The 46,654-nt window shown below is 70.7% G+C and carries 38 protein-coding genes and 1 tRNA gene; 21 read left to right on the top strand and 18 right to left on the bottom strand.

Going from position 1 to position 46,654, the window contains the following annotated elements:
* Positions 1–51 precede the first annotated feature (51 nt).
* The 4 genes from ACWEBX_RS21950 to frc form a co-directional block, all read right to left on the bottom strand.
* Positions 52–1,458, bottom strand: coding sequence for an OFA family MFS transporter (locus ACWEBX_RS21950; RefSeq protein ID WP_451886516.1), 1,407 nt, complete (start codon positions 1,456–1,458; stop codon positions 52–54).
* Positions 1,455–2,846, bottom strand: a complete 1,392-nt coding sequence (locus ACWEBX_RS21945; protein ID WP_451886515.1) for an OFA family MFS transporter — start codon at positions 2,844–2,846, stop codon at positions 1,455–1,457. The genes ACWEBX_RS21950 and ACWEBX_RS21945 overlap by 4 nt, the downstream gene beginning before the upstream one ends.
* Before the next feature lie 123 nt (positions 2,847–2,969).
* Positions 2,970–5,117: an acetate--CoA ligase family protein gene (locus ACWEBX_RS21940; protein ID WP_451886514.1), complete on the bottom strand. Its 2,148-nt coding sequence runs from the start codon at positions 5,115–5,117 to the stop codon at positions 2,970–2,972.
* Position 5,118: 1 nt separating this feature from the next.
* Positions 5,119–6,351 (bottom strand): formyl-CoA transferase, encoded by a 1,233-nt coding sequence (frc, locus tag ACWEBX_RS21935; protein ID WP_451886513.1) that lies wholly within the window; start codon positions 6,349–6,351, stop codon positions 5,119–5,121.
* Between the two features lie 167 nt (positions 6,352–6,518).
* Between frc and sucC the strand changes: the two genes are divergently transcribed.
* From sucC to ACWEBX_RS21920, 3 genes are all read left to right on the top strand, one after another.
* On the top strand, positions 6,519–7,649 hold the full coding sequence (sucC, locus tag ACWEBX_RS21930) for an ADP-forming succinate--CoA ligase subunit beta (RefSeq protein WP_451886512.1): 1,131 nt from the start codon (positions 6,519–6,521) through the stop codon (positions 7,647–7,649).
* An 11-nt stretch (positions 7,650–7,660) separates the two neighbouring features.
* On the top strand, positions 7,661–8,599 hold the full coding sequence (gene sucD / locus ACWEBX_RS21925; protein ID WP_451886511.1) for a succinate--CoA ligase subunit alpha: 939 nt from the start codon (positions 7,661–7,663) through the stop codon (positions 8,597–8,599).
* 148 nt (positions 8,600–8,747) lie between these two features.
* Positions 8,748–10,343, top strand: coding sequence for an aldehyde dehydrogenase family protein (locus tag ACWEBX_RS21920; protein WP_451886510.1), 1,596 nt, complete (start codon positions 8,748–8,750; stop codon positions 10,341–10,343).
* A gap of 176 nt (positions 10,344–10,519) precedes the next feature.
* Here the strand turns inward: ACWEBX_RS21920 and ACWEBX_RS21915 are convergent, their stop codons facing one another.
* Complete coding sequence (locus ACWEBX_RS21915) at positions 10,520–11,851, bottom strand: DUF2254 domain-containing protein (protein ID WP_451886509.1); 1,332 nt, start codon at positions 11,849–11,851, stop codon at positions 10,520–10,522.
* Between the two features lie 140 nt (positions 11,852–11,991).
* Here ACWEBX_RS21915 and ACWEBX_RS21910 point away from each other — a divergent pair.
* A tRNA-Leu gene (locus tag ACWEBX_RS21910) sits at positions 11,992–12,076 on the top strand.
* A gap of 184 nt (positions 12,077–12,260) precedes the next feature.
* Here the strand turns inward: ACWEBX_RS21910 and ACWEBX_RS21905 are convergent.
* Both ACWEBX_RS21905 and ACWEBX_RS21900 read right to left on the bottom strand, forming a co-directional pair.
* Entirely contained in the window at positions 12,261–13,484 is a 1,224-nt protein-coding gene (locus ACWEBX_RS21905; RefSeq protein WP_451886508.1) for an Ig-like domain-containing protein, read from the bottom strand.
* 263 nt (positions 13,485–13,747) lie between these two features.
* A complete protein-coding gene (locus tag ACWEBX_RS21900) occupies positions 13,748–14,362 on the bottom strand; it encodes a 2'-5' RNA ligase family protein (protein ID WP_451886507.1) in 615 nt (204 codons plus the stop codon).
* Positions 14,363–14,542: 180 nt separating this feature from the next.
* On the opposite strand from ACWEBX_RS21900, the gene ACWEBX_RS21895 reads away from it, so the two are divergent.
* On the top strand, positions 14,543–15,337 hold the full coding sequence (locus ACWEBX_RS21895; RefSeq protein ID WP_451886506.1) for an SGNH/GDSL hydrolase family protein: 795 nt from the start codon (positions 14,543–14,545) through the stop codon (positions 15,335–15,337).
* Between the two features lie 278 nt (positions 15,338–15,615).
* Complete coding sequence (locus tag ACWEBX_RS21890) at positions 15,616–18,261, top strand: SpoIIE family protein phosphatase (protein ID WP_451886505.1); 2,646 nt, start codon at positions 15,616–15,618, stop codon at positions 18,259–18,261.
* 6 nt (positions 18,262–18,267) lie between these two features.
* Here ACWEBX_RS21890 and ACWEBX_RS21885 read toward each other — a convergent pair whose 3' ends face one another.
* The 3 genes from ACWEBX_RS21885 to ACWEBX_RS21875 all read right to left on the bottom strand — a co-directional run bounded on the left by ACWEBX_RS21885 (position 18,268) and on the right by ACWEBX_RS21875 (position 21,030).
* Positions 18,268–19,146: an ABC transporter substrate-binding protein gene (locus ACWEBX_RS21885; RefSeq protein WP_451886504.1), complete on the bottom strand. Its 879-nt coding sequence runs from the start codon at positions 19,144–19,146 to the stop codon at positions 18,268–18,270.
* A 670-nt stretch (positions 19,147–19,816) separates the two neighbouring features.
* Positions 19,817–20,467, bottom strand: coding sequence for a DUF305 domain-containing protein (locus tag ACWEBX_RS21880; RefSeq protein ID WP_451886503.1), 651 nt, complete (start codon positions 20,465–20,467; stop codon positions 19,817–19,819).
* Between the two features lie 92 nt (positions 20,468–20,559).
* Positions 20,560–21,030 (bottom strand): DUF6153 family protein, encoded by a 471-nt coding sequence (locus ACWEBX_RS21875; RefSeq protein ID WP_451886502.1) that lies wholly within the window; start codon positions 21,028–21,030, stop codon positions 20,560–20,562.
* Between the two features lie 170 nt (positions 21,031–21,200).
* Here ACWEBX_RS21875 and ACWEBX_RS21870 point away from each other — a divergent pair, with 170 nt between their 5' ends.
* Positions 21,201–21,755: a beta-class carbonic anhydrase gene (locus tag ACWEBX_RS21870; RefSeq protein ID WP_451886501.1), complete on the top strand. Its 555-nt coding sequence runs from the start codon at positions 21,201–21,203 to the stop codon at positions 21,753–21,755.
* Between the two features lie 146 nt (positions 21,756–21,901).
* On the top strand, positions 21,902–22,729 hold the full coding sequence (locus ACWEBX_RS21865) for an acyl-CoA dehydrogenase family protein (protein ID WP_451886500.1): 828 nt from the start codon (positions 21,902–21,904) through the stop codon (positions 22,727–22,729).
* On the opposite strand, the gene ACWEBX_RS21860 is transcribed toward ACWEBX_RS21865, so the two are convergent.
* Complete coding sequence (locus tag ACWEBX_RS21860) at positions 22,690–23,379, bottom strand: GntR family transcriptional regulator (protein WP_451886499.1); 690 nt, start codon at positions 23,377–23,379, stop codon at positions 22,690–22,692. The two genes, ACWEBX_RS21865 and ACWEBX_RS21860, sit on opposite strands and share 40 nt — an antisense overlap.
* 356 nt (positions 23,380–23,735) lie before the next feature.
* Here ACWEBX_RS21860 and ACWEBX_RS21855 point away from each other — a divergent pair, with 356 nt between their 5' ends.
* The 6 genes from ACWEBX_RS21855 (at position 23,736) to ACWEBX_RS21830 (ending at position 31,187) form a co-directional block, all read left to right on the top strand.
* Entirely contained in the window at positions 23,736–24,215 is a 480-nt protein-coding gene (locus ACWEBX_RS21855; RefSeq protein WP_451886498.1) for an NAD(P)H-dependent oxidoreductase subunit E, read from the top strand.
* The gene (locus ACWEBX_RS21850) at positions 24,212–25,837 is read left to right on the top strand and encodes a formate dehydrogenase beta subunit (RefSeq protein ID WP_451886497.1); all 1,626 of its coding nucleotides are present in this window, start codon (positions 24,212–24,214) and stop codon (positions 25,835–25,837) included. The genes ACWEBX_RS21855 and ACWEBX_RS21850 overlap by 4 nt, the downstream gene beginning before the upstream one ends.
* On the top strand, positions 25,834–28,656 hold the full coding sequence (fdhF, locus tag ACWEBX_RS21845; RefSeq protein ID WP_451886496.1) for a formate dehydrogenase subunit alpha: 2,823 nt from the start codon (positions 25,834–25,836) through the stop codon (positions 28,654–28,656). Before ACWEBX_RS21850 ends, fdhF begins: the two co-directional genes overlap by 4 nt.
* Position 28,657: 1 nt before the next feature.
* Positions 28,658–28,870 carry a formate dehydrogenase subunit delta gene (locus ACWEBX_RS21840; RefSeq protein ID WP_451886495.1) on the top strand — a complete coding sequence of 71 codons (213 nt, stop codon included), beginning with the start codon at positions 28,658–28,660 and terminating at the stop codon, positions 28,868–28,870.
* Between the two features lie 87 nt (positions 28,871–28,957).
* Positions 28,958–30,712 (top strand): oxalyl-CoA decarboxylase, encoded by a 1,755-nt coding sequence (gene oxc / locus ACWEBX_RS21835; RefSeq protein ID WP_451886494.1) that lies wholly within the window; start codon positions 28,958–28,960, stop codon positions 30,710–30,712.
* Positions 30,713–30,782: 70 nt separating this feature from the next.
* Entirely contained in the window at positions 30,783–31,187 is a 405-nt protein-coding gene (locus ACWEBX_RS21830) for a hypothetical protein (protein ID WP_451886493.1), read from the top strand.
* Between the two features lie 38 nt (positions 31,188–31,225).
* Here the strand turns inward: ACWEBX_RS21830 and ACWEBX_RS21825 are convergent, their stop codons facing one another.
* From ACWEBX_RS21825 to ACWEBX_RS21815, 3 genes are all read right to left on the bottom strand, one after another.
* The gene (locus ACWEBX_RS21825; protein ID WP_451886492.1) at positions 31,226–32,863 is read right to left on the bottom strand and encodes a serine/threonine-protein kinase; all 1,638 of its coding nucleotides are present in this window, start codon (positions 32,861–32,863) and stop codon (positions 31,226–31,228) included.
* A 65-nt stretch (positions 32,864–32,928) separates the two neighbouring features.
* Positions 32,929–34,611 carry an aromatic amino acid ammonia-lyase gene (locus tag ACWEBX_RS21820; protein WP_451886491.1) on the bottom strand — a complete coding sequence of 561 codons (1,683 nt, stop codon included), beginning with the start codon at positions 34,609–34,611 and terminating at the stop codon, positions 32,929–32,931.
* Positions 34,612–34,715: 104 nt separating this feature from the next.
* Complete coding sequence (locus ACWEBX_RS21815) at positions 34,716–35,660, bottom strand: glycine betaine ABC transporter substrate-binding protein (protein ID WP_451886517.1); 945 nt, start codon at positions 35,658–35,660, stop codon at positions 34,716–34,718.
* 359 nt (positions 35,661–36,019) lie between these two features.
* Here ACWEBX_RS21815 and ACWEBX_RS21810 point away from each other — a divergent pair, with 359 nt between their 5' ends.
* From ACWEBX_RS21810 to ACWEBX_RS21795, 4 genes are all read left to right on the top strand, one after another.
* Positions 36,020–38,581 carry a sensor histidine kinase gene (locus ACWEBX_RS21810; RefSeq protein ID WP_451886490.1) on the top strand — a complete coding sequence of 854 codons (2,562 nt, stop codon included), beginning with the start codon at positions 36,020–36,022 and terminating at the stop codon, positions 38,579–38,581.
* Between the two features lie 2 nt (positions 38,582–38,583).
* A complete protein-coding gene (locus ACWEBX_RS21805) occupies positions 38,584–39,057 on the top strand; it encodes a roadblock/LC7 domain-containing protein (protein WP_365485868.1) in 474 nt (157 codons plus the stop codon).
* Positions 39,058–39,132: 75 nt separating this feature from the next.
* Positions 39,133–39,564: a DUF742 domain-containing protein gene (locus tag ACWEBX_RS21800; RefSeq protein ID WP_451886489.1), complete on the top strand. Its 432-nt coding sequence runs from the start codon at positions 39,133–39,135 to the stop codon at positions 39,562–39,564.
* Positions 39,515–40,153 (top strand): GTP-binding protein, encoded by a 639-nt coding sequence (locus tag ACWEBX_RS21795; RefSeq protein WP_451886488.1) that lies wholly within the window; start codon positions 39,515–39,517, stop codon positions 40,151–40,153. The genes ACWEBX_RS21800 and ACWEBX_RS21795 overlap by 50 nt, the downstream gene beginning before the upstream one ends.
* Before the next feature lie 95 nt (positions 40,154–40,248).
* Here the strand turns inward: ACWEBX_RS21795 and ACWEBX_RS21790 are convergent, their stop codons facing one another.
* From ACWEBX_RS21790 to ACWEBX_RS21775, 4 genes are all read right to left on the bottom strand, one after another.
* Positions 40,249–40,923 carry an ABC transporter permease gene (locus ACWEBX_RS21790; protein ID WP_451886487.1) on the bottom strand — a complete coding sequence of 225 codons (675 nt, stop codon included), beginning with the start codon at positions 40,921–40,923 and terminating at the stop codon, positions 40,249–40,251.
* Positions 40,920–41,624 carry an ABC transporter permease gene (locus ACWEBX_RS21785; RefSeq protein WP_451886486.1) on the bottom strand — a complete coding sequence of 235 codons (705 nt, stop codon included), beginning with the start codon at positions 41,622–41,624 and terminating at the stop codon, positions 40,920–40,922. Before ACWEBX_RS21785 ends, ACWEBX_RS21790 begins: the two co-directional genes overlap by 4 nt.
* On the bottom strand, positions 41,621–42,760 hold the full coding sequence (locus tag ACWEBX_RS21780) for an ABC transporter ATP-binding protein (protein WP_451886485.1): 1,140 nt from the start codon (positions 42,758–42,760) through the stop codon (positions 41,621–41,623). Before ACWEBX_RS21780 ends, ACWEBX_RS21785 begins: the two co-directional genes overlap by 4 nt.
* Positions 42,761–43,022: 262 nt before the next feature.
* On the bottom strand, positions 43,023–43,829 hold the full coding sequence (locus ACWEBX_RS21775; protein WP_451886484.1) for a CDP-alcohol phosphatidyltransferase family protein: 807 nt from the start codon (positions 43,827–43,829) through the stop codon (positions 43,023–43,025).
* A gap of 108 nt (positions 43,830–43,937) precedes the next feature.
* Here ACWEBX_RS21775 and ACWEBX_RS21770 point away from each other — a divergent pair, with 108 nt between their 5' ends.
* The 3 genes from ACWEBX_RS21770 to ACWEBX_RS21760 form a co-directional block, all read left to right on the top strand.
* Positions 43,938–44,918, top strand: coding sequence for an FAD-dependent oxidoreductase (locus ACWEBX_RS21770; protein WP_451886483.1), 981 nt, complete (start codon positions 43,938–43,940; stop codon positions 44,916–44,918).
* Between the two features lie 137 nt (positions 44,919–45,055).
* Positions 45,056–45,454 (top strand): 6-pyruvoyl trahydropterin synthase family protein, encoded by a 399-nt coding sequence (locus ACWEBX_RS21765; protein WP_451886482.1) that lies wholly within the window; start codon positions 45,056–45,058, stop codon positions 45,452–45,454.
* On the top strand, positions 45,451–46,654 hold a 1,204-nt coding region (locus ACWEBX_RS21760), incomplete at its 3' end, for a glycosyltransferase family 4 protein (RefSeq protein WP_451886481.1). The genes ACWEBX_RS21765 and ACWEBX_RS21760, both read left to right, overlap by 4 nt.

Below are 46,654 nucleotides of genomic sequence, written 5' to 3'. Positions count from 1 at the left end.
CCTCCTCGCCATGCCGCGAGGAGGGCCGCTTCCACCCGGGTCCGCCGTCGCTCAGCCCACCGGCTGCGGCTGCGGCACCGAGGTGTCCGCGCCGCTGCGCCCCGGCTGCCGCAGCAGCAGGGCGACCGCGGCCGCCACCATGGAGATGCCGCCGGCCAGCGCGTACGCGCCGTTGTAGCCCCAGGCGGCGACCACCATCGAGCCGAGCCCGCCGCCGAACAGACCGCTGATCAGCTTTCCGCTGTACACCAGGCCGTAGTTGGTGGCGTTGTAGTTCTCGCCGAAGTAGTCCGGGGTCAGGGCCGCGAACATCGGATAGAAGGCCCCGCCACCGAATCCGGAGAGGAAGGCGAAGAACAGGAACAGCGCCTCGCTGTGGAGGTCACCGGCCCAGATCACGCCGAACTGCGCGAGTCCGAGGACCACGATCACGAAGACCAGGGTCCGCTTGCGCCCCCAGGTGTCGGAGAGCCAGCCCACCACACCCCGGCCCACGCCGTTGACGACCGCCATCACCCCCATCGACGAGGCCGCCACCAGCGGACCGAAGCCCACCTCCTTGGCGAAGTCGACCTGGAAGGAGATCCCGAAGATCGACACACCGGCGGTCATCACCAGCGCGATCCACATCAGCGGGAGCATGCCGGTCCTGATGGCCTCCTTGGGGGTGTACTGCTTCACGGCGGGAGGGTTCTTCGAGAGGCTCGCGGTCCCCTTCCCGGGACCGCCAAGGGTCAGCGGGTCGACGTCCGCGGGCCACCAGTTCTTCGGCGGGTCCTTGAAGAAGAACGCGGCTGTCAGCACCACGATCATCACGTAGGCGCCGATGAGGTCCAGCACGCGGTGGTAATTGGCCGTGTCGAAGGCGTAGTTGAAGATGAAGATGAACGGCAGGGAGCCGTAGGCGAATCCTCCGTTGACGAATCCCGTCCGTGCGCCACGACGCTCCGGGTACCACTTCCCGACCATGTTGATACAGGTCGCGTACACCAGACCTGACCCGAGACCCCCGATGACACCGAAGCCCAGGATCGCCAGCAGGACATTGTCCAGATGCGACAGGGCGAGGAACCCGGCCGCGCACATGACCGAGCCCGCGTACATGGCCTGACGAGCCGTCAGGATGCCTCTCTCCCGCAGCCAGCCGGCCGGGAAGGCGATGCCGGCCTGGAAGAACACCCAGATGCTCAGGATCCAGAAGGTGTTGCTCTGCGTCCAGCCGTGGGCGTGGGACAGGGTGTCCTCGGCCGAGCCGTACGCGTACTCGAAGACGCTGATGGCCATCATGGCGACCCAGGGGAGGTAGACCATGAAGGCGCGCGAGTGGCCGAGGATGTCCCGGTCGGTCTCGCCGACTCGGTAGACCCGGCCCCGGGCGTCCGTGAGTTCCCGGTACGCGCGCCCCTGGGCGCCGGGCTCGTCCGGCGATTCCTTCGCCGCCATGGGTTCCGCCGTCATGACGCCATCTCCTCGCCGAGCGGGTGCGGATTGGGGACGATGCCGCGGGCCGTGGGCCGGTCCGGTGCCTTGAGGAACAGGGCCAGCACGGCGGACGCCAGACCGATGGACCCGGCGAGCACGAAGGCACCGTGGTAGTCCCACGCGCCGACGACGACCGCGCCCACGCCGGAGCCCACGAGGCCCGAGATCAGCTTCGAGCTGTAGACCATCCCGTAGTTGGAGGCGTTGTTGTTCTCGCCGAAGTAGTCCGCCGTCATGGCCGCGAACAGCGGGAAGATCGCGCCGCCGCCGAAGCCGGAGACCATGGAGCAGAACAGGAAGAACGGCATGCTGCCCATCTGGCCCGAGACCAGCACACCGAACTGGGCCGAACCCAGCACCAGACACACGATGATCAGCGTGTGGCGCCGTCCGGCGCGGTCGGAGATCCAGCCGATGACCCCGCGTCCGGTGCCGTTGACGATGGCCTTCAGCGACATCGCCGTGGCGACGACCCCGCCCGCGAAGCCCATGTCCTTGCCGAACGGGACCTGGAACGCGATGCCGAAGATGTTGATCCCGGCCGTGCACAGCAGACAGAACCACATCATCCACAGAACAGGGGTACGCGCGGCCTCCCTCGGGGTGTACTGCTTCACGGCCGGCGGGTTCTTCTCCAGCGCCCGCCGGATCTTCGGGTCGTCCGGCACCTTCAACGGGTCCACGTCCGGCGGCCACCAGCCCTTCGGCGGGTCCTTGAAGAACCAGCCGGCCGCCGCGACCAGGGCACAGCAGACCAGGCCGACGCCCACCAGGACGCCCCGGTAGTTGCCCAGGTCCATGTACGAGGTGAACAGGAAGACGAAGGGCACGGACCCGTAGGCGAAACCGCCGTTGACGAAGCCCGTCTTGCCGCCCTTGCGCTCCGGATACCACTTGCCGACCATGTTCACGCAGGTCGCGTAGACGAGACCCGCTCCGATGCCGCTGCACATGCCGAAGCCCAGATAGGCGACCGCCACATGCGGCGCGAAGGCCAGGGACACATAGCCGAGGAGGGTGCCGAGCGCGCCCAGCAGCATCGCCGTACGGGCGGGGAGTCTGCCGCTCTCCCGCAGTCGCCCGGCCGGGAAGGCCACGGCCGCCTGGAAGAACACCCAGACGCCCATCAGCCAGAAGATGTGTCCGCTGCTCCAGAGATGGGCCTCGTGAAGGGTGTCCTCCGCCGAGGTGAACGCGTACTCGGCGGAGCTGATGCCCAGCATGCCCGCCCAGGGCAGGACGACCATCCACGCGCGTTTTCGGCCCATGATGTCGATGTCGGTCTCGCCGACGCGGTACACGCGTCCGTTCCGGTCCGTCACCTCTCGGGGTGGAACCGATGTCGAGTAGCCGGTGGTTGTCATGTCGATCGAGATCCCCTTGCGTCGAAAGATCTGGTCAGCGCCCCCTGCCACATGCCTTTCGTGCGCTCACGGGTCCCGGGGGCGGCCGACGCGCACCGTCGGCCGGCCCCCCGCGTCCTCATGTCATGAACGACCCCCCAACAGGCCGGCCGCGCGCGCCCAGCGGTACTTCGCGCCGAGGACGGCCACCGGCATCTCGGTGGTGTACGGGTAGGCCACGACCCCCCGCTCGTACAGGTACCGGCAGGCCTCCTCGACCTCGACGTCCCCCGCGAGCGACGCCACCACGGGCTTCTCGATGCCGCGTTCGCGGAATTCGGCCACCACGCGCGCGGTGAGTTCGGCGAACACCAGGGGAGGGGTGACGACGGTGTGCCAGTAGCCGAGGACGAGCGCGTGGACGCGCGGGTCCTCAAGACCGAGCCGGATCGTCGCCTCGTACGTCGACGGCGGCTCGCCGCCCGTGATGTCCACCGGGTTGCCCGCGGCCCCGAAGGGCGGGATGAACTCCCGGAAGGAGGCGTCGAGGTCCGGCGGGATCTCCATCAGGGACAGCCCGTTGTCGGTGACCGCGTCGGACAACAGCACGCCGCTGCCGCCCGCGCCGGTGATGATCACGACGTTGTCGCCCCGGGGAGCGGGCAGCACCGGCAGGGCGCGCGCGTACTCCAGCATGTCGTTCAGGCCGGGAGCCCTGATGACCCCGGCCTGCCTGAGGATGTCGTCGTACACGGCGTCGTCGCCCGCGAGGGCTCCGGTGTGCGAGCCCGCGGCCCGCGCGCCGGCGGCGGTCCGCCCCGCCTTCAGGACGACGACAGGCTTCTTCGGGACGGTGGCCCGGGCCGCCTCCACGAAGGCGCGGCCGTCCTTGAGGTCCTCCAGGTGCATCGCCACGCACCGGGTGTGCGGGTCCTCGCCGAACCAGGTGAGCAGGTCGTCCTCGTCCAGATCCGCCTTGTTGCCGAGCCCGACGATCGCCGAGACACCGGTGTTCGTGGTGCGGGCGAACCCCAGCACGGCCATGCCGATTCCACCGGACTGCGAGGAGAGCGCGACACCGCCCTTCACGTCGTAGGGCGTGCAGAACGTGGCGCACACGTCCTGCCAGGTCGAGTAGTAGCCGTAGATGTTCGGACCGAGCAGCCGGATGCCGTACCGCTCGCCGATGGCCGTGATCTCGTCCTGGAGCGCCTGTTCGCCGGTCTCCGCGAACCCGGAGGGGATCAGGACCGCGTTGGGGATGTTCTTGCGTCCGGCCTCCTCCAGGACGCGTGGCACCGCCCGGGCGGGGACGGCGAAGACCGCGACGTCCACCTCGCCGGGGATGTCCGTGACACTCGCGTAGGCCTTGCGGCCCTGGATGTCGTCGGCCTTGGGATTCACCGGGTGGATCTCGCCCGCGAAGCCTCCGTCGACGAGGTTGCGCAGCACGGCGTGGCCGATCTTGCCCGGGACGTCGGAGGCGCCGATCACGGCGATCGACCTCGGCCGCATCAGCCGGTCCATGGAGGCGAGGATCTCTTCACGGGTGTACCGGCGCCGCTCGGCCGGGGCGCCCGCGCCGAGGATCACGCGGATGTCCGCCGCGATCGCGCCGTGCGGGGTCGCGATCACCGGGTTGAGGTCCACCTCGGCGATCTCGGGGAAGTCCGTGACGAGTTCGGAGACCCGGCGGATCTGCTCGGCGAGGGCCGCCCGGTCCACCGCGGGACCGCCCCGCACCCCGCGCAGGATCTGCGCCGCGCGGATCGAGTCGAGCATCGACAGCGCTTCGTCGGCGTCCACGGGAGCGAGCCTGAAGGTGACGTCCTTGAGCACCTCGACGAGCACACCACCGAGTCCGAAGGCGACGACCTTGCCGAAGGTCGGGTCGGTCACCGCGCCGACGATGACCTCCTGTCCCGGCGGGATCAGCTCCTGCACCTGGACACCGTCGATACGGGCGCGGGCGTCGTAAGCACGGGCGTTGTCGACGATCGTCCGGAAGGCGGCCCGTACGTCCGTTTCCCCCTTGACACCGACCAGCACCCCGCCCGCGTCGGTCTTGTGCAGGATGTCCGGGGAGACGATCTTCATCACCACGGGGCCGCCGAACCGTTCCGCGTGGGTCACCGCCTCGTCCTCATCGGTGGCCAACTCCTCGCCGGGCACGGCGATCCCGTAGGCGTCGGCGATCCGCTTGCCCTCGGGCGCCGTCAGCGCGGTGCGGCCCTCGCGCCGTACGCCGTCGAGGAGTGCCCGCACCCGCGCCACCCGGTCCTGAGCGGTCACCTCAGATCACCCCGCCCGTCTTGAGAAGCCGCAATTCCTCGTCGCCGAGGCCGAGTTCGCCGATGTAGATCTCCTCGTTGTGCTCACCGAGCAGCGGGGAGGCGGTGATGTCGACGGGGGAGTCGGAGAGTTTGAGCGGGCTGCCGACGGTGACGTACGAGCCGCGCTCGGGGTGCGCGACCTCGACGACCATGTCGTTGGCGGCGAGCGAGGCGTCCTCGATGATCTCCTTGGTGGACAGGATCGGTCCGCACGGGATGCTCTCGGCGTTGAGTTTCTCCAGCACCTGCCATTTGGGCAATGTCGTGGTCCATTCCTCGATGAGCTGGAACATCTTGGCGAGTCTGGGCAGCCGGGCCCGTGGTGTGGCCCAGCCGGGGTCGTCGGCCAGTTCGGGGCGGCCGATCAGCCGGGTGATCGGTTTCCAGCCGGTGGGCTGGACGATCACGTAGACGTAGTCGTTGGGGCCGCCGGGCGCGCACTTGACGGCCCAGCCGGGCTGGCCGCCCCCGGAGGCGTTCCCCGAGCGGGGGACCTCGTCGCCGAAGTCGTCGTTGGGGTACTCGGCGAGCGGCCCGTGGGCCAGGCGCTGCTGGTCGCGCAGTTTGACCCGGCAGAGGTTGAGGACGGCGTGCTGCATGGCCACGTTGACGCGCTGTCCGCGTCCGGTGCGGGTGCGCTGGAGCAGTGCGGCGAGGACGGCGGCGACGGCGTGGACGCCGGTGCCCGAGTCACCGATCTGGGCGCCGGTGGCCATCGGCGGGCCGTCCTCGAACCCGGTGGTGGCCATGGAGCCGCCCATGGCCTGCGCGACCACCTCGTACGCCTTGAAGTCGGTGTAAGGCCCGTCCCCGAAGCCCTTGATGGAGGCGTACACGATCCGCGGGTTGATCCCGCGGATACGGTCCCAGGTGAAGCCCAGGCGGTCGATCGCGCCGGGGCCGAAGTTCTCCACCAGGACGTCGGAGCGGCGGATCAGCTCGGTCAGAAGCTGTTTGCCGCGCTCGGTCTTGGTGTTGAGGGTGATGCTGCGCTTGTTGCTGTTGAGCATGGTGAAGTAGAGCGAGTCGGCGTCCGGGATGTCCCGCAGTTGGGTGCGGGTGATGTCACCGCTCGGCGCCTCGAGTTTGACCACGTCGGCGCCGAGCCATGCCATCAACTGGGTCGCCGAGGGGCCGGACTGAACGTGCGTCATGTCCAGGACCCGGATGCCTTCGAGAGCCTTGGTCGTCACAGGTCACCTCACTTTGTTCGTTGCCGTGAGCCGCCCCGGTCGCAGCGGCGGGTGGGCCAGGTTCGTATATTGCATACAGTCGACGAATACTGTATGAAGATGGTTATCCCGCATCCGATGGGTGATGTCCAGGGGTCGCGCACCACTTTCAGGACAGGAGCCGAATCGTGGACCTGTACGAACATCAGGCGCGTCAACTCTTCGCAGAGCACGGGATTTTGGTGCCTCCCGCCGAGGTCACCGACTCGCCCGGCGGGGCGCGCGACATCGCCCGCCGGCTCGGCGGCCGGGCCGTCGTCAAGGCCCAGGTCAGGACCGGCGGGCGCGGCAAGGCGGGCGGAGTGCGGCTCGCCGGGGACCCGGAAGCCGCCGAACGCACGGCGCGCGAGATCCTCACCATGACCATCAAGGGTCACCCGGTCCGCACGGTCATGCTGGCCCGACCCGTCGACATCGAGGCCGAGTTCTACGTCTCCTACGTCCTCGACCGCGCCGCCGGACGCTTCCTGGCGATCGCCTCCGCCGAGGGCGGCACCGAGATCGAGGAGGTGGCGGCGACCAGGCCGGAGGCGGTGACGCGCGTCCCCGTGGACCCCGCGGAGGGCGTCACCCCGGAGAAGGCCGCCGAGATCGTCCGGGCGGCCGGGCTTCCGCCGCGCACCGCCGACGTCCTCGTCCGGCTCTGGCAGGTTCTCGTCCGCGAGGACGCCCTCCTCGTCGAGGTGAACCCCCTCGTCCGCACCGCCCAGGGGCACTTCATGGCCCTGGACGGCAAGGTCACGCTCGACGGCAACGCCCGCTACCGTCAGGCGCGTTGGGACGGACAGGAGGCCTCGCACGACGACCCGCTGGAGGCCGCCGCCGCCGCCAAGGGCCTCAACTACGTGAAGCTGGACGGCGAGGTCGGTGTCATCGGCAACGGCGCGGGCCTCGTCATGTCGACGCTCGACGTGGTCGCCGGAAGCGGCGCCCGCCCCGCCAACTTCCTCGACATCGGCGGCGGGGCCTCCGCGCGGGTCATGTCCGACGCACTGTCCGTCGTCCTGTCCGACCCCGGCGTCCGGTCCGTCCTCGTCAACGTCTTCGGCGGCATCACCGCCTGCGACGCCGTCGCCGACGGCATCGTGCGGGCCCTGGACGCCGTACGGCCGACCAAACCGATCGTGGTCCGGCTCGACGGCAACAACGCGGCCCGGGGCCGTGCCGTCCTCGGCGACCGGGCACACCCCCTGGTGCACCAGGCCGCCACCATGGACGCCGCCGCCCGCCTGGCCGCACGACTGGCCCACAAGAGCTGAAGGAGCGGCACATGGCCGTCTTTCTCACCCAGGAGTCCAAAGTCCTCGTCCAGGGCATGACCGGCGCCGAAGGCATGCGGCACACCTGGCGCATGCTCGCCGCCGGCACCGACGTCGTCGGCGGCGTCAATCCGCGCAAGGCCGGTCTGACCGTGGAGTTCGACCTCCCCGGCCCCGCGGGCAGGGGAGGAGGCCCGAGGGCCGTCCCCGTCTTCGGGTCGGTGCGCGAGGGGATCGAGGCGACGGGAGCCGACGTGAGCGTCGTGTTCGTGCCGCCCGCCTTCGCCCGCGCGGCCGTGCTGGAGGCGGCCGACGCCGGAATCGCGCTCGCCGTCGTCATCACCGAGGGCATCCCCGTCCACGACTCCGTCGCCTTCTGCGCGCACGCCGCCGCCCGCGGGACCCGCGTCATCGGCCCCAACTGCCCCGGCCTCATCTCCCCCGGACAGGCGAACGCGGGCATCGTCCCCGCCGACATCACCGGCCCGGGGAGCATCGGTCTGGTCTCCAAGTCCGGCACCCTCACCTACCAACTCATGCACGAACTCAGGGACATCGGCTTCTCGACCTGTGTGGGCATCGGCGGGGACCCCGTCGTCGGCACCTCGCACATCGACTGTCTGGCGGCCTTCGAGGAGGACCCCGGCACCGAGCTGATCGTTCTCATCGGGGAGATCGGCGGCGACGCCGAGGAACGGGCGGCCGCGTACATACGCGATCACGTCACCAAGCCCGTCGTCGGCTACATCGCCGGATTCACCGCCCCCGAGGGCCGGACCATGGGGCACGCCGGCGCCATCGTCTCCGGCTCCTCGGGCACCGCCGAGGCCAAGAGGAAGGCCCTGGAGGCGGTCGGCGTCCAGGTCGGCGGAACCCCGACCGAGACGGCCCGGCTGGTCCTCGCGCGGCTGGCGGAGCGAGCGACCCCGAGTGATGTCACCCATAGTTGACCCGAGGTGACTGCAGGAAGCCGCCCGCGTTCACCACCTTCCTCTTCCCTTACGTACGCCACGACTGTTCGCGAGGGCCCGTCCGACCTGCCGTCCGGCAGGGACCGGGCCCCCCGCCCCCGACTGTGCACCGAGAGCGGAGACACGCGTGACAACCCCCGGCCACACCCCGTCCACCCCGCCGCCCCGTCGCGGCCCCGACGCCCCCGCCCCCCTCGTCCTCAAGTCCGGCACGTCCTGGCCCGACGCCTGGCGGCGGTCCCTCGCCGCCGCCCCCGAGGCGTTCCGCGACGACCGGGTGCTCAACCTCTGGAACTCCGGCTGGCAGACCGACGGCCGGGCCCTGCCCGCCACCAGCCCCGTCGACGGCGGGCCCGTCGCGGGACCCCCACGCCTCGACGGCGCCACCGCCCGGGCGGCCGTCCGCGCCTCGCTCGACCAGCACCGCGCCTGGCGGCACGTGCCCCTCGCCGAACGCCGGGCCCGCGTGGCGGCGACCCTCGACGCCCTCACCGAACTGCGTGAACTGCTCGCGCTCCTGCTCGTCTGGGAGATCGGCAAGCCCTGGCGGCTCGCCCAGGCCGACGTGGACCGCGCGATCGACGGCGTGCGCTGGTACGTCGACGGCATCGAACCCATGGTGGAGGGCCGGACCCCGCTCGACGGCCCCGTCTCCAACATCGCGAGCTGGAACTACCCGATGAGCGTTCTCGTCCACGCGATGCTGGTGCAGGCACTGGCGGGCAACGCGGTCATCGCCAAGACCCCGACCGACGGCGGGGTCGCGTGTCTCACCCTGGCCTGCGCCCTTGCCGTACGCGAAGGCATCCCCCTCACGCTGGTCAGCGGCAGCGGGAGCGAGCTGTCGGAGGCACTCGTGCGCGCGCCAGAGATCGGCTGCGTCTCCTTCGTGGGCGGCCGGGACACCGGCGCCGCGGTGGCCACCGCCGTCGCCGACCTCGGCAAGCGCCATGTCCTCGAACAGGAGGGGCTCAACACCTGGGGCGTCTGGAACCACAGCGACTGGGACGCGCTGACGGCGGTCGTTCCCAAGCTCTTCGACTACGGCAAGCAGCGCTGCACCGCCTACCCGCGCTTCGTCGTCCAGCGCGCGCTGTTCGACGACTTCCTCGCCGCGTACCTGCCGGCCGTCCGCACCCTGCGCACCGGTCACCCGCTGGCCGTCGAGCGGCCCGGCGACCCGTATCCGTCGCTGGACTTCGGCCCGGTCATCAACGCGGCCAAGGCCAAGGAGCTGAACGACCAGGTCGCCGAGGCCATCGACCGGGGCGCGGTCCCGCTGTACCGCGGCAAGCCGTCCGACGCCCGCTTCCTGCCCGGCCAGGACACGGCGGCGTACGTCCAGCCCGTGACGCTCCTCAACCCGCCCCCCTCCTCACCGCTGCACCACGCGGAACCCTTCGGCCCGGTCGACACGATCGTCCTGGTCGACACCGAGGCCGAACTGCTCGCCGCGATGAACGCCTCGAACGGGGCGCTGGTCGCCACCCTGTCCACGGACGACGAGGCGACGTACGCCCGGCTGGCCCCCCAGATCCGCGCGTTCAAGGTCGGCCATGGCAGGCCCCGCTCCCGCGGCGACCGCGACGAGCTCTTCGGCGGCTTCGGCGCGTCGTGGCGCGGCGCGTTCGTGGGCGGGGAGCTCCTGGTGCGAGCGGTGACCCAGGGCCCGGCGGGGGAGCGGTTGCCGGGGAACTTCCCGGAGTACCACTTGATGCCGTGAGCCGGCCCGGCCGCTGACGCGGTGCCCCGCCCGCCGGACCGACTGCCCGAGCCCGCACCGTGCTGCTCTGGCATGCCATGCAGACAGATGCACTCCCGTGCAGGTTCATGCAGGGCAGTGCCCTGCTGCCGTGCCGTGCCGTGCGGTGTTGTGCCGTGCTGTGCCGTTCCGGTCGGCTAGCCGATGCCCTGCCGGTCCGGGCGCAGCGCGAAGGCGCGGTCCGAGGGCTCGGGTACCGAGCGCTCGACGGCCTCGACGAGCAGGGCGCGGTGGCGGAGCAGGGGCTCACGGCGGCCCTCGGGAGCGATCGCGGCGAGATCGTCCAGGCCGGCGACGAGACGCCGGGTGACCTGCGGAGTGCCCACCGCGCAGCCCCGGATCTCCGCGAACCCGAGATCGACCAGCTCCGTCCAGCCCGGCACGGGCTGCACCAGCCGTACGTTCCCGCGCCGGTCCCGGTGGAGAGCGGTGTCGAGGGGCCGGCAGGCGACGGCGGCCAGGAACTGCACGATGCGGTCGATCGCCTGCACGGCCGTGGTCGGATCGTTCACCGCGGCCGACAGCGCCCGCAGCCCGATGTCGGCGAGCTGACGCAGTCCGAACGCGAAGTCCTGGTGGAAGGTGCGGTCCACCCCGACGGACACGGTGGAGCTCAGCGACCGCCCGGCTGGGGCGCGGCCTCCGTGCACGGCGAACAGCGGAGTGCCGGGAACGACGAAGTCCCCGATCCGCGGGAGCAGCCGCAGTACGACATCCTCCTGCTTGGCCGCCCGCACCAGCCGGGCGATGTTCACGTCCCGCAGAACGCCGGCCCGCCCGTGGTGGGCGACCCGGGCGGTCTCGGGCCCGAGCGTGTCCTCCTCGCCGGTCGAGCGGGCCACGGGCAGGTGCGCGACGACCTTGAACGCCTCGCGGGTGATGCGGTCGATGACATGGCTGATGCGCATGAGCCGCAGGGTCTGGTTCACGTACAGCACGAAGAGCAGCAGGCTCAGGCCCAGCATGGTGAGCGTCAGCACCGACTGGACCAGGGGGATCGAGGTCACGTACCTCGCTTCGGCCTGCCCCTCGTACGAGGTCAGCACGAGGAGCGAGAGCAGGAAGGTGGCGAGGAACACCGCGAAGGTGGCCTTGGTGATCCGGCTCCGTACGAAGATCCGCACCACGCGCGGGCTGAACTGCCCGCTCGCCATCTGCACGGCGACCAGCGAGATGCTGAAGACCACACCGATGAAGGTCATCATCGCCGAGCTGACCACGGTCACCACGGCCTTCGCGTCGTCGGCCAGACGCAGCAGATCGTCGAGGGTGTCGTAGTCGTGCGCGTCGTGCAGTGCGCCGACGATCGCGGTGTCGATCTCGGTGGCCACCGCCCACACCACGAAGACCAGCACCATGGCCGCGGTGGGCGCGAACCAGAACGTGTCCCGCAGGTGCTCCCGCCACGGCGACAGCGCTCTCGGCCGCCGCCCTTCCCGCAGACCGCCGGTAGTCATCCAGTCACCCATGGTGAGACTGTAGGCGCACCCCCGCCCCGCTCCACGGACCCGCTCCGGGGGCGGATATGCAGGTGAAAGGCACTCCGAAAGCTTGGTATTGTTATCCATGTCGCCGCGGGGAACATCCCCGGCCAGGCGGCAGACACCTTGTCCGGGTGGCGGAATGGCAGACGCGCTAGCTTGAGGTGCTAGTGCCCTTTATCGGGCGTGGGGGTTCAAGTCCCCCCTCGGACACACTGTGTAGCGATACACGAATGAGGACCCCGACCTGACGGTCGTGGTCCTCGTTGCGTTTTCCTGGCTCAAGGACTCCCCCGGGGCGAGTCCGAGCCTCCCTGGCGCCGCGGGCGGCGGCCGATGGTGTGCCGGCCGCCGCCGGCGGAAGGGGTGCGGGTTCGCGTGCGCGAACGACGTGGCGTCAGTTCGACGCGCTGCCCGAGACCCACTCGCTCCACGGCATGTTCCAGTCGCTGAGACCGTTGTCCGGGGCCACCGTGGCCTTGTCCGCGGAGTTCTTGACGACCACGACGTCACCGGTCAGCGAGTTGTCGAAGAACCACGCGGCGGGCTGCTTGCCGTCGCCGGCGTTCCTGACGTCCTTCAGGCCCACGCAGCCGTGGCTGGTGTTGACCTTGCCGAAGACCGAGTCGCCGCCCCAGTAGTTGCCGTGGATGAACGTGCCCGAGGCGGTCAGGCGCATGGCGTGCGGTACGGCCTTGATGTCGTACGAGGGCTTGCCGTCCTTCTCCGTGAGGCCGACGGTCGCACCGTTCATGTGGATCTTCCGGTACTTTTCGGAGATGACCATCCGGCCGTTGTACGTCGGGTGCTCGGCGCTGCCGGACGAGATCGGGATGGTCTTGATCGTCTTGCCGTCCCGCACGACGGTCATCTGCTTCGTCCTGGCGTCGACGGTGCTGATCTGGCTCCGGCCGATCTTGAACGTGACCGTCTTCTCGACGCCGTCGAGGCTCATCTTGACGGTGACGGTGGAGCCGGGCTTCCAGTAGTGCTCGGGGCGGAAGTCCAGGCGGCTGTTGTTGAGCCAGTGGCCGACGACCTGCTCGCCGCTGCTGGAGCTGACCTGGATCTTCGACTCGATGCCGGCCTTGTCGCCGATCGCCTTGTCGAAGTTGAAGGTCACGGGCATGCCCACACCGACGGTCGAGCCGTTCTCGGGGGAGAGGTGCCCGAGGAAGTCGTTGGCCGGGGAGACGGTGGAGATCGTGGCGTTCTCGGTGGCGGAGCGGCCCTTCGCGTCCACGGCCTCCGCGGCGACCTGATATCGGGTGGCCTGCTTCAGCGGGCCGTTCGCCTTCCAGGACGTGCCGTCCGCGGACAGGGTGCCCCGAACCTCGGTGCCGGTCGCGACGGCGGTCATGGTCACCTTGGTGAGTCTGCCGTCGCTGACGGTGACATTCACGGGGTCGTTGACCCCGAGGCTGTGGACTCCCTGCCCGGGTGTGATCCCTATTCGGGCGTCGGAAACGTCTTGAGCGTCCGTCTGAGGTGCCTGTGTCCGCGTCTCCGAGTGCGTCCCGGTGTCGTTGGTGGCCGCGTAGCTGGTACCGCCCAGCGCCGTGAGTGCGAGTGCTCCGGCCGTAGCCATCAGCCCGGTGCGTCGCTTGCTTACGGTGATCAAACGCTTCTCCCATGCCGCTGGTCGTTGAATCCCCCGGCTGATTACCAGAGGGGCAATCAGCTTCAAAGAAGCATTTTTGCGCATTAGTCCGATTTATTGGGTGGATTGTGGCGCGTCTCACCGCGTTGCGCGTGCGTCGCCGAGGCTCCGCTCGGCGGCGGGGTGGCGCGTGATCGATCCGCTCTCGCCGATCGGTTCAGGCTGTACGGCGACACGGAGGCGGAGGATCCGGTGTGACCGGCGCCCGGCCCGCCGCCGTGACCTCACCTGTCGGAGATCGCGGAGAGCCAGGCCGTGTCCTCCGGCCCGGGCGCGTCGAGGCCGGGGGAGGGCAGCCGGCGGATCTCACCCGTGCTCAGGGCGATCGTGGCCCGTGGCTGCATCGGCCCGTGGCCCCTGCGCGAGAGCAGGACGAGTTCCCAGACCGTCGCCGTCATGGCGTCGAGTCGGGTGGCGCAGTCGGCGCCGACTTGCCGCGGATCCCGGGTGCGGCCCAGGGACAGATGCGGGGTGAAGTTCTTGGCGGGTCCATGGCCGAGCGGGAACCGCTGCCGCAGCAGGTGGTGCAGGTCCTCCCAGGGTGCCTTGCCGGCCGCCGCCGGATCGAGCCACACGGTGGAGTACGCCCTGTGCCGGAAGGTCCGCACCCCGTCCAGCCGGGCGGTGAAGACCGGTGCCCCGGCCGTCGCCGCGGCCAGCAGTGGGGCGGCCCGCTCGAAGTCGGACTCGGGTACGAAGGGGAAGATCACGTTGACGTGCGGCGGCCAGCGGTGGATCTGGGGATCGTAGTCCCGGCGGATGTCCTGGATCGACGGCCACAGCTCCGCGGGCGGAATCCAGGCCACCGCCGAGCGTCGCATCTCGTCGCCGGTTCGCATCACGCGTCCTCTCCCGCCGTCACACCTCCTCCTCCAGGGTGCCGTGCGTCCGCTCCTCGACGTGTTTCCGTGGCGTCAAACGTGATGTTGAATACGGAAACAATTTTGACATGAACACTTCCGTAAAGTGGTTGTCCGTTGTACCAAATGAGGGCCAGCTTTCCCGCTCAGGGAGGTCCTGTGAGACGCGTCAACTTGCGATCCACCCTTGTCGCCTTCGGTCTCGCGATGATGTTCGGCCTGGTGCTGACCGGTCCGGCGCATGCCGCCGGACCGGCCTATGTCGCGCTGGGTGACTCGTACTCGGCCGGCAACGGCGCAGGGAACTACGACAGTTCGAGCGGAGGCTGCCACCGCAGCCTCAGTGCCTACCCCTACCTGTGGAAAAACGCCCACGCACCGTCCTCGTTCGCCGACACGTCCTGCTCGGGTGCGGTCACCACGGATGTGACCAACAGCCAGCTCGCCCCGCTGAACTCCTCCACCGGCCTCGTCTCTCTCACCATCGGCGGCAACGACGCCGGCTTCTCGGACGTCATGACCACCTGCGTGACCGGCTCGGACACCGACTGCGTCAATCGCGTGAACACGGCCGAGAACTACGCCCGGAACACGCTCCCCGCCCGCCTGGACGCCACGTACGACGCCATCCGCGCCAAGGCGCCCAACGCCAAGGTGGTCGTTCTCGGCTACCCGCACATGTATACGCTCAATGTCTTCTGCGTCGGCCTCTCCGCCACCAAGCACAGCAAGATCGACGAGGCGTCGGACGTCATCGACAGCGTCATCGCCGGCCGTGCCGCCGCCCATGGCTTCGTCTTCGGAGACGTCCGCACCACGTTCGGCGGCCATGAGCTGTGCTCCAGCGACGGCTGGCTGCACTCCCTGGTGGTCTCGCCTAGCTGGGAGTCGTACCACCCCACCGCCACCGGCCACGCCAGTGGCTACTACCCCGTCCTCAACGCCAACAGCTGACCTTCCCCGGGGGCGGGCCGCCCCGGCCCGCCCCCGGACATTCGTCGTCGAACGGCGGGCCGGACCCCGGTCGGCCCGCTCGGCGAATGAACCGGGAATCCGGGATCGGCCTGTCCTGAGCCGCGCCCGCCGGGGCAGTCACTGATACTGATGAAATGGGCAAACTTGGGCGACATGTCCCAGCGAGCCGACGGGGCGACCGTGTGCCGCCGAAGGCCGGGCCGCCGGAGTCCGGCCCGGAGGCCCATCGCCGACCGGTTGGCGGGCGTGTGCGGTCGATGCTGACTCCGCGCAGCGTCGCCGGTCAGGTCTTCCTGCTGCAACTGGCGGTCGTCCTGCTGCTCATCGCCACGGCCGTGGTGGTGCTCGTGTTCCAGGACCGCAACCGCGCGATCCGGGAGGCCGGCGACCGGTCACTGGCGGTGGCCGAGACGTTCGCGAACGCCCCGGGCACCGCGGCGGCGATGAAGAGCAAGGACCCCACGGCGGCACTCCAGCCCCATGCCGAGGTGGTGCGCAAGAAGACCGGCGTCGACTACGTCGTGGCGCTGAGCCCGTACGGCTTCCGGTGGACCCACCCGGACCCGGACCAGATCGGCAAGCACGTCTCCACCTCCTACGGCGAGGCGCTCGGAGGCCAGCCCCACCAGACCACGTTCGACAGCAGTCTGGGGAAGGCCGTCGACTCGACGGTGGCCGTCTTCGACGAGAAGGGGACCGTCGTCGGCCTCATCACCGTGGGAGTCACGGTGGACAAGGTGGCCAATGTGGTGCAGCACCAACTGCCGGTGATCTTCACCGCCGGCGGTGTGGCGCTGCTGCTCGCCGCGGGTGGTTCCGCACTGGTCAGCGGGCGTCTGCGGCGCCAGACCGCGGGCCTGGGGCCGGTGGAGATGACCCGTATGTACGAGCACCACGACGCGGTGCTGCACGCGGTCCGTGAAGGCGTGATCATTCTGGACGGTGACGGAACACTGCAACTGGCCAACGACGAGGCGCGCCGGCTGCTCGCGCTGGCGCCGGAGGCCGAGGGAAGGCCGGTCACCGCACTCGGCCTGAGCCCGGCCCTGGCCGCGCTGCTGGGATCCGGCCAGGCCGTCACCGACCAGGTCTTCCTGGCCGGGGACACCCTGCTCGCGGTCAACGTGCGGCCGGTGGGCCCGAAGGGGGGCAGCGTGGCCACCCTGCGCGACACCACGGAGCTGCGCGCCCTCGCCGGCCGGGCGGACGTGGCGGGCGGGCGCCTGCGACTGCTCTACGAGGCCAGCACGCGGATCGGCACCACCCTCGACGTGAAGCGCACCGCCGAGGAACTGGCCGAGGTGGCCGTCCCGCGCTTCGCCGACTTCGCCACCGTCGAGCTGGTGGACCCCGTGCTGCACGGTGGTGAACCGACCGGGGCGAACATGGAGATGCACCGCGTCGCGGCGGCGGGCATCCGGGACGACGCGCCGCTTTCCCCCGTCGGGACGCGCGTGCACCACGTGCCGGGCAACCCCGTGGCCATCGGTATCGTCACCGGCCGGCCGGTCCTCGTGGAGCACCTCGCCACGGCCGACGGATGGCGGGCCCAGGACCCGGAGCGGACGGGGAAGATCATCACCTACGGCATCCACTCCATGATCTCGGTGCCGCTCCAGGCGCGGGGACAACTGCTGGGTGTCGTGGAGTTCTGGCGTTCGGAGCAGGACCCGTTCGAGCCGGACGATCTGTCCCCCGCCGAGGAACTCGCCGCCCGGGCGGCCGTGTGCATCGACAACGCCCGCCGCTACACCCGCGAGCACATCACGGCCGTCACCCTCCAGCGCAGCCTGCTGCCCGGCGTGCTCCCCGAGCTGTCCGCGCTGGACGTCGGTCACCGGTACCTGCCGGCCCAGGCGGGGGTGGGCGGCGACTGGTACGACGTCATCCCGCTGCCGGGAGCCCGGGTGGCCCTGGTGGTCGGCGACGTCGTCGGACACGGTCTGCACGCGGCCGCGACGATGGGGCGCCTGAGGACGGCGGTGCACAACTTCGCCGCCCTGGACCTGCCTCCCGACGAGATTCTCGGGCACCTGGACGATCTGATCGCCCGCATCGACGAGGACGCGGCAGCGGAGGCCATCACCGGTGCCACCTGTCTGTACGCGGTCTACGATCCGGTCTCCGGGCGGTGTGTCGTCGCCCGGGCCGGCCATCCCGGTCCGGCGCTGGTCTCGCCCGACGGCTCCGTGACCTTCCCCGACATCCCCGTCGCCCCGCCCCTGGGCGTGGGGGCGGGCCTGCCGGTCGAGACGGCCGAGCTCCGGCTGGCCGCCGACAGCCGGCTGGTCCTCTACACCGACGGCCTGGTCGAGGCCCGCGGCCGTGACATCGACACCGGGCTCGGCATGCTGAAGGACGCGCTCGCCCACACGGAGGGCGCCAGCCCCGAGGACACCTGCCAGGCGGTGCTCGACGCGATGCTGCGCACCAGGTCGAGTGACGATGTCGCCCTGCTTGTCGCACGCACCCGGCTGCTCGACCCGGACCAGATCGCGGAGTGGGAGGTGCCGGAAGACCCCGCGGCCGTCTCGCGGATCCGCGCCGAGGCCACCCGCCGACTGGAGGCCTGGGGGCTCGGCGAGGCCGCCTTCACGACCGAGCTGATCCTCAGCGAACTGGTGACGAACGCCATCCGGTACGGCGGGAGCCCCATCAGCCTGCGGCTGCTGCGCGATCGCGACAGTCTGATCTGCGAGGTCGCCGACGGCACCAGTACCTCCCCGCACCTGCGCCGTGCGGCCTTCACCGACGAAGGGGGCCGTGGTCTGTTCCTCGTCGCGCAGATGTCCCGCCGCTGGGGGACCCGGTACACCGACCGAGGCAAGATCATCTGGGCTGAGCAGGCACTCGACGGGGGAGCCGCCGGGGACCTGGGAAGTCTCCTGCTGGCGGACCTGTGAAGCGGTTCAGGAGCCTTCCTTCACCGTGAAGTACGGGATCTTGTCGGGGTCCTGGCCGAAAGCGGCCCCGAGATAGACGACCGACAGTTTGGCGAGCGTCCCGTCGTCGATGAGCTGCTTGATCACATGGTCGAGCTCGTTCTTGTTCGGTGACCCCTTCGGGTACAGGGCGCCATAACCCTGGTCGGTCCGGTACTGCCCCACGATGCGCACCCTGCCCTCCCGCTTCTGGGGGTACGCCAGCAGGATCGTCGTGTCGTGGACGATCGCGTCGATCCGGCCCTCCTCCAGCGCCGTGACCATCTCCGGGTCGTTGGCGTAGGCGGTGACGGGCTTGGTCGGCTTGAGGCGGTTCTTGACGAACGCCTCGCCCGTGGTGCCCTCGGCCACACCGATATGCACGTCACGGAGGTTGTTCTCGTCGATCTTCTCGCCGTCCCTGATCAGCACTCCCAGGGTCGAGTCGAGGTAGGGCGGGGAGAACGCGGCGACCTTGCTCCGTTCCGGGGTGATCGTGATCTGCGCCAGGGCCAGGTCGAAGTTCGTGGTGCGGCCGGACACGACCTCGGGGAAGGGGGCGTTCTCCACCTTCAGCCGGTCGAGCCCTGACCGGTAGGCGATGTTGGCGGCCATGCAGTACTCGTAGCCGCTCTTGACGGAGGCCGGCGTGTCGCCGTTCCACCAGCCGGGGGCGGGCAGGGTCGTCTTGACCGTGAGGGCGCCCGCCGTCTTGGGGGAGAGGTGGAACTCTCCGTAGTGTCCCGAGACCTCGCAGTCCCCGTACGTGGCCTTCGACGACTTTGACTCGCCCTCGTCGCAAGCCGATGTCGCGACGATGAGCGCCACGCTGACAGCCAGAGAGCCGATCGCTGCCGCGGCGCGCATCATTGCACCTCCGGTCGGGGCATCCTCCTTGAGTCACCATAAATCACCCCGAACCCGTCGTCGCGCGTTCTGGAGCCGCCGTCCGTACGGTGTGACGCCGCGCGCCCTGTCGATCGACAGGGTCGTGGCCGTGATCAGCACGGCCACGGCCGGGGCACCACGGCGGCCGCGGCCGGCTCGATGGCGAGGCACGCGGCACGCGCCCGTTTGCGCTAGCCGGGTGACGTCACCGTCGATGACCGCCGTGCGTCCCGGGGGGCAGGGCCGTTTCGCCGCCGAAGAAAGGCGGCGCGCGCATGGCTTCGTACGGTCGTCGCGCCCCGTGCCCGGTACGGCCATCGTGCGCCATGCCCGGTAGGTCGTGGGGTGCGCTGAGTTCCGGGGTGGCACGGGCTCCCGGGTGTGTGCCGGGAGCCCGTGCCGTCAGCCGGTGTAGCTGAGGCCTGTCGTTCGGATCAGTGGCACCGAGGCGCGGTGCGGCGCGGTGTCGGCTTCACGCCGAGGTGCGGTGCCGTGTCGGCTGGGCCGAGTGGGGCGGGATGGGTGTCCCGCCCCCGCGTCCCGCCGCATGATCCGAACGGCAGGTCCTGGGGCGTGTCCGCAACGTGCCGTCGTCCGTCAGGAGGGCGTGCCAGGCGTCGCCGGGCCGGCGAGACCTTGCGGACACGCCCTACAGCCGGTCGAGGATGCCGCGGAGCCGCGTGACCTCGGCGGACTGGCCCGTGACGATGGCGCCGGCCATCTTCACCGTGTCGGTGTTCTCGCCGCTCTCGCGCTCGTCCTTGGCCATGGAGATCGCGCCGTTGTGATGGCCGATCATCATCTGGGCGAACATCTTGTCGAACGCCGAGCCCTTCATCGTCTTGAGCTCCGCCATGTCCTTGTCGGACATCATGCCGTCGCCCATGGCCATGCCGGGCATGTCGTCCATGGCGGCCGGCTCGCCCCAGGACCGCAGCCATCCCGTCATCGTCCTGATCTCGGGGTCCTGGGCCTTCTCGATCGTCGTGGCGATGGACCTGATCTCCGGGTCGGCGGCACGGTTGCCCGCCAATTCGGCCATCTGCACGGCCTGTTGGTGGTGCGGAATCATCAACTGCGCGAATTTGACATCCGCTTCGTTGTGGCCACCGGCCGCGCCGGTCGCGGTCGCCGTCGCCGCAGGAGTCGCCGGGCCGTGCCCGCTTCCGTGGTTCGTGTCGGCCGTGTCGTGGCCGTCGTTGCCGCAGGCGGAGAGCAGCAGGGCGCCGGCGACGAAGACGCCGGCGGCGGTGAAGCGGCGGGCGGACCCGCGGCGCAGGGCACGCGTGAAGGCAGTCATGGTCGAAATCACCTCGTGTGTGGTTCTTGGCTGTTCGGGCGGACGCGAGATCGCGGAATCACGCTGCTGCGTGTCCGCGAAGGCGCGTCGGCCTACAGCCGCAGGACCGACAACCGGGTGAGATCGGGGCCACGTGGCGGAGGACGGGGGCGCGGTACGACGTGTGACCGTGCCAGAAGTGCGGCCAACTGGTCGGCATGGCGGGGGAACAACGAACGTACGAGCGCGAAGAGGGCGCCCGCGCCCAGAAGTACGGCCACGCAGAGGGACGACATGTCCATCGCCATGGGCGGTTCGTGCGGGGACGCGACGTGCCCGGGGCTTTTCGTCTTCCCGGTCATGCCGGCGGGCGTGGCCGCCCCCGGACCGTGCGTCGGGCCCTCTGCCGTGGAGTCCACAGAGCTGTGGGACGCGGTGCCGTGGGACGCGGTGCTCACTCCGGTGGAACCGGATTCCTGAGGGTGTCCCAGGCTGTGCATCAGGAACACGCCGAGCGCGAGCACGACGACGAGCAGCAGGTGCCCGAAGGCGCCCGCCGTCCGTACGCGCCCGCTCACCCGCACGATGCACTCTCCCGTCCGTCCGGCCGACGATCTCTGCCCACAGACGGTACAGGCAAGTACAGACACGGCGGCGAACCGGCTGTGAGGGTGAGAACGCGGGCTATCGCATATCGCATACATAACCGGGGTAGAGGTCTTCCCGTCATCGACCGGAGTGAGGTAGCCCCGCAATGTCGACTTCAGCATCCCGTCGTCCCGCCCCGTCCGCCGGCCGCCTTCCGGGTGACGGGACGGTCATCGACCGGCTCGTGGCGGCCAACCGCGCCTATGCCGCGGGGTTCGTGGACCCGGGCAGGGACGCGCGGCCGGTTCAGCGTGTCGCCGTCGTGGCCTGCATGGACGCCCGCATCGATCTGCATGCCGCGCTCGGTCTCCAACTGGGCGACTGCCACACCGTGCGCAACGCGGGCGGTGTCGTCACCGACGACACCATCCGGTCCCTGACGATCAGTCAGCGTGCGCTGGGGACGCGCAGCGTCATACTCATCCACCACACCGGCTGTGGTCTGCAGAGCATCACCGAGGAGTTCCGGCACGAGCTGGAGATGGAGGTCGGGCAGCGGCCGGCCTGGGCGGTCGAGGCGTTCCGTGATGTCGACCAGGACGTACGGCAGTCGCTGCAGCGGGTGCGGACGTCACCGTTCCTTCCGCACACCGACGATGTCCGCGGCTTCGTCTTCGACGTCACGACCGGGCTGCTGAGGGAGATCGACCCGCGGGAGTGAGGGGGCGGATCGGGTCCAGATCTCTTGGTGCGGGGGCGCCGGGATTCGCTGTCCTGCTTCTCTGGTGCACTGCGGCTGCGAGCTGCATACTGTATGCAATCTATGCAATTTCCGTGGGAAGCTGTTCGCGAGGAGGGGGCCACCCCGTGTCCTACCGCACTTCTCTCTCGGCCGTCCTGGCCGCAGTCGTCGCGCCCGCCGCCGAACTGACGGCCGGAGAAGGCCGGTTCCCCCGTGAGGCGGTGTCGGCTTTGGGTCGCGCCGGACTCCTCGGCCTCACCGTCCCTCGGGAGTCGGGCGGCGCCGGCCTCGGGCTGCCCGAGGCCGCCGACGTGGTCGCACGGACCGCCCGGGTCTGCCCGGCGACCGCCGTCGTGCTCGCGTCCCACTTCGCCGCGGTCGCCGCCATCGAGTCCTGCGGCGGTTCCTGGGTGAGGGAGGAGGTCGCCGCCGGACGGCACCTCGTCAGTCTGGCGCTGGACGAGGATCCGTACGAGGCGACATACGAGGCGGCATACGAGAGTTCGTACGGGAAGTCCCGCTCGGGCGCCGCTCGTTTCGCCGACGTGGTCGCCCTGCGGGGGCGCAAGCGGCAGGTGGTCGCGGCGGGCGAGGCCGACAGCTACCTCTGGTCCTCGCGGCCGCTCGCCGGGCGGGACGGTCCGACGCTGTGGGTCGTCCCGGCGCAGGCCTCGGACCTGTTCGTCCCCGCCAGGCCCGGCGGGGGAGGACCCAGGGGCAGTGCCACCTCCACCCTCCATGCGGATCCGGTGCTCGTGCCCGCCGATGTGATGCTCGGACGGGACGGTGGAGGACTCGACATCCTGCTGTGCGCCGTGCGGCCGTGGCTGCTGGAGCTGACGGCGGCGGCAGGCGCGTTTCCCGGATCGCTACCCGAGCCGAACGCTCCGCTCCCGCGCGAGCACCTCTCCGGTCAGTCCTGGTTCGTCCCGGCGGCGAGCTGTTTGCGGTAGAAGCCGGTGGTGCGCTCGGTGTGCTTGCGCATGACCTCGCCGGCGCGGTCGGAGTCGCCCTTGGCGATGGCCCTGATGAGCTGGGCGTGTTCGTTCCAGGCTTCCTTGCCGCGGGGCCGCGCGATCGGCGTGTAGTACCAGCGCACCTTCTGGCTGACACCCGCGATCAGTTCGGCCAGTACGGCATTGTCGGCGAGCGAGGTGATGAAGGTGTGCAATGCGGTGTTGGCCGCGACCAGCCGCTCGATGTCGCTCGCGGCGAGGGCGTCGACGCCCTCCTGGTGCAACTCCCAGAGCTTGTCGACGTCCCCGGGCTTCGCGTGCTGGGCGGCGAGTTGGGCCGAGTAGGTCTCCAGCACCGCCCGGACGCCGAGGAGTTGGGCGGCCTCCTCCTCGGTGGGGGAGTGGACGAAGGCACCCTGCGCGGGGCGCAGATCGACCCATCCGTCGGTCTGGAGCCGCTGCAGGGCCTCCCGTACGGGCTGTCGGCTGACCCCGAGATGCTCGGCGAGCTCGGCCTCGACGAGGTGCTGGCCGGGCTTGAGGGAGCCGTTGACGATCAGCTCGGTCAGGGCGTCGTACACCGCCTGCCGAAGCGGCGCCGGGCGGGTGACGCGCCGGGTCGCGGCGGCCGTGAGTGCCTCACGCATGGGAACCCCGTTCCGCCACCGGGCCCGCGGGGCCGACGGCTCTGCCAAGAGGTGGCCGCCGAAAGGGTTGCCGACGGCCGCGTCAGCATACAGGTTTTCGTATGCAAGATGGTGGGTCGCCGGGAGGTGATCCCAGGTCGGCAGGGGTACCGGCAGGGGTCCACAGTGTGCGGGCCGCTCGTGACGCGCCCGCGATGGTCGTCCGCGGCGGCCAATTCCCGCCCGGGCGACGGAAATTGATGTGGATTGAGTTGTGTATACAGAAGTCTGTATGGGGTAGTGTCTCAGTCTCGCAGGCATCGCCCGGAACCCGCACGACGGAAGGCGGAGCGACTATGACGGCCAGCGTGGATGGCATGGCGGCCAGCGTGGATGACATGACGGTCGAGAGCGTGGTCCGGAGGACAGCGGCCGTTCACCGGGATCAGCGCGGCGCGCTCCTGCCCGTACTGCACGCCGTGCAGGCCGAGTTGGGGTGTGTACCGCGGGAGGCGATTCCCGTGCTCGCCGACGAGTTCAACCTCTCCCGGGCGGACGTCCACGGAGTGGTGACCTTCTACCACGACTTCCGCGGCGAACCGGCCGGACGTACCACCGTGCGCGTCTGCCGGGCGGAGGCCTGCCAGGCGCTCGGCGCCGGCGGTCTGGTGACCTACCTGCGGGAGGCCGGACTGGTACTCGGGGAGACGAGCGCGGACGGCGCCGTCACCGTCGAGCAGGTCTTCTGCCTCGGCAACTGCGCCCTGGGCCCGTCGGTCGAGGTGAACGGGCGGCTGCACGGACGCGTCGGACCCGCCCGGCTGGGCTCGATCCTGGACGGGACGGTCTCCTCGTGAACGACGACGTCAACGACACGGCGTGCCCCGCGGTCACCGTCTACGTCCCCCGCGACTCGGCGGCCCGGTCCGTCGGCGCGGACGACGTCGCGGACGTGCTGCGGCGGGCCGCCGTGCGCGACGGCGTCCCCCTCGACGTCGTACGCAACGGCTCACGCGGCATGCTCTGGCTGGAGCCCCTGATCGAGGTCGTGACCCCGATGGGCCGCGTCGGGTACGGTCCCGTGGCCCCGTCCGACGTCGAGGACCTGCTCGCCGCGGGCCTGCTCGACGGTGCCGACCATCCGCTGCGGCTGGGTGTCGTGGACCAACTCCCGTGGCTGGCCCGGCAGAACAGGGTCACCTTCGCCCGGGTCGGCGTCACCGACCCGCTGTCCGCGGACGACTACGTGGCACACGGCGGCCTCGCCGGACTGCGCGCCGCGCTGGAGCGTCCGCCCGCGGACGTGGTCGCCGAGGTCACCGCGTCCGGGCTGCGGGGCAGGGGCGGCGCGGGCTTCCCGGCCGGCGTCAAATGGAAGACCGTCCTCGACCGCGCGGACGACCTCAAGTTCGTCTGCTGCAACGCCGACGAGGGCGACAGCGGTACCTTCGCCGACCGGATGGTCATGGAGGGCGACCCGTTCATGCTCATCGAGGGCATGACCATCGCCGCGCACGCGGTCGGAGCGAGCGAGGGCTACCTCTACATCCGCTCGGAATACCCGGACGCGGTGGCCACGATGCGGGCCGCGATCGGCGTCGCCCGCGAACACGGCTGGCTCGGCAAAGGCATCCTCGGCTCGGAACTCGACTTCGACCTGCACGTCCGGGTCGGCGGCGGCGCGTACATCTGCGGCGAGGAGACCTCCATGCTGGAGAGCCTGGAGGGCAAACGCGGCACGGTCCGGGCCAAACCCCCGATCCCGGCGATCGAGGGCCTGTTCGGCAGACCGACCGTGGTGAACAACGTACTCACCCTCGCGACCGTCCCCGTCGTGCTCGCCGCAGGAGCGAGCGCCTACGAGCGACTCGGTGTCGAACGCTCGCGCGGCACCCAGGTCTTCCAGCTCGGCGGCAACATCGCGCACGGCGGCATCGTCGAGACCGCGTTCGGCGTCACCCTGCGCGAACTCGTCGAGGACTTCGGCGGCGGTACGTTCTCCGGGCGCCCGGTGCGCACGGTGCAGGTCGGCGGACCGCTCGGCGCCTATCTGCCCCCGTCGATGTTCGACCTGCCGATGGACTACGAGGCCTTCGCGGAGGCCGGCGCGCTGGTCGGCCACGGGGGCGTCGTCGTCTTCGACGACACCGTCGACATGGCCGCCCAGGCCCGCTTCGCGATGGAGTTCTGCGCTGCCGAGTCCTGCGGCAAGTGCACGCCGTGCAGGGTCGGTTCGGTGCGCGGCGTCGAGGTCATCGACAAGATCGTGGCCGGCCGGGACCCGGACGAGAACCTGGCGCTCCTGGAAGACCTGTGCGACCTGATGACCGACGGTTCGCTGTGCGCGATGGGCGGGCTCACCCCGATGCCCGTACGCAGCGCCCTCACCCACTTCCCCGACGACTTCCTCGCCCGCGGGACCGGCCGGGAGCCCGACTCCCGGCGGCACAGCGGCGCGCGGCGGGAGGGCACCTCATGACACTGCTCAAGGAACCCGACTTCGGAACCCCGGAACGGCCCGGGGCGGCCACCGTATCGGTGGAGGTCGACGGGCTGGCGGTGACCGTTCCCGAGGGCACCTCGGTGATGCGCGCCGCCGCGCTCGCCGGTGTCGACATACCCAGACTGTGCGCCACCGACAGCCTGGAGGCGTTCGGCTCCTGCCGGTTGTGCGTGGTGGAGATCGACGGCCGGCGGGGCACCCCGGCCTCCTGCACCACGCCGGTGGCGGACGGGATGACGGTGAGGACCCAGACATCGAAGGTGGAGAAGCTCCGCCAGGGCGTCATGGAGCTGTACATCTCCGACCATCCGCTCGACTGTCTCACCTGCCCCGCCAACGGCGACTGCGAACTCCAGGACATGGCGGGCGTGGTGGGCCTGCGCCAGGTGCGGTACGGCTACGAGGGCGAGAACCACCTCGACGCCGGGAAGGACACCTCCAACCCGTACTTCGACTTCGACCCGGCCAAGTGCATCGCCTGCTCCCGCTGCGTGCGCGCCTGCGGCGAGGTCCAGGGCACCTTCGCGCTCACCATCGAGGGACGCGGCTTCGACTCCAAGGTCTCGCCCGGCGCCGCGGAGACGTTCATGGACTCCGAGTGCGTCTCCTGCGGCGCCTGCGTCCAGGCCTGCCCGACCTCCACGCTCCAGGAGAAGTCGGTGGTCGAACTCGGCATGCCGACACGGTCGGTGGTCACCACGTGCGCCTACTGCGGTGTCGGCTGCTCCTTCAAGGCCGAACTGCGCGGCGACGAACTCGTCCGCATGGTGCCGTACAAGAACGGCGGAGCCAACGAGGGCCACTCCTGTGTGAAGGGCCGCTTCGCCTTCGGCTACGCGAGCCACCCCGACCGGGTCCTGAGGCCCATGGTGCGCGACAGCATCACCGACCCCTGGCGCGAGGTCGGCTGGGACGAGGCCATCGGCACGGTCGCCCGGCGGATGCGGGACATCCAGCGCCGGCACGGTCAGGGATCGATCGGCGCGATCTCCTCGTCGCGGTGCACCAACGAGGAGGTGTACGTCGTCCAGAAGATGGTGCGCGCAGCGTTCGGCAACAACAACGTGGACACCTGCGCCCGCGTCTGTCACTCCCCGACCGGATACGGACTCAAGCAGACCTTCGGCGAGTCGGCCGGCACCCAGGACTTCCGCTCCGTGGCGGAGGCCGACGTCATCATGGTGATCGGGGCCAACCCCACCGACGGACACCCGGTGTTCGCCTCGCGGATGAAGCGACGACTGCGCGAGGGCGCGGAGCTGATCGTCGTCGACCCCCGCCGCATCGACCTGGTGCGCTCCCCGCACATCGAGGCCGCGCACCACCTCCAGCTCCGGCCCAGCACCAATGTCGCCGTGGTCAACGCCATGGCCCATGTGGTCGTCACCGAGGGCCTGGTCGACCGGTCCTTCGTGGACACCCGGTGCGAAGGCTTCGACGCGTGGGCCGAGTTCGTCGCCCTGCCCGAGAACAGCCCGGAGGCCACCGAGGAGATCAGCGGTGTCCCCGCCGGCCAACTGCGCGCCGCCGCACGGCTGTACGCGACGGCACCCAACGGCGCCATCTACTACGGCCTCGGCGTCACCGAGCACAGCCAGGGCTCCACCATGGTCATGGGAATGGCCAACCTCGCGATGGCGTGCGGCAACATCGGCCGCGACGGCGTCGGGGTCAACCCTCTGCGCGGGCAGAACAACGTCCAGGGCTCCTGCGACATGGGCTCCTTCCCGCACGAACTGCCCGGCTACCGCCATGTGTCCGACGACGCCGTCCGCGAGGTGTTCGAGAACCTGTGGGGCGGCACCCTCCTCGCCGAACCCGGACTGCGCATCCCCAACATGTTCGACGCGGCGATCGACGGTACGTTCCGCGGCCTGTTCGTGCACGGCGAGGACATCGCGCAGTCCGACCCCAACCTCCAGCACGTCACCGCCGCGCTCGAAGCCATGGAACTCGTCGTCGTGCAGGACCTGTTCCTCAACGAGACGGCCAAATTCGCCCACGTCTTCCTGCCCGGCGCGTCCTTCCTGGAGAAGGACGGCACCTTCACCAACGCCGAACGCCGGATCAACCGGGTGCGTGCCGTGATGAAGCCGAGGACCGACAGGCACGAGTGGCAGATCGTGTGCGAGATCGCCACCGCCATGGGCTACCCGATGACGTACGACCATCCCGGCCGGATCATGGACGAGATCGCCGCCGTCACCCCGACGTTCACCGGAGTGTCCTTCGGCCTGCTCGACAGACTGGGCAGCGTGCAGTGGCCGTGCAACGCCTCCGCTCCCGAGGGGACGCCGGTCATGCACGTCGACGAATTCGTGCGCGGCAAGGGCCGGTTCGTCGTCACCGCCTATGTGCCGACCAACGAGCGCAGCACCCGGCGCTTCCCGCTGGTGCTCACCACCGGGCGCATCCTCAGCCAGTACAACGTCGGCGCGCAGACCCGGCGAACGGGCAACGTCGCCTGGCATCCCGAGGACATCCTGGAGCTGCACCCGCACGACGCCGAGGTCCGCGGCATCACCGACGGCGCGCTGGTGACGCTGGCCAGCCGCGTCGGGCGCACCACCCTGCGGGCGGAGATCTCCGACCGGATGCCGGCCGGCGTCGTCTACACCACGTTCCACCACCCCGTGACCGGCGCCAACGTGGTGACCACCGAGAACTCGGACTGGGCGACCAACTGCCCCGAGTACAAGGTGACCGCCGTACAGGTCGGGCTCGCCCATCCGCTCGGGCACGCCGCGAGGACACCGGAACGGGCCGCCGACGACGTCCTCACGGTGGTGGACTGAGATGACGGCGACCGTGCCACCGGAGCACCGCATGGCCAACGACATCGCCGTGAACCTCGGGCACCTGCCGGAGGAGTCGGCCGCCGAGGCCGTCGCGGGGCACATCGGCCGCCTCTGGGACCCCCGCATGCGCTCCCGGCTCCTCGCGTACGCCGACGCCGGACCCGACGGACTGCATCCGCTGGTGATCGCGGCGGTGCGGCTCCTGCGCTGAGCGAGCCACCGGCAGGACCAGCACCGTCAGAACCGGAAACCGCAGGACCGGAAACCGGCAGGACCAGCCCAAGGAGGACCTCGGACCATGACCGCTCCCTCGACACCGGAGACCGCGCCGAACGCCGAAGCGCGGACCGAGCTCACCGACGGGTATCACCTGGTCGTCGACGCGCTGCAGATGAACGACGTCGACACGATCTACGGGGTCGTCGGCATCCCGATCACCGACCTGGCCCGCCTCGCGCAGGCGCGGGGCATCCGCTACATCGGGTTCCGCCACGAGAGCAACGCCGGTCACGCCGCGGCGGCCGCCGGCTTTCTCACCAGGAAGCCCGGCATCTGTCTGACCGTGTCCGCGCCGGGATTCCTCAACGGTCTGGTCGCGCTGGCCAACGCCACCACCAACTGCTTCCCCATGGTGCAGATCTCCGGCTCCAGCGAACGGCACCTGGTCGACCTCAGGCAGGGCGACTACGAGGAGATGGACCAGCTCGCCGCCGCGCAGCCGTTCTGCAAGGCCGCCTACCGGGTGAGCCGCGTGGAGGACATCGGCCGGGGCATCGCCCGCGCCCTGCGCACCGCGGTCTCGGGGCGCCCCGGCGGCGTGTATCTCGACATCCCCGCCGCGGTGCTCGGCTCCATCATGGACGCGGAGACGGGCGCGCGGACGTTGAGCCGGCTCGTCGATCCCGCGCCGCGCCAGTTCCCGGCGCCCGAGGCGGTGGACCGGGCCGTCGAGCTGCTCGCGGGCGCCGAACGGCCGCTGCTGGTGCTCGGCAAGGGCGCCGCCTACGCGCAGGCCGACGACCGCGTCCGCGAGTTCGTGGAGTCCACCGGCATCCCGTTCATACCGATGTCGATGGCCAAGGGCCTGCTGCCCGACGACCACCCGCAGTCCGCGGCCACCGCCCGTTCGCTGGCCCTGAAGAAGGCCGACGTCGTGATGCTCGTCGGCGCCCGCCTCAACTGGCTGCTGAACCACGGCCAGGCACCGCAGTGGAACCCCGCCGCCCGGTTCATCCACGTCGACATCGAGGCCAGGGAGATGGACAGCAACCAGCCCATCGCGGCCCCGCTCGTCGGAGACATCGAGTCGGTGCTGGAGGCGATCGCCGAGCGCGCCAAACCGGGCCGGATCGCGGCCCCGGCCGCCTGGCGCGCGGAACTGGGCGCGCGGTCGGCGCAGAACGTCGCGAGGATGGCGGAGCGGCTGAAGGCGGATCCGCGTCCCATGCAGTTCATGGGCGCCCTGAAGGCCGTACGCGACGTCGTGCGCGAGCGCCCGGAGACGTACATCGTCAACGAGGGCGCGAACGCGCTGGACATCGCGCGCAACGTCATCGACATGCGCGTACCGCGGCACCGCCTCGACAGCGGGACCTGGGGTGTCATGGGCATCGGCATGGGCTACGCGATCGCCGCCGCCGTCGAGAGCGGCGGGGCCCCGGTCGTCGCCGTGGAGGGCGACAGCGCCTTCGGGTTCAGCGGCATGGAGCTGGAGACGATCTGCCGGTACGGGCTTCCCGTCGTCACGGTCGTCATGAACAACGGCGGTGTCTACCGCGGCGACGACGTCAATCCCCGCGGCGACGCGCCCTCGCCGACCACCCTGATGGTCGCGGCCCGCCACGACCGGATGATCGAGGCGTTCGGCGGCAAGGGCTACCGCGCGACCACGCCCGCCGAGGTCACCGCGGCCCTCACCGAGGCACTGGCCTCCGGCGGCCCGGCGCTCATCGACTGCGTCATCGACCCCTCCGCCGGCACCGAGAGCGGCCACATCGCCCACCTGAACCCGAAGGGCATCACGGGCGGCACCATCGCGTCCGCCGCGAAGTGATCCGCGGACCGGGCTTCCGCGGGATCGTGCCCCTCTGGTGATACGGAGTCCGGCGTGGGATCGTTTCGCGGTGACCGATACCGCGCCCGGAACGACCGCGTCGGGGCGACCCGACGACCGCATCCCCTCCGTCCTTCGCTTCGCGACGGAGATCGTGGCCTGGGTGGCCACCCCTTGGGCGCTGTCCGACCGTTCGTGGCTGCTCGCCGTGGCTTCCGTGGTGCTGCTCATCGGTCTGCCGACCGTCTTCTCGACGCCGGGGGACAAGGCCAACGTCCTGGTAGCGGTGCCGGGTTGGGCGACCGTGCTGCTGGTGCTGCTGCAACTCGTCGCGGCGGTGGTGTTCTCGTGGCTCGCCTGGCCCGCCTGGGTGGCGGTCCCGGTCACCGTGCTGGCCGCCGCGACCTGTGTGACGGAGCGCGGGCGCTGGCAGTGGCTGCTGAGCCGGTCCGGAAAGGACCTCCCGGCGGTCTGAACCACCCTCTGGGCGGGGCCCGTTCGGATCGTACGAGGTCAGCCGCTCGCGCCGAAGTGGCTGCCGGTGATCTCGCCGTCGTCCGTTTCCGCCGCGGCGACACAGCGGAACACCCTGAGGCCCTCGGCCCACTGCGGGGCGGTCGGCGGCAGGACGTCCACGTCCCAGCGGGTTCCGTCGGAACGGCTCGCGGACGTCAGGGAGTCACGCATCACCTTCTGGGAACACAGCGCCTTGACGTCGGGATGCTTGACGAGATCCCTCGCGTTGTACGTCATCCCGTCCTTGGGCAGCGGGGCGACGGCGAAGGTCTGCCACACGTGCGCGACGTGGCAGTCGGCGCGGCTGACGGTGATCGTCCCCGAGATGTCGGTGATGCCGCTCCAGCACTCGGGGGTCGTGACGCAGCGCCCGCCCACCCCTTCGACGCCGGCGGCCGCGCAGTCGCTTCGCGTGGTCCGTACGCCGCCGAAGGCCGCGTCGGCTCCCGGCGAGGCCTTGCCCGAGCTGCTGGAGGCCGGGGTTCCGCCCGTGGAGGAGCCGTGGCCGTCCGGCGACCCGTACTCATGGACCACCCAGGTGACGGACACGCTCACCGAGACCACCGCCGCCAGCACGCCGATCAGGCCCGGACGCCACCGCGAGGACCCGCGGGTCGTCGGCTCCGCCACCGTGCTCGCCGCTCCACCGCCGGCGGGGCGTTCGCCCGGAGCCACCGGGCCCGGAGAGTGCGGGTCCGAGGGCGGTGGGGGAACGGTGGCGGGCGGGTCGTACGAGACGGGAGGCGCGCCCCGGTGGGCGGGAACGGTGGCGGCCGTCCGGGGCGCCGGTCCGAACAGGCCGCGAGCGGCGCTGTCGACGTCGACGGCGGCCAGAGCGTCCCGCAACGCCGACGCGTCCTGTGTCCGCGAGGCCGGATCCGTCTCCAGGGCCTGTCTGAGCACCTCGTTGAGGGCGCCCGGCACGCCCGGCAGGTCGGCGTAGGGCCAGGTGTGCCGGACGATGAGCTCCGCGAGACTGAGCTGGGTGCCGTCGTCCGGGTGGTGCGGCGGGCGGCCCCGGAGGAGGGCGTAGAGCGTCGCGGCGAGCGAGTAGACGTCGCCCGTCGTGGTGGGTTCGGCCAGGTGGAACGCCTCGGGCGGCGCGTACGCCGGCGTCAGCGCCTCGCGTGTCACCGACAGGTCCCGGCCGGGCCTCGGCATGGCGGCCAGACCGAAGTCGGTGAGGGCGGCCCCGCCGTACCGGTTGACCATGATGTTGCCCGGCTTGATGTCGCGGTGCAGTACCCCGGCGGCGTGCGCCGCGGCCAGCGCGTCGGCGATGCCGAGCCCGATGTCCCGGGCCTCCTTGACGGAGAGTGGTCCATGGCGGTGCAGGCGGTCGCCGAGCGAGCCTCCCGGGCACAGCTCCATGACCATGTACGGGCGGTCGTCGCCGAGGACGCCCGCGTCGTACACCGGGACCACGTGCGGATGTCCGGACAACCGGCCCGCGGCCGTGACCTCGCGCAGGAAGCGCTGCCGGTCGCGGTCCGAGGCCAGGACCCTGCTGTCGACCTTCAGCGCGACCTCCCGGCCCACCGCCACCTGATGTGCCCGGTAGACCGTGGCGAAGCCGCCCCGGCCGAGGACCTCCTGGATCTCGTACCCGGAGAGTTCCACGTGTTCGTACCGCATGGTGCCGTCATCCCCCAACGCACAGCCCGCCCACGGCAGAACCTCCGACCGGGACCGCGCCGACTCTAACCCAGCGGTGCGGGCTCTCCTTCGCCGCCGGTGAGTTCGGCGAACCCGTCCAGCAGCGCCGCCGCCGCGGTCACGTCGTCGGTGAGGGGGCGGTCCCGCATGTCCGGGTCCAGCGCCGCCGCCGCGCGCAGATAGGCGCGGCCCGCCGGGGTGCCGGGCGCGGGCGGAGTGCCGCGCAGACGCAACGCTCTTACGGCTGCCACGAGTTCGCAGGCCAGGACCAGCCGGTACGCCTTCGCCGCCCGCAGCGCCTTGCGTGCGGCCTGGGTCGCGAAGGTCGCGGCCTCCTCCATGCCCTGGGACAGCACGACATGCCCGAGCGAGGCGGGGGTGGCGCACGCCTGTATCTCGGCGAGGGCGGAGGCGGCGCTGTACTCCAGGATCATCATTCCCGACCCGGCCGAGGAGGTGTCGGCCAAGTAGGAGCGCAGTCCGGTCAGTTCGGGACGGCCGAGGGCGGACAGCCGCGCCGCCGAGAGCCGGGCCGTGCCGAGCGCGGCGAGGACCGACTGATCGAGTGCGAGGGTCAGCGGCGCGGTGAAGAAGCCGCCGTGATGCCGGGCGACGGGAGCGGCCGTGATGTCGTCCCAGCCGATGAGGGGATTCTCGGTGGCGGAGTTGAGATCGATGGACAGCACCCGTTCCAGGCCGGACCACGCCTCCATCGCGGGGCCGTGGGCCTGCGGGAAGCAACGGAAGCCGAAGGGGTCCTGCACCCGTGCCGGCCCACTGTCCGCCCGCCCCGGGACACCCGTCCCCGGTCCGGTCGCCGCGCCGAGCAGCCACCGGACATGGCCCGCCACCCTCGCGATCGCCGGATGCGCAGGGGCCGCGTGGACCTCCGGCGCGTACGGTTCGAGGGAGCCGTCGACCGCGTGGAGGGCGAGCGAGGCCACGAGGTGCGCGGCGCGCAGCGGTGTCCCGAGGTCGTGCCAGGCGAGCGCGGACTCCCCGAGGGTGAGGGCGTTGCTGCTCAACAGGGCCAGCGCGTCCCCGCGGTGCAGCGGAAGAGGCGCGGGCGTCGGCTGCTGGGCCAACGGCCCCTCGGGCGGCGGGCCTTCGGGCAACCACGCGTCGTGGCCGAAGAGCGCGAGGCCCAGTCGGGCCAGCGCGGTCAGGTCGCCTGTGCCCACGGACCCGTACTCGGGTACCCGGGGATATATGCCGGCCCGCAGCGCCCGCGTGACGGCCGAGGCGATCTCGGGGCCCAACCCCGATCCTCCGACCAGGAGCTGGTTGGCGCGTACCACCATCATCGCGCGGACCTGGCGGGCGGGCAGCACTTCGCCCACCCCGCCCGCGTGGCTCAGCAGCAGCCGCAGATCGTGGCCCGCGCCGTCGTGTTCCTCGACGGCGAGTCCCCGGTGCGCTCCCACCCCGGTGCTGCGTCCGTAGACACGGGCGCCCTCGGCCGCCAGCCGGTGCGCCGCCCGCCGGGTGTGCTCCATCGCCTCAAGTGCCGCCGGACACACGGAGGGTGGCGGCGCCCCGTCGGCGACCCGGGCCACCGTGGCGGCGTCGAGACCCCGGCCGTCGAGGACGGCACCGGGCGGCGCGCTCCACGCGTCGGTGCTCCCGGCGGCCGGACCGTAGGTGGCGGGGCTGCCGGCGACCGGGGCCTCAGGGGTGACCGGGGCGCCGGGGGTGACCGGGGCGGCCTCGGCCGTGCGCTCGAGCATGACGGACTTCACTCCTCAGCGGTACACCGTCGCCGTCAACAGGCCGGGCCGGGAGGCTGTCCTCCCGGCCCGAGGCATCCGTCGTCCGGTTGCCGGCGCCGGGGTCAGCTCAGTCCCGCCGAGGCGAGCCAGTCCTTGGCCACGTCCAGCGGGTCCTTGTTGCCGTTCTGCACGTCGCTGTTGAGCTTCACCAGGGTTTCGGTGTCGAGCTTCGACGAGACGTCGTTGAGGACCGAGACTCCGGCCGCGGGCAGAGCGCTCTTGTATGTCAGCGGAGTTACATTCTCGAACCCGAAGAGATTCTTCGGGTCCTGGAGCACGACGAACTTGTTCTTGCTGATTCCGGGGTCCGTCGTGAAAATATCCGCGGCCTGGATGCTGTTCCCCTTGAGTGCCGCCACGGTGAGCGGGCCGCCCGCGTCCAGTGCCTTGAAGCTCTTGAAATCGAGACCGTATACGGACTTCAGGCCCTTCAGGCCCTGCTGCCGGGTCTGGAATTCGGGCGAGCCGCCGACGACCAGGTCCTTCGCCAGGTCGGCGAGGTCGCTGATGGTCGACTTGTCCGTGAGGTTGTACTTCTTGGCCGTGGCCTCGTTCAGGGCGATCGCGTCCTTGTCCTGGGCCTCGGACGGCTCCAGCAGGGACAGCTTGGAGTCGAGCTTGGCCGAGATCGCCTGGCTGGTCTCGTCGACGGACGCCGGCGCGGCCTTGGCGTCCAGGTAGGCGAGCAGCGCGCCGTTGTACTCCGGAAGGACCGTGATCGTGCCGTTCTTGATCAGTCCGTACGTGGTCTCGCGACTGCCGATGTTCAGCTTGTAACTGACCTTGATTCCCTTGGCCTTGAGGGCCTCGCCGTAGATGTCGGCGAGCAGGATGCTCTCGGGGAAGTTGTTGGAACCGACCACGACCGTACCGGCCTTGGCGGTGTCGCCCTTCAACGGGTCCTTGTTGCCGGAGTCGTCGGAGGAGCCGCAGCCCGTCAGCGCGGCGGCGGCCACAACCAGCAGGGAAACAGCGGAGGTTGCGGAGGTACGAGTGCTTCTGGCGATGGTCACTTGTTCATCCAGACTTGGCAATCGGCGGGGCGGTGGTGGCCGGTGGGCTCGGGTGACGGTCCTGACGATCCAATCGAGCCGCCTCAACTACCGTCAAGACACGAATAGATCACCGATGGGGACCACGCAGCTTCAGCCCGTAGGCGCAACATGACTGAAACATGAGCGAACCAGGCGTCTTCCCGTGCCACTTTTCGGTTGATCATGGCCGTACTCTGACGGCAGCCGCTAGTGTTGGCCGCGTCGAGGGCCCCCTTCCACTTGTCGGCCCGATCGCGCTGCTCGTGACCATGTGATCCATGCAGGCGGCCTGTTACGAGGCTTCCAACGGGGAATGAAGTCAAGGAGGTTGGGTGCCCGCGCACAGAAAAGCCGCCTCGGGGCAGCCGTCCACTGCTCTCGGGACCGGCCGGACACCATCTCTGCTGGACCGCTGGCCTTTCCGCCGGAAACTCAATGTTCTGGTGATCGTGCCGCTCGCCGTCATCTCCGTGATGCTCGCCTATGTCGTGTCCGGTGAAATCGGCAAGGCCAGGTCCGCCGCCGACACCGCCCAACTCGTGCGCGACAGCACGCAGGTGACGAAACTCATCGACGCCGTGCAGACCGAGCACCGGCAGGCCCTCCTGGTCTCCCTGCGCTACGAGGCCGCCGGTTCGGGGAAGGGCAAGAACGCCCCGGACACCGCCCCCTATCTGGCCGCGCAGGACAAGGTCACCGCGCGCATCGCGGAGGTCCGCTCCGCCTACGGCGACCGGCTGCCCGACGGCGAGGCCCAGGCGCTGAAGGAGCTTGAAGGCCTGGACAGCCTCCGCGAGACCGTCGAGCAGGGACCGATCCCCGCCGACAACATCGACCCCGCGTACGGATCGGTGATCGAGGGGCTCATCGACGGCCTCGGCCTCGGCCGCACGGGCAGCGAGTCCTCCGCGTCCGCCGGCAATCTGCTCGACGCCCTGCTGCGCGCCGACACCGCCCACGCCTCCTTCGAGACCAGCGTCTTCGCCGCCCGCACCCGTGACTCCAACGCGCTCATCGAGTTCACCGGCGCCGTCGGCGACTACGACCAGTACACCTACCAGGCCGAGCGGTTCACCCGGTTCGCGGGACCGGAACAGGGCACCGACCTCGCCGAGATCGAGCACAGCCCCTACCAGAGCGTCATCACCCAGCACTGGGCCGCGCTCCAGGTCGACACCGGAGCGCTCGTCGCCGAGAACGCGACCCAGCTCCGGGCGGCGCTCGACGAGGCGCTGCGTGCCGGTCCCACCTATGAACGGCAGGCCGAGAACCGGCTGAAGATCGTCCAGTCGCTGATCGGCGGGATCGCGGGGAACGCCCAGTCCGCGTCGAACTCCGCCTGGTGGCGCGTGGTCTGGCTGGTCGCCGGCATCCTGGCGGCCTTCGCGGCCTGGCTGGCGTTCTCCGTGCTGACCCGGCGATCCGTGGTGCGGACCGTACGCGCCCTCACGGCGGCCGCCCAGCACGTGGCCGTTGCCGCCAAGAGCGAGCTCGCCCGGGTCGCGGACGACGACGCCGACGACGCGAGCCCGCCGCGCCTGGAAGCCGTTCCCGTGCCGGTACGCGACGAGATCGGTGAACTGGCCGAAGCCTTCAACCAGGTTCAGGTCACCGCGAGCGCGCTGCTGGAACGCCAGGTCGTCGGCCGGCGCAACATCGCCGAGATGTTCGGCAACGTCGGCCGCCGGGTCAGTAACCTGACGGCCCGCCAGCTCGCCCTGATCGACTCCGTGGAGCGCGGCGAGACCGACCCCGAGGTGCTGGACCGGCTCTACCGCATCGACCACATCGCCGTCCGTCTGCAGCGCAACGCCGACAGCCTCATGCTGCTCGCCGGGATCAGCGAGACCGGCCTCAATACCGAACCGATGCGGCTCAGCAACATCGTGCGCGCCGCGCTGGGCCAGATCGAGGGCTTCCAGCGCGTCACCCCGCACGCCGAGGGCGATGTCGTCGTCGTCCCCGACATCGTCGGCGATCTGACCCTCATGCTCGCCGAACTCCTGGAGAACGCCGTGATGTTCTCCCCGGCGACCAGCGGCGTCGAAGTCGTCCTGCGGCCCCGTCACCACGGCGGCGGAGCCCTCGTGGAGATCATCGACCACGGACTCGGCATGAGCCCCGAGCGGCTGGAGCAGGAGAACGCCCGGCTGATCCGGCGCGAGCGCCTCGACCTGGCGCCGACGGAGGTGCTCGGTCTGTTCGTGGTCGGCGGACTGTCCCGGCGCTGGGGCATCGAGGTCGTCCTGTCCCGTACCCCTGGCGGCGGTGTCACCACCACCGTCGCCGTCCCCGCGGTCCACCTCGTACCCGGCGACCAGGTATCGGCCCCCGCGCGGGCCCCGCGCATGCAGCCGCCCGCGCGCCGCCCCGGACCCGGTGAGCCGCGCAAGGCGAGGATCGAGGCGCCGACCGGACCCGCGGGCCTGCCCCGCAGGGTGCCCTCCTGGTCCCGGACCGCCGAGTCCCCCGGCCACGCCCGCCGCTCGGAAGCGACGGACACCGGCGCCGAGCGCGCGACCACGCACGGCGGCGCCCGACCGGGCAGCGGAGCCGACCCGGCACCCACCGGGCCGGCGCGGTCCGGCGAGGCCGGTCCGCTGCGCCGCCGGGTGCGCGGGGCGACCCTGTCGGCCGGCACCGCGGCGAGCAGGCTGCCCCGCCCCACGGAACCACCCACCCACCGCAGGCCGCCCTCCTGGCAGCCGACGGACGCCGACGCCGCGCGCTCCGAACTCGACGAGTTCGAGGCCGCCGTCCTGCGGGCCGAACGCGAGAGCGCGGCCGAGGACCACACGACCGTGGTGACCCGGCCGGGCGGCAGACCCGGCGGCCAGGCCGGGACCGACACCCAGAACAGAAGACCCTCTTTCCCGGAAGGCATGAGCACGTGACCATGTGGACAGGCGGACCCGAGTCCCGGACAGCGGAACCCGCGGCGGACGTGAAGACCGCCGCAGCCGACTTCAACTGGCTGCTCAACCGATTCGCCACCGAGACCGCCGGGGTCGTCGACGTGATCGGTGTCTCCTCCGACGGACTGCTCATCGCGGTCTCCCAACTGCGAGGCCAGGCCGACTCCGAGCGGCTCGCGGCCATCGTCTCCGGCATCACCAGCCTCGCCATGGGGGCCTCCGGCAACTACGGCCTCGGCAGCCTCAACAAGGTCATCATCGATCTGGAGGAAGGGCATGTGCTGGTGTCCTCGCTCGGCGCCGGCGCGGTGCTCGGAGTGGTCACGTCGAAGGAGGCGAAGCTCGGCAACATCGCCTACGAGATGACCCTGTTCGCCAACCGGGCCGGTGCGGTGCTCAGTCCGCAACTGGTGATGGAACTGAAGCGAACCGTGGGTGTCGCACCGGCCGGTTGACCACACCGGCCGGACGCTGTCCGACGGCACGTCACATGACCGGTGACGCGCGCCGAGTTGAAGGGGGAGGACGTGATGACGTCCGGCGAGCCATTGGCCGACGGCGACGCCGAACGGGGAGGGGAACGCCCCGCCTCGGTCGTCCGCCCGTTCCTGCTGACCGCGGGACGGGTCGCCGGCGGGGACAGTCTCGTACCGCCGATCCCGATCGAGACACAGGTGGTGGCCACGCGTGTGGGGCTGGCGGCACTGGACCGCTTCGTCTTCGACCAGCACCGCGACATCATCACGGTCTGCCGCGAGCCGCAGTCGCTCGCGGAGATCGCGGCGAAGCTCCGGATGCACTTGAATGTGGTCCGGGTTCTCGCCGACGATCTGCGTGCCGACGGGCAACTCGCCCTGTACGCGCCGCAGGCCCGTTCCAACCGCGATGTCACTGTTCTGCGAAGGGTGATCGATGGTCTCAGAGCTGTCCCCGACTCCCGGGGCGCGATCCGTGAGGGATGACGACGGGCGTCCCCGGCCGCCCCTGCCGGTGAAGATGGTGATCGCGGGCGGCTTCGGCGTGGGCAAGACCACGACGGTGGGGGCCATTTCGGAGATCGAGCCCCTGACCACCGAGGCGTCCATCACCTCGGTCGCCGCCGGTGTCGACGACCTCACCCACACCCCGGAGAAGGTGACGACGACCGTCGCCATGGACTTCGGCTGCGTCACCCTGGACCCGACGCTCAAGCTCTACCTGTTCGGCACCCCCGGCCAGGAGCGGTTCGGGTTCATGTGGGACGACCTCGTCGAGGGGGCGCTCGGCGGGCTCGTCATCGTCGACACCCGGCGGCTCGACGACTGCTACGCGGCCGTCGACTACTTCGAGCACCGCGAGATCCCCTTCGCGGTGGCCGTCAACGCCTTCGACGGCAGGGTCGAACACGATCTGGACGACGTACGGTGGGCCCTCGATGTCGCCGACCATGTGCCGCTGACCGTGTTCGACGCACGCGACCGTGGCTCCGTGCGGGACGCGTTGCTCGTCGTCCTGGAACACGCCCTCGCCAGGGCCGAGCGGGCGGCCCACGTTCCGGGAGAGCGTTCCTGAGCACCTGAGCACCTGGGCGAGGGCGACCTGCCCGGAAACCCGGAGAGGGGGACAGCCCGTGGGCTGTCCCCCTCTCCGTGTCGGTGTCCGTCCCGCTACGAGGTCCGGCGTCTGCTCACTCCGGGGGAGACCGCCACCCGGTCCACGCCCCAGAACAGCATGAGGACGAGTACCGCGAGGACGGCCGTGACAGCGGCTCCGCCGGCCACCTTCTCGTAGTTGTGCTGGTACAGGCCGTCCAGGATGTACCGGCCGACTCCGCCGAGGGACACATAGGCCGCGATCGTGGCCGTGGACACGATCTGGACCGTCGCCGAGCGGAGCCCGCTGAGGATCAGCGGCAGTGCCGCCGGGACCTCGACCTGGAACAGGATCCGCGCCTCCGGCATGCCCATGCCGCGGGCGGCGTCGACGGGGGAGGGGTCCACGGTGCGGATCGCCTCGTAGGTGGTGATGAGGACCGGAGGGATCGCCAGCACCACGAGCGGGATCATCACCGGCACGATGCCGAGACCCAGCCACACGAACATCAGGACCAGGAGACCGAAGGTCGGCAGCGCCCGGGCCCCGGCGGACACGAAGGCCAGCGTGTTGCCGCCGCGCCCGGTGTGCCCGGTGACCAGCCCGATCGGCAGACCGATGGCCGACGCGATCGCGAGGGCCCCGGCCGTGTACTGGACGTGCTCCCACACGCGTTGCGGGATGCCGTCGTAGCCGTGCCAGTGCGAACCGTCGCTGAAGAAGGCCTGCATGAAGTGCAGTACGTTCACGAGGCGCCCTCCGGAACATGTGTGGCGTCCGCGGTCGTGGTCCCGAGGCGCCTGGCGCGGCCGGACGGGGGCTGCCAGGGGGTGAGCACCCGCCGCAGCAGGACCAGCAGGGCGTCGATCACGACCGCGAGAACGGCCAGGGTGACGACCGCGGTCCCGGCGAGCCGGGGGAGGCCGTACAACTGCGCGTAGGTCAGCAGATTTCCGAACGCGCCCTGGTTGCCGATCAGCGCGCCGACGCTCACCAGGCTGATGCTGGAGGCGACGGCCACCCGCAGTCCTGCCATGATCGCCGGTACGGCGATGGGCAGTTGGACCTGGAAGTAGCGGCGCGCGAGGCCGATGCCCATGGCCGAGGCCGCGGCGTTCGTCTCCTCGGGGACCGAACGGACCCCGTCGACGACCGCCGGGACGAGTACGACCAGGCTGTACAGACACAGCGGGATCATCACCGTGAGCCGGCTCAGCCCGGTGTAGTCGATGAGGACGACGAAGAAGGCGATCGAGGGGATCGCGTAGAGGATCGTCGAGGTCCACAGCACCGGCGTGTAGAGCCAGTCGAAGTGGACGCAGAGCAGTCCGATCGGCAGGGCCAGCAGCAGACCGGCCAGCACGGGGACGAGCGCCTCCTCCATGTGGAGGGCGATCAGGCCGCCGTAGCTGTGCTGGATGGCGCTCGGTATGTCGAAGAACCCGTTCATCGCGCGGCCTTCGCCTTCGGCGTCTCCTGGGAGGCGTCCGCCGCCCGCCGGCGCCGGGCCGACCGGATCGCCGCGGCGACCGTCTCCTGTCCGGCGATCCCCACGACCTTCCCCGAACCGTCGACCGCGACGGCCTGGCCGGTCGGCGACAGCACGGCCCGGTCCAGGGCTACGCGCAGTGAGTCGCGGCCCACCTCGAAGGCCGGGCCGTACGGTTCGAGGTCCCCGACCTCTCCGCCCCAGCTCCCGGGGTCGGCCCAGCCGAGCGGCCTGCCGTCGGCGTCGGTGACCAGCACGGGCGCCCCCGCGGGTTCGCGTGCGGCGATCTCCCGCCAGTCGGATCCGACGGGGAAGACCCGGGAGCGGTCGAGTTCGAGATCGTCGGTGCTCAGGAACGACAGACCTCGGATGCCCCGGTCGGAGCCGAGGAACTGCTCGACGAACGGATCGGCCGGCGCCGAGAGGATCTCGTCCGGAGCCGCGAACTGGGCCAGCTTGCCGCCGGTGCGCAGGACCGCGATGCGGTCACCGATGGTGATCGCCTCGTCCATGTCGTGGGTCACGAAGACGATGGCCTTGCCCAGTTCGCTCTGGATGCGCAGCAACTCCTCCTGGAGCCCCCGGCGTACGACCGGGTCGACCGCGGAGAACGGCTCGTCCATCAGCAGGATGGGCGGATCGGCCGCCAACGCGCGGGCGACGCCGACCCGTTGCTGCTGACCGCCGGAGAGCTGGTACGGATAGCGGCGGGCCATGGTGGGGTCGAGGCCGACCCGTTCCATCAGTTCCGTCGCGCGTTCCCGCGCCCGCTGCTTGGACCAGCCGAGCAGCCGGGGCACCGTGGCGATGTTGTCGACGACGGTCCGGTGCTGGAAGAGGCCGGCGTTCTGGATGACGTAACCCATGGAGCGGCGCAGGGTGTTGACCGGGCGGCTGCGGATGTCCTCACCGTCGACCCGGATCGTGCCGCTGCTCGGCTCGATCATGCGGTTGATCATCCGGAGTGTCGTGGTCTTGCCGCAGCCCGAAGGTCCGACGAGAACGGTGATGGAGTGGTCCGGTATCTGGAGTGACAGGCGATCGACGGCCACCGTGCCGTCGGCGTATCGCTTGCTGACCTCTTCGATGGCTATCAAGCGTCGAGAACCCTTCGGGAACGGCCTTGCCCGCGCGTGGCGCGATCACGTGCACGAGAGGGTGCGTAGTCTAGTCAGTCGATGTTCGTTCCCGGCCATGACAGATCGTGAATGTCGTGCGTGCGCTTGCCTTTTTCTGGGCGATCCCCGTTTTCGGGAAGGCTCTCGACCTTCGCTCGGACCCGTGCGGTCCGGTGCCGACTCCCGTTCGGACTCGTGCGGTCCGGTGTCAACTCTTCCTCGGGCGCGGACGGTTCGGTGATCAGCCCTCGGAACCCATGGGGGCCCGGCCCGCGGTGACCAGTTCGCGCGGACGCTCGGTCGTCCGGGGCTGACAGGTCTGCTCGGCGAGCCGGCGGCCGCCCTGTCGCCACAGCCATGCGATGTCGCGGCCGAACGACCACACGAGCAGCGCGAGCGCGGTCAGCACGGCGGCCGCCTCCGCTTCGTAGGGCAGGAGTCCGGAGCCCGCGACCAGCAGGATGACGCCCTGCAGGGCCGCCACCGTCTTGCGCGCCATGCTGGGCGGCAGCTCGCCGTTCAGCCACGGCAGCACCCGGGCGGCGGCGACGAACGCGTACCGCATCGTGCCGATCAGCAGCACCCACGGGCCGAGCGACATCGCGACGTACACGCTCAGCACGAGGATCAGGAACGCGTCCACCTCCATGTCGAAGCGCGCGCCCAGGGCCGAGGACGTGCCGGTCCGCCGGGCCACCTTGCCGTCGACGCCGTCGAGGATCAGCGCGACCGCCGTCAGACCGACGAGCAGGCTCACCGGCGGCGAGCTCTCGAAGGAGTCCGCGACCAGCGCGGTGACACCGCCGACCAGGATCGCGCGGCCGAGCGTCACCCGGTTGGCGGGTCCGAAGGAGCGGGGCTGTGTGCGCCGGAGGGCGCGGGTGAGTACCGCCCAGGTGGCGAAGGCGAACACCAGACCGGTCAGCCAGCCCGCCGGCCCCATTCCGATCGCCGTGCCCAGCAGGCCCAGCACCAGGAGCTGCACGCCGGCTCCCACCGTGGTCTCCTGCTGAGGAAGCCTTGCGCCGTACATGTTGTTCAGGGCCACCGCAGATCCTCCGGCCGAATGACAGATTCGATCAACGCCGCGTACCGTGTGCGCGACTTGTCACTGCTCCGTACGTGAAGATCTGCGGAATCGTTCAGGGGGACGCTCATGGAACGCACAGCTCGCGCCTTCTGGCTCGCTTCTCCGGGCCACGGCGAGATCCGTGACGTCACCCTGAACGAGCCCGCGGAGGGCGAGGTGCTCGTCCGTACGCTCTACTCCGGAGTCAGCAGGGGCACCGAGACCCTCGTGTTCCGCGGGGGAGTCCCGGAGAACCAGCACGCCTCGATGCGCGCGCCGTTCCAGGACGGGAATTTCCCCGCACCCGTGAAATACGGCTATCTGAGTGTCGGCCGAGTGGAGGAAGGATCCGCGCATCTGCTCGGGCGGACGGTCTTCTGCCTCTACCCGCACCAGACGCGGTACGTCGTCCCGGTGAGCGCCGTGACCGTCGTACCCGAGTCGGTGCCCGCCTCCCGCGCCATCCTCGCCGGCACCGTCGAGACCGCGGTGAACGCCCTGTGGGACGCCGCCCCGCTCATCGGCGACCGGATCGCCGTGGTCGGCGGCGGCATGGTCGGCTGCTCGGTCGCCGCGCTGCTCGCCCGCTTCCCCGGCGTACGGGTCCAGCTCGTCGACGCCGACCCGGCACGCGGTGCCGTCGCCCGTGCGCTCGGCGTCGACTTCGCGCTCCCCGAGGAGGCCGAGGGCGAACGCGACCTCGTCGTGCACGCCAGCGCCACGGAGGCCGGACTCGACCGCTCCCTGCGCCTGCTCGCCCACGAGGGAACCGTCATCGAGCTGAGCTGGTACGGAGACCGCCGGATCGCCCTGCCGCTCGGCGAGGCCTTCCATTCCCGCCGGCTGACCCTGCGCAGCAGCCAGGTGGGTTCCGTCTCCCCCTCCGCCCGGGCCGGCCGTACGTACGCGGACCGGCTGGCGCTCGCCCTCGACCTCCTCGCCGAACCGGCCTTCGACGCCCTGATCACCGGCGAGTGCTCCTTCGGCGAACTCCCGGACGTGATGGGCGAACTGGCCTCCGGATCGATACCCGCCCTGTGTCACCGGGTCGCCTACGAACAGGTTTGAGCCGACGAGAACCGGCCTGACCTCCACGGACTCCGAAGAAAGGGCGACGTGCGGCTGAACAAGGTGAACTGGGCAGCCGTACTACACGACGTGATCCCGGCAGGGGATCAGACGCACCGCACCTGGAGGGTCGTCCGTTGTTCAGCATCACCGTCCGCGATCACCTGATGATCGCCCACAGCTTCCGTGGCGAGGTCTTCGGACCCGCGCAGCGTCTCCACGGGGCGACGTTCCTGGTGGACGCCACCTTCCGTCGACCCGAGCTGGACGACGACAACATCGTCGTCGACATCGGCCTGGCCACGCAGGAGCTCGGCGCCGTCGTGAGCGAGTTGAACTACCGCAACCTCGACAGCGAGCCGGACTTCAAGGACACCAACACCTCGACCGAGTTCCTGGCGAAGGTCGTCGCCGACCGGCTCGCCGACCGCGTGCGCGCCGGAGCCCTGGGCGCGGGCGCCCAGGGCCTCACCGGCATCACCGTCACCCTCCACGAATCGCACATCGCCTGGGCGAGTTACGAGCGTGACCTGTGACCGACGTGACCCTCGACAAGGCGTCCCCGGTGTCCGGCCGTGCCGCACAGGCCGCCGGACCCGGTGCGCTGAACTACGTGCCCGTGCAGAACGCGGCTCTCAAGAACGCCGAGATCATCCCCATGTCCCTGCGCACCGTGCACTTCGTCATGCCGGGCGGCGTCGACGACCCGGCCACGCCGAGCGGCGGCAACGCCTACGACCGCCGCCTCTGCCTCGACCTGCCCGGCTTCGGCTGGCACGTCCAGCGGCACATCGTCGCGGGCGAGTGGCCCCGCCCCACCGCGGCGGCCCGTACGGAGCTCGCCCGGACCCTGGCCGACCTGCCCGACGGTACGGTCGTCCTCCTCGACGGGATCGTCGCCTGCGGAGTCCCCGAGATCGTCGCCCCCGAGGCCGACCGGCTGCGTCTCGTCGTCCTCGTCCACCTGCCGCTCGGCGACGAGACGGGGCTCGACCCCGCCGTGGCCGCCGAGCTGGACGCCCTGGAACGGACGACCCTGCGGGCCGTGTCGGCCGTGGTGGCCACCAGCGAATGGGCCGTCCGCCGGCTCGTCGCCCACCACGGCCTCGCCCCCGACCGGGTCCACGCCGCCGCGCCCGGCGCCGACATCGCGCCGGTGGCCTCCGGCACCGACGGTGTCTCGCGGCTGCTGTGCGTCGCCGCGGTGACCCCGCGCAAGGGCCAGCACCGGCTCGTCGAAGCCCTCGCCACCGTCACCGACCTGCCCTGGAGCTGCGTCTGCGTAGGCGGGCTCACCCAGGACCCCGCCTACGTCGACCATCTGCGCGCCCTGATCGCCCAGCACGGCCTCGGCGACCGGCTGCACCTCGCCGGACCCCAGGCCGGCGCCGAGCTCGACGCCAGCTACGCGGCGGCCGACCTCATGGTCCTCACCTCGTACGCCGAGACGTACGGCATGGCCGTCACCGAGGCCCTGGCCCGCGGCATCCCCGTGCTCGCCACGGACGTCGGCGGAGTGCCCGAGGCCGTCGGACGCGCCCCCGACGGCGGAGTGCCCGGCATCCTCGTACCCCCGGAGGACCCGGCGGCGCTCGCCGCCGAGCTGCGCGGCTGGTTCGGCGAGGCCGACGTGCGCCGCCGGCTCTCCACGATCCGGCCGTCCTCCATGACGACGATCCGGTCCGCGGCGGCGGCCTGGGTGAGGCGGTGGGCGACGACGAGGGCCGTGCGCCCCT

This window comes from Streptomyces sp. NPDC005070 (assembly GCF_053600395.1).
This window is presented reverse-complemented; position numbering and strand designations above follow the sequence as displayed.

Bases quoted from the DNA above. Each gene is read 5' to 3' on its own strand.
- ACWEBX_RS21950 (WP_451886516.1), bottom strand. From the start codon at position 1,458: ATGACGGCGGAACCCATGGCGGCGAAGGAATCGCCGGACGAGCCCGGC.
- ACWEBX_RS21945 (WP_451886515.1), bottom strand. From the start codon at position 2,846: ATGACAACCACCGGCTACTCGACATCGGTTCCACCCCGAGAGGTGACG.
- sucD (WP_451886511.1), top strand. From the start codon at position 7,661: ATGGCCGTCTTTCTCACCCAGGAGTCCAAAGTCCTCGTCCAGGGCATG.
- ACWEBX_RS21915 (WP_451886509.1), bottom strand. From the start codon at position 11,851: ATGGGTGACTGGATGACTACCGGCGGTCTGCGGGAAGGGCGGCGGCCG.
- ACWEBX_RS21900 (WP_451886507.1), bottom strand. From the start codon at position 14,362: ATGCGAACCGGCGACGAGATGCGACGCTCGGCGGTGGCCTGGATTCCG.
- ACWEBX_RS21890 (WP_451886505.1), top strand. From the start codon at position 15,616: ATGCTGACTCCGCGCAGCGTCGCCGGTCAGGTCTTCCTGCTGCAACTG.
- ACWEBX_RS21885 (WP_451886504.1), bottom strand. From the start codon at position 19,146: ATGCGCGCCGCGGCAGCGATCGGCTCTCTGGCTGTCAGCGTGGCGCTC.
- ACWEBX_RS21880 (WP_451886503.1), bottom strand. From the start codon at position 20,467: ATGACTGCCTTCACGCGTGCCCTGCGCCGCGGGTCCGCCCGCCGCTTC.
- ACWEBX_RS21870 (WP_451886501.1), top strand. From the start codon at position 21,201: ATGTCGACTTCAGCATCCCGTCGTCCCGCCCCGTCCGCCGGCCGCCTT.
- ACWEBX_RS21860 (WP_451886499.1), bottom strand. From the start codon at position 23,379: ATGCGTGAGGCACTCACGGCCGCCGCGACCCGGCGCGTCACCCGCCCG.
- ACWEBX_RS21855 (WP_451886498.1), top strand. From the start codon at position 23,736: ATGGCGGCCAGCGTGGATGACATGACGGTCGAGAGCGTGGTCCGGAGG.
- fdhF (WP_451886496.1), top strand. From the start codon at position 25,834: ATGACACTGCTCAAGGAACCCGACTTCGGAACCCCGGAACGGCCCGGG.
- ACWEBX_RS21840 (WP_451886495.1), top strand. From the start codon at position 28,658: ATGACGGCGACCGTGCCACCGGAGCACCGCATGGCCAACGACATCGCC.
- oxc (WP_451886494.1), top strand. From the start codon at position 28,958: ATGACCGCTCCCTCGACACCGGAGACCGCGCCGAACGCCGAAGCGCGG.
- ACWEBX_RS21825 (WP_451886492.1), bottom strand. From the start codon at position 32,863: ATGCGGTACGAACACGTGGAACTCTCCGGGTACGAGATCCAGGAGGTC.
- ACWEBX_RS21820 (WP_451886491.1), bottom strand. From the start codon at position 34,611: ATGCTCGAGCGCACGGCCGAGGCCGCCCCGGTCACCCCCGGCGCCCCG.
- ACWEBX_RS21805 (WP_365485868.1), top strand. From the start codon at position 38,584: ATGTGGACAGGCGGACCCGAGTCCCGGACAGCGGAACCCGCGGCGGAC.
- ACWEBX_RS21800 (WP_451886489.1), top strand. From the start codon at position 39,133: ATGACGTCCGGCGAGCCATTGGCCGACGGCGACGCCGAACGGGGAGGG.
- ACWEBX_RS21795 (WP_451886488.1), top strand. From the start codon at position 39,515: ATGGTCTCAGAGCTGTCCCCGACTCCCGGGGCGCGATCCGTGAGGGAT.
- ACWEBX_RS21785 (WP_451886486.1), bottom strand. From the start codon at position 41,624: ATGAACGGGTTCTTCGACATACCGAGCGCCATCCAGCACAGCTACGGC.
- ACWEBX_RS21770 (WP_451886483.1), top strand. From the start codon at position 43,938: ATGGAACGCACAGCTCGCGCCTTCTGGCTCGCTTCTCCGGGCCACGGC.